At 70.9% G+C, this 56,110-nt stretch carries 51 protein-coding genes and 1 pseudogene (1 of these 52 only partly in view); 30 read left to right on the top strand and 22 right to left on the bottom strand.

From position 1 onward, the window contains the following. Nucleotides 1-276 precede the first annotated feature (276 nt). The 4 genes from ACIRD8_RS22345 (at nt 277) to ACIRD8_RS22330 (ending at nt 7,821) form a co-directional block, all read left to right on the top strand. Nucleotides 277-5,148, top strand: coding sequence for a DUF6531 domain-containing protein (locus ACIRD8_RS22345; RefSeq protein ID WP_403994134.1), 4,872 nt, complete (start codon nt 277-279; stop codon nt 5,146-5,148). 7 nt (nt 5,149-5,155) lie between these two features. After that, complete coding sequence (locus tag ACIRD8_RS22340) at nt 5,156-5,527, top strand: DUF6193 family natural product biosynthesis protein (protein ID WP_403994131.1); 372 nt, start codon at nt 5,156-5,158, stop codon at nt 5,525-5,527. Nucleotides 5,528-6,514: 987 nt separating this feature from the next. Then, complete coding sequence (locus ACIRD8_RS22335) at nt 6,515-6,826, top strand: NIPSNAP family protein (RefSeq protein ID WP_403994128.1); 312 nt, start codon at nt 6,515-6,517, stop codon at nt 6,824-6,826. Between the two features lie 317 nt (nt 6,827-7,143). Then, the gene (locus ACIRD8_RS22330) at nt 7,144-7,821 is read left to right on the top strand and encodes a hypothetical protein (RefSeq protein ID WP_403994125.1); all 678 of its coding nucleotides are present in this window, start codon (nt 7,144-7,146) and stop codon (nt 7,819-7,821) included. Nucleotides 7,822-7,921: 100 nt separating this feature from the next. Here the strand turns inward: ACIRD8_RS22330 and ACIRD8_RS22325 are convergent, their stop codons facing one another. Then, nucleotides 7,922-8,710, bottom strand: coding sequence for an alpha/beta fold hydrolase (locus ACIRD8_RS22325; protein WP_403994122.1), 789 nt, complete (start codon nt 8,708-8,710; stop codon nt 7,922-7,924). A gap of 213 nt (nt 8,711-8,923) precedes the next feature. On the opposite strand from ACIRD8_RS22325, the gene ACIRD8_RS22320 reads away from it, so the two are divergent. From ACIRD8_RS22320 to ACIRD8_RS22310, 3 genes are all read left to right on the top strand, one after another. After that, complete coding sequence (locus tag ACIRD8_RS22320; protein WP_403994119.1) at nt 8,924-9,712, top strand: DUF5707 domain-containing protein; 789 nt, start codon at nt 8,924-8,926, stop codon at nt 9,710-9,712. A 130-nt stretch (nt 9,713-9,842) separates the two neighbouring features. After that, a complete protein-coding gene (locus tag ACIRD8_RS22315; RefSeq protein WP_403994117.1) occupies nt 9,843-11,270 on the top strand; it encodes a fibronectin type III domain-containing protein in 1,428 nt (475 codons plus the stop codon). Nucleotides 11,271-11,636: 366 nt separating this feature from the next. Beyond that, nucleotides 11,637-12,470, top strand: coding sequence for a PIG-L family deacetylase (locus ACIRD8_RS22310; RefSeq protein ID WP_403994114.1), 834 nt, complete (start codon nt 11,637-11,639; stop codon nt 12,468-12,470). A gap of 104 nt (nt 12,471-12,574) precedes the next feature. On the opposite strand, the gene ACIRD8_RS22305 is transcribed toward ACIRD8_RS22310, so the two are convergent. Continuing rightward, nucleotides 12,575-12,832: a hypothetical protein gene (locus ACIRD8_RS22305; RefSeq protein WP_403994111.1), complete on the bottom strand. Its 258-nt coding sequence runs from the start codon at nt 12,830-12,832 to the stop codon at nt 12,575-12,577. Nucleotides 12,833-12,881: 49 nt separating this feature from the next. Here ACIRD8_RS22305 and ACIRD8_RS22300 point away from each other — a divergent pair. Together ACIRD8_RS22300 and ACIRD8_RS22295 are read left to right on the top strand one after the other, a co-directional pair. Then, nucleotides 12,882-13,392, top strand: a pseudogene (locus ACIRD8_RS22300) (SigE family RNA polymerase sigma factor). 77 nt (nt 13,393-13,469) lie between these two features. Then, nucleotides 13,470-14,720: a hypothetical protein gene (locus ACIRD8_RS22295; RefSeq protein ID WP_403994109.1), complete on the top strand. Its 1,251-nt coding sequence runs from the start codon at nt 13,470-13,472 to the stop codon at nt 14,718-14,720. Nucleotides 14,721-14,867: 147 nt separating this feature from the next. On the opposite strand, the gene ACIRD8_RS22290 is transcribed toward ACIRD8_RS22295, so the two are convergent. Both ACIRD8_RS22290 and ACIRD8_RS22285 read right to left on the bottom strand, forming a co-directional pair. Further along, nucleotides 14,868-15,629 carry a polysaccharide deacetylase family protein gene (locus ACIRD8_RS22290; RefSeq protein WP_403994106.1) on the bottom strand — a complete coding sequence of 254 codons (762 nt, stop codon included), beginning with the start codon at nt 15,627-15,629 and terminating at the stop codon, nt 14,868-14,870. 289 nt (nt 15,630-15,918) lie between these two features. Further along, nucleotides 15,919-16,518 carry a hypothetical protein gene (locus ACIRD8_RS22285; RefSeq protein WP_403994103.1) on the bottom strand — a complete coding sequence of 200 codons (600 nt, stop codon included), beginning with the start codon at nt 16,516-16,518 and terminating at the stop codon, nt 15,919-15,921. Nucleotides 16,519-17,090: 572 nt separating this feature from the next. Between ACIRD8_RS22285 and ACIRD8_RS22280 the strand changes: the two genes are divergently transcribed. From ACIRD8_RS22280 to ACIRD8_RS22270, 3 genes are read left to right on the top strand one after another with little or no spacing between them, the layout of a single operon-like run. Beyond that, a complete protein-coding gene (locus ACIRD8_RS22280) occupies nt 17,091-18,017 on the top strand; it encodes a serine/threonine protein kinase (protein WP_403994100.1) in 927 nt (308 codons plus the stop codon). Between the two features lie 4 nt (nt 18,018-18,021). Beyond that, the gene (locus ACIRD8_RS22275) at nt 18,022-20,223 is read left to right on the top strand and encodes a protein kinase (protein WP_403994097.1); all 2,202 of its coding nucleotides are present in this window, start codon (nt 18,022-18,024) and stop codon (nt 20,221-20,223) included. A gap of 33 nt (nt 20,224-20,256) precedes the next feature. Next, nucleotides 20,257-22,344 (top strand): serine/threonine-protein kinase, encoded by a 2,088-nt coding sequence (locus ACIRD8_RS22270; RefSeq protein WP_403994095.1) that lies wholly within the window; start codon nt 20,257-20,259, stop codon nt 22,342-22,344. Between the two features lie 113 nt (nt 22,345-22,457). On the opposite strand, the gene ACIRD8_RS22265 is transcribed toward ACIRD8_RS22270, so the two are convergent. Both ACIRD8_RS22265 and ACIRD8_RS22260 read right to left on the bottom strand, forming a co-directional pair. Beyond that, complete coding sequence (locus ACIRD8_RS22265; RefSeq protein ID WP_403994092.1) at nt 22,458-22,991, bottom strand: LysE family transporter; 534 nt, start codon at nt 22,989-22,991, stop codon at nt 22,458-22,460. Further along, nucleotides 22,988-23,128, bottom strand: coding sequence for a hypothetical protein (locus ACIRD8_RS22260; protein WP_403994090.1), 141 nt, complete (start codon nt 23,126-23,128; stop codon nt 22,988-22,990). Before ACIRD8_RS22260 ends, ACIRD8_RS22265 begins: the two co-directional genes overlap by 4 nt. Before the next feature lie 167 nt (nt 23,129-23,295). On the opposite strand from ACIRD8_RS22260, the gene ACIRD8_RS22255 reads away from it, so the two are divergent. From ACIRD8_RS22255 to ACIRD8_RS22235, 5 genes are all read left to right on the top strand, one after another. Next, nucleotides 23,296-24,201, top strand: a complete 906-nt coding sequence (locus ACIRD8_RS22255) for a LysR family transcriptional regulator (protein WP_403994087.1) — start codon at nt 23,296-23,298, stop codon at nt 24,199-24,201. Between the two features lie 134 nt (nt 24,202-24,335). After that, on the top strand, nt 24,336-25,082 hold the full coding sequence (locus tag ACIRD8_RS22250) for a DUF1838 family protein (RefSeq protein WP_403994084.1): 747 nt from the start codon (nt 24,336-24,338) through the stop codon (nt 25,080-25,082). 90 nt (nt 25,083-25,172) lie between these two features. Beyond that, nucleotides 25,173-25,757, top strand: coding sequence for a TetR/AcrR family transcriptional regulator (locus ACIRD8_RS22245; RefSeq protein WP_403994082.1), 585 nt, complete (start codon nt 25,173-25,175; stop codon nt 25,755-25,757). A 126-nt stretch (nt 25,758-25,883) separates the two neighbouring features. Beyond that, entirely contained in the window at nt 25,884-27,275 is a 1,392-nt protein-coding gene (locus ACIRD8_RS22240) for an MFS transporter (protein WP_403994079.1), read from the top strand. Between the two features lie 59 nt (nt 27,276-27,334). Next, nucleotides 27,335-28,093 carry an SDR family NAD(P)-dependent oxidoreductase gene (locus ACIRD8_RS22235; RefSeq protein WP_403994076.1) on the top strand — a complete coding sequence of 253 codons (759 nt, stop codon included), beginning with the start codon at nt 27,335-27,337 and terminating at the stop codon, nt 28,091-28,093. A gap of 22 nt (nt 28,094-28,115) precedes the next feature. Here the strand turns inward: ACIRD8_RS22235 and ACIRD8_RS22230 are convergent, their stop codons facing one another. After that, on the bottom strand, nt 28,116-29,177 hold the full coding sequence (locus ACIRD8_RS22230; RefSeq protein ID WP_403994073.1) for a helix-turn-helix transcriptional regulator: 1,062 nt from the start codon (nt 29,175-29,177) through the stop codon (nt 28,116-28,118). Between the two features lie 118 nt (nt 29,178-29,295). Here ACIRD8_RS22230 and ACIRD8_RS22225 point away from each other — a divergent pair, with 118 nt between their 5' ends. After that, entirely contained in the window at nt 29,296-30,396 is a 1,101-nt protein-coding gene (locus ACIRD8_RS22225) for a winged helix DNA-binding domain-containing protein (protein ID WP_403994070.1), read from the top strand. A gap of 40 nt (nt 30,397-30,436) precedes the next feature. Here ACIRD8_RS22225 and ACIRD8_RS22220 read toward each other — a convergent pair whose 3' ends face one another. Next, nucleotides 30,437-31,762, bottom strand: coding sequence for an SGNH/GDSL hydrolase family protein (locus tag ACIRD8_RS22220; RefSeq protein ID WP_403994067.1), 1,326 nt, complete (start codon nt 31,760-31,762; stop codon nt 30,437-30,439). A 525-nt stretch (nt 31,763-32,287) separates the two neighbouring features. Between ACIRD8_RS22220 and ACIRD8_RS22215 the strand changes: the two genes are divergently transcribed. Next, entirely contained in the window at nt 32,288-33,952 is a 1,665-nt protein-coding gene (locus ACIRD8_RS22215) for an ABC-F family ATP-binding cassette domain-containing protein (RefSeq protein ID WP_403994064.1), read from the top strand. A gap of 81 nt (nt 33,953-34,033) precedes the next feature. Next, nucleotides 34,034-34,717 carry a class E sortase gene (locus ACIRD8_RS22210; protein WP_403994061.1) on the top strand — a complete coding sequence of 228 codons (684 nt, stop codon included), beginning with the start codon at nt 34,034-34,036 and terminating at the stop codon, nt 34,715-34,717. Here ACIRD8_RS22210 and ACIRD8_RS22205 read toward each other — a convergent pair. Then, entirely contained in the window at nt 34,712-37,141 is a 2,430-nt protein-coding gene (locus ACIRD8_RS22205) for a glycoside hydrolase family 65 protein (RefSeq protein WP_403994058.1), read from the bottom strand. The two genes, ACIRD8_RS22210 and ACIRD8_RS22205, sit on opposite strands and share 6 nt — an antisense overlap. Beyond that, nucleotides 37,141-37,902, bottom strand: coding sequence for an HAD family hydrolase (locus tag ACIRD8_RS22200; protein ID WP_403994055.1), 762 nt, complete (start codon nt 37,900-37,902; stop codon nt 37,141-37,143). The genes ACIRD8_RS22205 and ACIRD8_RS22200 overlap by 1 nt, the downstream gene beginning before the upstream one ends. 121 nt (nt 37,903-38,023) lie before the next feature. On the opposite strand from ACIRD8_RS22200, the gene ACIRD8_RS22195 reads away from it, so the two are divergent. Next, nucleotides 38,024-38,242 (top strand): hypothetical protein, encoded by a 219-nt coding sequence (locus ACIRD8_RS22195; protein ID WP_403994053.1) that lies wholly within the window; start codon nt 38,024-38,026, stop codon nt 38,240-38,242. Nucleotides 38,243-38,278: 36 nt separating this feature from the next. Here the strand turns inward: ACIRD8_RS22195 and ACIRD8_RS22190 are convergent, their stop codons facing one another. The 3 genes from ACIRD8_RS22190 to ACIRD8_RS22180 all read right to left on the bottom strand — a co-directional run bounded on the left by ACIRD8_RS22190 (nt 38,279) and on the right by ACIRD8_RS22180 (nt 40,852). After that, complete coding sequence (locus tag ACIRD8_RS22190) at nt 38,279-39,157, bottom strand: transglycosylase family protein (protein ID WP_403994050.1); 879 nt, start codon at nt 39,155-39,157, stop codon at nt 38,279-38,281. A gap of 211 nt (nt 39,158-39,368) precedes the next feature. After that, nucleotides 39,369-40,103 carry a peptidoglycan recognition protein gene (locus tag ACIRD8_RS22185; RefSeq protein ID WP_403994047.1) on the bottom strand — a complete coding sequence of 245 codons (735 nt, stop codon included), beginning with the start codon at nt 40,101-40,103 and terminating at the stop codon, nt 39,369-39,371. A gap of 104 nt (nt 40,104-40,207) precedes the next feature. Next, nucleotides 40,208-40,852, bottom strand: a complete 645-nt coding sequence (locus ACIRD8_RS22180; RefSeq protein ID WP_403994044.1) for a ScbR family autoregulator-binding transcription factor — start codon at nt 40,850-40,852, stop codon at nt 40,208-40,210. 106 nt (nt 40,853-40,958) lie between these two features. Between ACIRD8_RS22180 and ACIRD8_RS22175 the strand changes: the two genes are divergently transcribed. Beyond that, nucleotides 40,959-41,870, top strand: a complete 912-nt coding sequence (locus ACIRD8_RS22175) for a ScbA/BarX family gamma-butyrolactone biosynthesis protein (protein WP_403994041.1) — start codon at nt 40,959-40,961, stop codon at nt 41,868-41,870. A gap of 4 nt (nt 41,871-41,874) precedes the next feature. Here the strand turns inward: ACIRD8_RS22175 and ACIRD8_RS22170 are convergent, their stop codons facing one another. Beyond that, nucleotides 41,875-42,639: a glucose 1-dehydrogenase gene (locus ACIRD8_RS22170; protein ID WP_403994038.1), complete on the bottom strand. Its 765-nt coding sequence runs from the start codon at nt 42,637-42,639 to the stop codon at nt 41,875-41,877. A gap of 174 nt (nt 42,640-42,813) precedes the next feature. On the opposite strand from ACIRD8_RS22170, the gene ACIRD8_RS22165 reads away from it, so the two are divergent. Then, entirely contained in the window at nt 42,814-43,722 is a 909-nt protein-coding gene (locus ACIRD8_RS22165; protein ID WP_403994035.1) for a zinc-binding alcohol dehydrogenase family protein, read from the top strand. Nucleotides 43,723-43,813: 91 nt separating this feature from the next. Here the strand turns inward: ACIRD8_RS22165 and ACIRD8_RS22160 are convergent, their stop codons facing one another. From ACIRD8_RS22160 to ACIRD8_RS22145, 4 genes are all read right to left on the bottom strand, one after another. Further along, a complete protein-coding gene (locus ACIRD8_RS22160) occupies nt 43,814-44,122 on the bottom strand; it encodes an SCO5918 family protein (protein ID WP_403994032.1) in 309 nt (102 codons plus the stop codon). 64 nt (nt 44,123-44,186) lie between these two features. After that, nucleotides 44,187-45,752, bottom strand: coding sequence for a DEAD/DEAH box helicase (locus tag ACIRD8_RS22155; protein WP_403994029.1), 1,566 nt, complete (start codon nt 45,750-45,752; stop codon nt 44,187-44,189). Between the two features lie 300 nt (nt 45,753-46,052). Beyond that, the gene (locus tag ACIRD8_RS22150) at nt 46,053-46,256 is read right to left on the bottom strand and encodes a cold-shock protein (protein WP_031090619.1); all 204 of its coding nucleotides are present in this window, start codon (nt 46,254-46,256) and stop codon (nt 46,053-46,055) included. Between the two features lie 305 nt (nt 46,257-46,561). Continuing rightward, a complete protein-coding gene (locus ACIRD8_RS22145; protein ID WP_403994026.1) occupies nt 46,562-46,906 on the bottom strand; it encodes a MerR family transcriptional regulator in 345 nt (114 codons plus the stop codon). A gap of 331 nt (nt 46,907-47,237) precedes the next feature. Here ACIRD8_RS22145 and ACIRD8_RS22140 point away from each other — a divergent pair, with 331 nt between their 5' ends. Continuing rightward, nucleotides 47,238-47,834, top strand: coding sequence for a hypothetical protein (locus ACIRD8_RS22140; protein WP_403994024.1), 597 nt, complete (start codon nt 47,238-47,240; stop codon nt 47,832-47,834). A 110-nt stretch (nt 47,835-47,944) separates the two neighbouring features. Continuing rightward, nucleotides 47,945-48,160 (top strand): hypothetical protein, encoded by a 216-nt coding sequence (locus ACIRD8_RS22135; protein WP_403994022.1) that lies wholly within the window; start codon nt 47,945-47,947, stop codon nt 48,158-48,160. Between the two features lie 33 nt (nt 48,161-48,193). On the opposite strand, the gene ACIRD8_RS22130 is transcribed toward ACIRD8_RS22135, so the two are convergent. The 3 genes from ACIRD8_RS22130 to ACIRD8_RS22120 form a co-directional block, all read right to left on the bottom strand. Continuing rightward, nucleotides 48,194-48,601 carry a hypothetical protein gene (locus tag ACIRD8_RS22130; RefSeq protein WP_403994019.1) on the bottom strand — a complete coding sequence of 136 codons (408 nt, stop codon included), beginning with the start codon at nt 48,599-48,601 and terminating at the stop codon, nt 48,194-48,196. A 51-nt stretch (nt 48,602-48,652) separates the two neighbouring features. Beyond that, nucleotides 48,653-50,353: a SpoIIE family protein phosphatase gene (locus ACIRD8_RS22125; protein ID WP_403994016.1), complete on the bottom strand. Its 1,701-nt coding sequence runs from the start codon at nt 50,351-50,353 to the stop codon at nt 48,653-48,655. A gap of 74 nt (nt 50,354-50,427) precedes the next feature. Next, entirely contained in the window at nt 50,428-51,171 is a 744-nt protein-coding gene (locus tag ACIRD8_RS22120) for an alpha/beta hydrolase (RefSeq protein WP_403994013.1), read from the bottom strand. A 157-nt stretch (nt 51,172-51,328) separates the two neighbouring features. Here ACIRD8_RS22120 and ACIRD8_RS22115 point away from each other — a divergent pair, with 157 nt between their 5' ends. The 5 genes from ACIRD8_RS22115 (at nt 51,329) to ACIRD8_RS22095 (ending at nt 55,894) form a co-directional block, all read left to right on the top strand. Further along, complete coding sequence (locus tag ACIRD8_RS22115; RefSeq protein ID WP_403994010.1) at nt 51,329-51,814, top strand: peroxiredoxin; 486 nt, start codon at nt 51,329-51,331, stop codon at nt 51,812-51,814. Nucleotides 51,815-51,919: 105 nt separating this feature from the next. Beyond that, a complete protein-coding gene (locus ACIRD8_RS22110) occupies nt 51,920-52,441 on the top strand; it encodes an NfeD family protein (protein ID WP_403994007.1) in 522 nt (173 codons plus the stop codon). A gap of 82 nt (nt 52,442-52,523) precedes the next feature. After that, nucleotides 52,524-53,963: a flotillin family protein gene (locus ACIRD8_RS22105; RefSeq protein WP_403994004.1), complete on the top strand. Its 1,440-nt coding sequence runs from the start codon at nt 52,524-52,526 to the stop codon at nt 53,961-53,963. 210 nt (nt 53,964-54,173) lie between these two features. Beyond that, nucleotides 54,174-54,644, top strand: a complete 471-nt coding sequence (locus tag ACIRD8_RS22100) for a cation:proton antiporter regulatory subunit (protein ID WP_099173374.1) — start codon at nt 54,174-54,176, stop codon at nt 54,642-54,644. Nucleotides 54,645-54,646: 2 nt separating this feature from the next. Continuing rightward, nucleotides 54,647-55,894 (top strand): cation:proton antiporter, encoded by a 1,248-nt coding sequence (locus tag ACIRD8_RS22095; protein ID WP_403994001.1) that lies wholly within the window; start codon nt 54,647-54,649, stop codon nt 55,892-55,894. 18 nt (nt 55,895-55,912) lie between these two features. Here ACIRD8_RS22095 and ACIRD8_RS22090 read toward each other — a convergent pair whose 3' ends face one another. Continuing rightward, on the bottom strand, nt 55,913-56,110 hold the 3' end of the coding sequence (locus ACIRD8_RS22090; protein WP_403993998.1) for a M56 family metallopeptidase. 756 nt of this gene lie beyond the right edge of the window; 198 of the gene's 954 nt are visible here — the last part of the coding sequence; the start codon falls outside the window, past its right edge — the gene reads right to left on this strand; the stop codon is at nt 55,913-55,915.

Below are 56,110 nucleotides of genomic sequence, written 5' to 3'. Positions count from 1 at the left end.
CGGCCGCTGCGGCACCCGGACCGCCGCTTCTCGTCGCGTTCGAAAGCGGGCGCGGGCGGTTGGCAGCCCATCTCCCGCCTCACCACCGCAGGGCGGTTCGAGCCTCGTTGCTCCGCCTCCGTTGAAGGCAGATCCGCTTCGCCGAGACGTCGACTCCGTGGCACCACCTGATGGTGCCGGTAGGCCAAGAACGACCTTGGCCCCACAGCGTCAGAATGACATCCTGTTCGCTTACGCATTCTGCGAACGCAGTTTCGTACGGGGGGATTTCGCACTGTGGCCGTAACGGTGCCCGACTGGGCCGACACCATGCTCGATGTCATCGGCATCAACTGGCCGAACGTCGACGAGGACGCCTATCGCGACATGGCCGACTCGCTGCGTGCGTTCGCAGGTGACGTGGAGGACGACGGCTTCAATGCCAACCAGCATGTGCAGCGTCTGCTCTCGTCCGGGCACGGCGAGGCCCTTGATGCGCTCAACGGCCACTGGGGCAAAGTCAAGGACAAGCACATCAAGGACATCGCCGGCGCCGCCCGGACGATCGCGGGCGCTCTCGACAACGCGGCAATGGCGATCGAGGCCATGAAGTACGCGGCGATCGTCCACCTGGGCGTCCTGGCCGGCAAGGCCGGCATCTCCATGGCACTGATACCGGTGACCGGTGGGCTGTCCATGCTCGTCGGCGGAGCGGCGATCGCAGTGGCCCAGCAGGCCATCCGCCGCGTCATCAAGGAGTGCCTGGAGGAGGTCGTCGGCTACATCGTCTCCGCGATGACCGAGCCGGCCGTCGCCGCGCTGGAGAACATGGCCGCTGACCTGGTGGTGCAGATCGGCGCCAACGCGATGGGGCTCCAGAACGGCGTCGACATGAACCAGGTCGGCCAGTCGGGCAAGGAGGGGTTCAAGGAGGGCGTGGAGGGCGCCAAGGACTCCCTCCACCTCGCTTCCGCCGGCACGGGCCCCGGGCCTGCTTCTGGCAAGGGCGTGCACATCGAGCACTCGGAGCACGACCGCGCCGGCACGAAGCTGAACCTGGTCAGCATCGACATCCACGGCAAGACCGCAGGCAAATTGGCCAGTGCCAAGTCCCACCACAGCCGCACCCGGGGCAAGGACGACATCGCAGGCGCCCTCGACCCGGTGATCGACAAAGCGATGTCCGCCCTCGGCAAGGCGAACAAGGCGATGGGGGACCACCTCGGCAAGTCGCTGCCGAAGGCGGTCAAAGAGATATCCACCATCCAGAAAAAGATCGACCTCGACATCAAGGACGGGATCGGGCCCAAGGACAAGGTTCGCCAGGAGGGTGGCGACACCGTCCCCCGTCCCGAAAAACGCCGCGACTCCATCCGCACCAAGCCGGACGCTCTGAACAACGCCAAGGACGAGCCCCGGCGCAATGCCATCTCGCTGGAGAAGAAAACCTGCGAGAACGACCCGGTGGACGTCGCCACCGGTGAGATGACCCTGCCGCAGACCGACCTCTCACTGCCAGGAGTCCTTCCTCTCATCCTCCGTCGCACTCACCTTTCCGCGTACCGGTACGGCCAGTGGTTCGGCCGGAGCTGGGCGTCCACACTGGACGAACGGATCGAGCTCGACGCGCTCGGCGCCGGTGCGGTCTGGGCGCGCGAGGACGGCTCGGTCCTCATCTATCCGCGGCTGCCGCTGCCCGATGACACCGAAGGCGTACTGCCCGTGGAGGGCGCTCGGCTGCCGCTGCTGCACGGGGACCAGCGCAACGGGCAGACCAGCTACTACGTCACCGACCCGCACTCGGGCCTGACCCGCTCCTTCCAGGGCGGCCCGTACAACGCGTCCCCTGCCTACTGGCTGAGGGAGATCGAGGACCGCAACCACAACCGCATCAGCTTCGCGCGCCTCGGCGACGGCAGTCCCACAGCAGTCGTCCACTCCGGGGGCTACCGGGTCGCCGTGGTCATGGAGGACGCCCGGGTGCGCGAACTGGCGCTGCGCACCCCGAACGGCCCGGTCACAGTCATGCGCTACGACTACGACGCTCTGGGCAACCTTGTCGGCGTGGTCAACTCCTCCGGGCTACCGCTTCGCTTCACGTACGACCCGGACGCCCGGATCACTTCCTGGACCGACCGCAACGACTCCACGTTCCGCTACGTGTACGACGACGCCGGCCGCGTCGTCCGCACGGTCGGTCCGGACGGCTACCTCTCGTCCACGTTCGCGTACGAAGCACACCCGGAGACGGGCGACCGTGTCACCCGGTACACGGACTCCCTCGGGGCGACCAAGGTCCACCACTTCAACGACCGGCTGCAGGCCGTCTCGGAGGCTGATCCGCTGGGCGGTGTCACCCACCGCACCTTCGACCGCTACGACCGGATCCTCTCCTGGACGGATCCGCTCGGCCGGACCACCACTTACACCTACGACGACCACGGAAACCCCACCCGCATCGAGCACCCCGACGGCAGCTCGGCCACGGTCGAGTACAACGAGCTGAACCAGCTCGCCGCCGTCACCGGCCCGGCCGACGCCACCTCACGCCAGGAGTACGACGATCGGGGCAACCCGACGGTTTTCACCCGGCCGGACGGGTCCACCACTCGCCTCACCCATGGCCCGAACGGCCACCTCACCGGCGTCGACGACTCCTTGGGCGCGCTGGACCGGCTGCGCTGCGACGCGGCCGGCCTCCCCCTGGCCATCCGCGGCCCGCTCGGCACGGTCACCCGCTACACCCGCGACGCCTTCGGACGCGCAACAACGATCACCGATCCCCAGGGCCGCACCACCGAGCTGGAGTGGACTGTCGAAGGCAAGCTCGCCCGGCGTACGGACCCGGACGGCGCGCAGCAGACTTGGACCTACGACGGTGAGGGCAACTGTCTCGTCCACACCGACGCGGCGGGGGACGAGAGCCGCTTCGAGTACACCCACTTCGATCTGATCTCCGCCCGCACCACGCCTGGCGGAGCGCGCCAGGAGTTCACGCACGACACCGAGCTACGCATCTCCCGTGTCACCAATCCACAGGGGCTGACATGGGACTACGCCTACGATTCGGCAGGCCGCCTCAGCACCGAAACCGACTTCGACGGCCGCTCACTCCGCTACACGCACGACGCCTGCGGACAGCTCACCTCCCGCACGAACGCCGCGGGCCAGACAGTCCGATACGAGCGCGACACGGCGGGCCGCGTTGCCACCAAAGACGCCGACGGCGCGGTCACGCGATTCACCTACGACATCCGCGGCCGTCTCGCCTCGGCGACAGGCCCGGACACCGAGCTGACGTACGTACGCGACAGCTCGGGCAGAGTCCTGAGCGAGACCTGCGACGGCCGCACACTGACCAACACCTACGACGAAACCGGACGCCGTACCCGCCGGGTCACCCCGTCCGGGGCAGTCAGCACCTGGTCCTTCCCAGCCGGTCTGCAGGCCGAACTGAACGCCTCGGGCCATCAGATCGTCTTCGCCTTCGACGAGACGGGCCGCGAGACAACCCGCCGGATCGGCGACGCCCTGACCGTCGAGCACGCCTATGACCCGGCGGGCCGCCTGACCGACCAGCACGTCCGCGCACCGGGCGACCGGACCCTCCAGAGCCGCTCGTACACCTACCGCGCCGACGGCCACCTCACCTCGGTCAACGAACTGACCGGCGGACACAAGCGGCTGGAGGTGACCCCTGCCGGCCGGGTCACGGGCGTCACCGCCGAGAACTGGTCGGAGCGATACGCCTACGACGAGGCCGGAAACCAGACCACCGCGACCTGGCCCGGTGAGGACCACGCCACCGGCCCGCGCGAGTACGCCGGCACCCGCATCACCCGCGCGGGCCGCGTCCGCTACGAACACGACGCCCAAGGTCGCGTGACCCTGCGCCAAAAGGCCCGCCTCTCCCGCAAGCCCGAGACCTGGCACTACGGCTGGGACGCCGAGGACCGCCTCGTCTCCGTCACCACACCGGACGGCACACGCTGGCGCTACCGCTACGACGCCCTGGGACGCCGCACCGCGAAACAGCGCCTGTCGGGGGACGGGACGACGATCACCGAGGAGGTGACCTTCACCTGGGACGGCGACACCCTCTGCGAACAGACCACCTCCACAACGGGCTCCCAGCACACCGTCGCCCTCACCTGGGACCACGACGGAGTCAAGCCGGTCACCCAGGTGGAGCGCCGCCTCCTGGACCGGGCGGAGGTGGACCGCCGCTTCTTCGCGATCGTCACCGACCTCATCGGCACACCACGCGAACTCATCGACGAGCAAGGCGAGTTGGCGTGGCACACTCGTGCCAGCTTGTGGGGGTCAACCTCATGGAACCGCGGCGCCGGCGCGTACACCCCGCTGCGTTTTCCGGGCCAGTACTTCGACCCGGAATCCGGCCTCCACTACAACCGCCACCGCCACTACGATCCCGAGTCGGGCCGCTACCTCTCCCCGGACCCACTCGGCCTGATCCCGGCCCCGAACGCCGTCACCTACGTCGACAACCCCACACGGTGGATAGACCCGCTGGGGCTATCAGGGTGCCCCCACCGGAGCGGAGAGCACCGGCACAGCGTGGTGCTGGGGGTAGCCATAGAGCCGGACGTGGCGTCGGATTCGCTGGCCAAATACCTTCGCAACGACCTCTCGGACCCCGCCCATGATCCGACCCGTGGCCGCGATCCGGGAGCACACACCTACAACGGCCCGGCCTACTCCGACGACGAGGCGGGAGGCCCGGTATGGATGACGAATGTCATGGGCGCCGTAGGAGACCGCGCCACCACCCTGTCAATCACCCTGGACGGAATGCCCAACAGTAGGGGCGAGAAGGGAAACTGGAGCGAGCCGGCGGACATCGTGGACGCCTTCCAAAAGGCAGCGCAGCACGGGGCACAGTTCAATACCTCGCATGAGGATAACTATCCGGGCCAAGGTGATGGAACTGCCTGGGAGATGAGCGAAGTAGCTTACGCCGTACGCAACTACGATGGAGCCGCTGCGTGGGGCGATCCTGATGACGAACGCCCAGGCCGGCCATGGGAAGAGATCCACTGGTACACCCGCGACGGAGACGACGGAGCTTACAAGGAGGTCAGCGTGCCCAAGCCGGACATTCCTGAGATCAAGCCAAACCTGGCAAGTCTTCCAGAACACTTGAGGTAGGTAACCCATGACGAATAGTGAAACCTCCCGGAGCGATGCTGAAGTCGTTGCTGCAGCTTGGTCTGTTGTTCTGTCCTACGGATCTGATCGTATCGATCCGGTCGTTCCCCAAACTGCTTACAGCCACCCGTCTCTGCGAGTGCTCTGGCCTATGGTCAGCCACGGCGTCCTGTACCTGAGCCGGTGTACCCAGTACCCGTGGTCACGTGATGTGGGAACGGCTTTCCCTCAAAGCGCGGGCGGCTACCGAGTTCGCCGCGAGTCCGACAGGTCCCTCATCGGGGTGACCGCCACTATCGAAGAGGCCTACGAGTTGATCGCGGCCAATCTCCCTGACAACTGCGGACCCGCTGTAGTCGGTACTGCGGACGACCTGTGATCGCGGCGCCCTTCCCACAGGGTCGCGCCGGCGCAGCGGCTCACGGGGCGGATGGTGTACGAAGACCCGCCGGGGGTGCTGCTGAGGCGCACGCGGACCTGCTCTGTGCGGACGGGAGTCGGATCACCGTGGGGACGGCCAACGGCGCGGACGCGGAGGACGGGCCAGTGGCCGACCTCCACCTGCTGTCAGGTGGTCCGCGATCACGAACAGCCATTTCTTGATCGCCGATTCGGGCAGACCGACGTCCGGAACCGGGTAGAACTCACCGAGGCTCAGGGGCCGTCGGCCCGCTGGGTTGTGGGCGTACGCGCAAATCTGCTGTTCAGCGGTGGCACGGGCCCAGGGCGGGTACCCCAGGTATGGCGGAGGTACGCCTGATGGGTCTCGCTCGGCTGATCGGCCTCGTCGTCGGCCGACATGCCCTGGGCAAGCCAGCGGTGGATTTTCTGCTCATGCCCGGTCACTACCTGCTGGGTGGCTCATTGGACGGTCCTCCGGTCGGGATAGATGGCCGAGCTGGTCCGTACGGTCATATTGTCCACTTCAGCTTGCGTCGAACGACCAGATGAGGCCGACTTCCTCGGAGGACACCGCCACAGGGCCGAAGTCCCAGGCGTACTGAGTGATCGGCCAGCAGCTGGTGACTCGTCCTGACGTCCGACAACGACGACATGGCCACACTCTGCGGCAACCAGTCCCGCACCATCCCTCTCTGACCGCCCACCCGGAGCATGCACCTCGGCAGGTTCTGTTGCGCTGCCTCCACTCTCGGCCCATCAGTGCCCAGCGGCGCGGACAACAGCGGTCGTGTACGGCTTTCAGAAACCTCGCCGACCTCACCCGGTCCGGGCCGCCATGCAGGCCAGGGTCACTGTGGCCGTTCAAGAACCGTTGATTCCCAAGCTCGGAGCGCGAGTTCGGTTCTCGTCACCCGCGCCATGAGAAAACCCCAGGCCAGCGGCCGTGATACGGCATCATGCAAGCATGATCACCATTCACCTGAAGTACGAGATCGACGCTGACAAGATTGAGGATTTCGAGGAGTACGGTCGCCGCTGGGTCCGGCTCGTCAACCGGTTCGGCGGGACGCACCACGGCTACTTCCTGCCGAGTGAGGGCGACAGCGACATTGCCTACGCCTTGTTCTCCTTCCCCAGTCTGGCCGCGTACGAGCAGTACCGCTCGGACAGCATGTCCGACTCGGAGTGCCGGCAAGCGATCGAACTCGCGCGTGAGACCCGCTGCATCAAGCGCTACGAGCGCCGGTTCCTCAGGCCGCTCGACGGTCTGTCCTAGGCCGGCGGGAGGCATGCGGTGCGATCCCGCCGAGCAACTGGGCCCAGCGCTGTGATGACGGCTGCTTTCGTGGGTTCACAGGCCATGACCTGAGCCTCTTGACGCGTACTCCAGCATGCTTGCCTCTGTCCTCAGCGACTCGTATCACCGTCACGCTGCCCAGAGAGAGCGGGGGAGGTGAAACCCAACCCCGCTTCCTGGAACCGATCTTGCTGAGACGGAACCCGGACATGCGCAGGATCATTTCGGGATCGACCCGGCCCTAGTGTCATCGGTGCAAGCAGGAAGCACCGAACCGAAAGCCGCTGGAGATAATGATGCGTTCGCGCCTCGCCGCCCGTTCCGCCCGTCTCGTCCTCGCCGCCGCGGTCGTGACGGCCCTCGCCGCCACCTCCACCGCCTGCAGCCCGGACGATGTCGAGGACACCAGCAGTTCCTCGGTTCCCTCCGCCGGCAGCGGCAAGACCGACAGCCCTTCCTCCGGCGAGAGCCTTTCCACCAGCGCGTCCGGTTCCGGCGGCTCCTCCGACTCCGGCGGCTCCGATGCCAAGACCGACGCCTCCGGCGACGGCGACAAGAGCGGCTACGGGCAGTCCTGCGGCACCAACGACCTGGACTTCACGGTCACCTCGGAGACCCAGGCCGGCGGCTACTACCTGGTCACCGCCAAGGCCAAGTCCGGTATCACCTGCTACCTGGACGTCAACACCCCCAGCGTGTCCTTCGGCTCCGGCGCCGACGGCGTCGCGTCCCCCGTCGGGCAGGGTGGCGAAGACCCCATCAAGCTCACCGGCTCCGCCGTCGCCTACACCGGTATCAGCCCCAAGAGCACCAACACCGATGGCGGCGTGGAATTCGAGAACGTCATCATCGCCATCACCAACGACGACCCCGACCCTGCCGAACTGAAGCTCCCCGACACCGCCACCGTCGACAAGCCCATCGTCACCAACTGGGCCACCGACCGCGCCGAGGCCGTCCCCGTCATCGTCTGACGGAACGGAACGGAACGGAACGGAACGGAACGGGCCGGCATCGTCGGCATCGCGCTCCGCACGGCGTACGCGGGCCCCGCGCATACCGCCCGGCCCCTCCTCACCGCTGCGGCACCGCGGTGAGGAAGTCCAGGACGAGCGGGCTCGCGGCGGTGCGGAACTCCTCGAAGTAGGCGTGGCGCGCTCCAGGGATCATGTGCAGCCTGGCCCCCGGGATACGGTTCGCGAGCAGTGGAGCGTTGGCGGCGGGGTTGAGCAGGTCGTCGCTGCCGTGCACGACCAGAGTGGGCGCCCCGACACCGGGCAGGAGCGCCCAGGCGTCGTGCTGGGTGCTGGCCACCAGGTGGCGGCGCTGGGCGTGGGCGGGCATGCCCGGGTCGCCGAGTGTCCAGTAGGGGCCCGTGTGGGTCGCCAGCCAGGCCGGGGTGTACATCAGCTCAAGAAGGGCCTGCCGCGCCGCGCCCGGTTGCGGCTGTACCAGCGACCTGCGTACGGCGTTGTCGCGTTCGACACCGTGCGGTCCACCGGGTGACGTGCAGCCGAGCACCAGGGCGCGCACCCGGTGCGGATGGCGCGCCGCGAGCTGCTGGGCCACGCGCCCGCCCATGGAGGTGCCGTAGACGTCGGCCCGGTCGGCGCCGATGTCGTCGAGCACCGCGATCACGTCCTGAGCGAAGAGCTCAGTGCTGTAGGGCTTGTCGGGTTTGTCGCTCTCCCCCGTGCCTCGGTAGTCGAGGGTGAGCGTGCTGCGGGCCGCGTGGAAGTCGTCGCGTACCCCGTCCCACCAGTGGTGGCTGTTCGCCTGGCCTGCCAGCAGGACCAGCGGGGGACCCTCGCCCCGGACCTGATAGGCGATTCGGACCCCGTCAGGCGTCGTCGTGTGCGGCATGCGGCTCTTCCCTCTCCTGGAAGCAGGATCCAGCGCGCGTCATGGCGCTGAGAACGGTCGGCGCACCAGGCAACTCGTCCTGGCAGCCGTGTGATCGGTGGGCAACCATTCCCGCCCCATGATGGTCATGTCCGTGCCACCCGCGTCCGGGTGGGCATGGCCGGCTCCGCCTCGGGACGTTCCGCAGGCGCTGGAACACGGGGAAACACCTTCATGCAGCACCGCACCACCGTGGCAGGCTTCGTCGGGGCCCTCGCCCTGTCCGCGCTCACGATTCCCGGGACCGCCCAGGCGGATGCCTTCTCGGGCGACATCAGGATCACGAAGGTGGTCGTCAACGGGGGGAAGGACATCGTCCTGGGGACCACGGCCGTGAAGACGTTCACGATCGCGGTGACCGCCATGGACGACTCGGGCATCGAGACCGGAAACACCTTCCCCGTCATGTGGCACACCCGCCTCCCGGACGGCGACCGTTACGGTCTCGTGATCCCCGACAACATCGCGGGCACGTGCGTGCGCCAGGGCTTCACCACGACCACCTGCACCTACACGCTGAAGATCAACCCGCGCATCCACCCCCAGGACAACACCACGGCCGGCACCTGGACCGTGGCGGCCCACGCCCTGGCGAACGACGGTGACTACATCACCAAGGAGGCCGCTGCCAGGGCGAAGGTCCTGCGCAACTCCGTGCTGACGGTCAACGCCTCGCCGGAACCGGTGAAGAAGAACAGGACGATCACCGTCACGGGCGCCCTGACCCGCGCCAACTGGAAGACCTACAAGTACGGGGGCTACGCCACGCAGCCGGTGAAGCTCCAGTTCAAGAAGCAGGGCACCAGCACCTACAAGACCCTGAAGACCGCCACGACGGACAGCAAGGGCAACCTGAGGACGACGACGAAAGCCACGTCGGACGGCCACTTCCGCTACTTCTTCGCAGGCACGTCCACCACCCCGGCGGTCGCCTCCGCGGCGGACCACGTCGATGTGAAGTGACTCTCGGGACGGCCTCCGTCCCCCAGCACCGGTCCGGGCGCTCCACGTCATCAGGCACGCCGTGCAACCTTCCTCCCAGCTCACGGGTCTCCACGCTGTACGTCATGCCCGCACAGTGCGAAAGGTCCCCGTGCACCCGAAGAGTCTCATCGCCGCCCGGACCGGTGGTGCCATGTCCGCCGTCGTCCTCGGCAGCCTGCTGGTCTCCGCCCCGCAGGCGGCAGCCGCCGACGTCACCTGCTCGACCAACGTGTTCAAGCGGACGTTCTACAAGAACACGTCGTTCTCCGGAACCCCGGTGAGGACCGACTGCGACAGCGCCATCAACCAGAGCTGGTCCGGCGCCCCGGTCTCCGGCGTGCCGTCGAACAACTTCGGCGTCCGCTGGTCGGTGACCCGCGACTTCGGCTCCGGCGGCCCCTTCACCTTCACCGCCTCCGCCACCGACGGCGTCCGCGTCCACCTGGACGGCGTGCGCAAGATCGACCTGTGGAAGGGCACCGGTGACACCGCCCGCTCCAAGAGCGTCAACCTCACCGTCCCCTCCGGCAAGCACACCCTCCGCATCGACTACGTGAACTGGACCGGCGCCGCCAAGGTCAAGTACATGTACGCCCCCCGGACCTCGGCCACGTACGACAAGAAGAAGCCGCTCGCACCCACCGGCGTGAAGACCGCTTACAACACGACGACCCACAGGACGACCGTCTCCTGGTCGGCCAACAAGGAGATGGACCTGGCGAGTTACTCCCTCTACCGGCGGCCCGTCGGCTCCAGCACCTGGACGAAGGTCACCACGGGCACCGGCCGCAGCCACACCGACCCCTTCGTCAATCCCGACGACCGTACGCCGTACTACTACGAGGTCCGCGCCAAGGACAAGGCGGGCAACACCTCGTCGGGCAGCACGGACACCATCGTCCGTCCGCTTCCCGTCGTTCCCTCGCTGACCGGCACCTACGACAAGGCGACCGGCAAGGTCACCCTGAAGTGGCCCCTCAACACCGAGCCGCACTTCGACCGCTACACGGTCCTGAGCAACGACAAGGTGGAAGGGTCCTACGTCTGGGTCCCGCTGGGCACCACCAAGGGCAGCACCTGGACCACCGCCCCGGTCACCGCCGACGGCGAGACCCGCCACTACCGCGTCCTCGTGACCAACGACGGCGGCACCACCACCTACAACCCGGGCTGGCTCGACGCCACCGCCACCAACGAGCTCTGGCTCGACATCCCCGACGGCATCGCACCCGCCTACGCCCCCGAGCTGACCCTGGGCTCCTGCGCGAGCGGCATACAGGCGACGGCCACCGACTACACGCCGGCCCCGATCCGCGACTTCACCGGCTTCTCGATCGAGCGCCGCGCGGCGGGCACGGACACCTGGTCGGTCGTCCTGCACAAGGCCTACGATCCGCGCCTGGGCGCCACGGCCGGCGTGTGCGACCCGCTGCCCGCCGACGGGACCACCTACGAGTACCGGGCGCGTACCTATGACGCGGCCGGGAACTACTCGCCGTACAGCGAGATCCGTGCCCTGACCGTGCCGGTCGGCTGACGGCCACGGGGAGCACGCGGCTGAGGCCCCAGGGCTCGCCCGCTCCACGGAGAAGCCCCAGGCCGGCGGCCTGGGGCTTCTCCGTCGTCCGGACCCCGGGATGACCGGGCGACGGGATCCCGGGCGACATCGGGATCGAGGGTGGCCGGCAGCACGAGAAGCCGCACCACTGGGGAACGACGGCCGATCGGCCGCGCCGGGAACAGCTGGTCCGGCCGGCGCGGTTGCAATCGAGGGACCGGCGCCGCACGGGCGGGGAACTCGGAGACCACAGGGTCGTCCGCCCCACCAGGACCCGGGCCCAGGATCGCGGTACGCGCGCCGCACACTCGGATCACGACGTAGTTCTGCAGGAGGACTGTTTTCATGACTGACCGGCCCTTGACGCTCATGGCGGTACACGCCCACCCCGACGACGAGGCCACCGGAACCGGAGGGGTCCTCGCGCGGTACGCGGCGGAAGGCATCCGCACGGTTCTCGTGACCTGTACCGACGGCGGTTGCGGTGACGGAACGGGGGGTGCCAAGCCGGGCGACCCCGGGCACGATCCGGCGGCCGTCGCCTCGATGCGCCGCCGTGAGCTCGAGGCGAGCTGCGACGTCCTGAAGGTCAGCGACCTGGAGATGCTGGACTACGCCGACTCCGGGATGATCGGCTGGCCGAGCAACGACGCCCCCGGATCCTTCTGGCGGACCCCCGTGGAGGAGGGCGCCGCCCGACTCGCGGAACTCATGCGGCACTACCGGCCCGATGTGGTCGTCACCTACGACGAGAACGGCTTCTACGGCCACCCCGACCACATCCAGGCCCACCGCATCACGATGGCGGCGCTGGAGATGACCGAGCTGACACCGAAGGTGTACTGGACGACGATGCCCCGCTCGGCGATGCAGCGGTTCGGGGAGACCATGCGCGAGTTCGGCGAGGACATGCCGGAGCCGGATCCCGCCGAGGCCGCCGCGATGGCCGAGATCGGCCTCCCGGACGAGGAGATCACCACCTGGGTGGACACCACCGCGTTCAGCGGCCAGAAGTTCGATGCGCTGGCCGCGCACGCCAGTCAGGGCGAGAACATCTTCTTCCTCAAGATGGGCAAGGAGAGGTTCGGTGAGTTGATGGGCACGGAGACGTTCGTACGCGTCAAGGACGCCACCGGCGCGGCCGTACCCGAGACCGACCTCTTCGCCGGACTGCGCTGATCCCCCAGGTCCCATGCCGGTGTCCGGCACCGGCCCGGGCCTCACGTCCTGGCCTCACGAGCCGAGGCCCCTCCGGCAGCCGAAGCTGTCCGGAGGGGACCTGATCAGAGCCGGCAGCTGATCTCGAGGCCGTCCTCGACGGGGAACGTGACGCTCTGGTAGCCGTTGGCGGTGTCGCGGACGTGGTCGAGGTAGGGGGCCAGGTCCGGGAGGGCCTTCTTCCACATCCTGTCCGGACGCAGCGCGGACGACATCGACACCGGACAGCTCGCGGAGCAGTTCGTGCGCGCCCTGAGCCATGCGGGAGCCTGAGGCGCCCCGACACCGACGGCGGCGACCGTCGCACGCGCGCGGTGAAACATTTCCCGGCGGTCGGTGCATCTAGAGGGTGTAGGTGAGAGGGGGTGGCGGATGAGGCAGTCCAAGGAGGGCGCCTTCCGTGAGTTCGCGGAAGCCCGCATGGGTCATCTGTTCCGTTCGGCATGCCTGCTGACCGGCGGGGACACACATCTTGCAGAGGATCTCGTGCAGGGAGACGCTCGGCCGGATGTACGCGGTATGGGGGCGCACATCACGCGTCGGGAACCCGGCGGCGTACGCGCAGACCGTGCTGGTGCGGTGCTACCTCGGGCACCGGCGGCGCAGATCGTCCGGGGAAAGACCGAGCGGCGAACTGCCGGACCGCGCAGGGGAGTCGGCGGGGGACGCGTCCTTGAGGATGACGCTCCTCGACGCGTTGCGCGGTCTGCCGCCCAAGGACCGGGCGGTGATCGTGCTGCGTTACTGGGAGGACCGGTCGGTCACGGAGACGGCAGCCGCGCTGCACGTCAGTTCGGCTGCGGTACGCACCCGCAGTACCCGTGCGCTCGCCCGGCTGCGTGAGCAACTCCAGGGCTCCATCGGCGAGCTGGCCGCGCACTGAGCCGGCCGCATACCTCAATCTCTTCGTTCTTCTTCCCTTTTCTCCTTTCCACAGATGTGGGGACGGTGGTGGACGGCATGCACGGAAACAGTGCTCAGCGGGACCAGGACGCCTTCGAGGGCGAGCTCGGCGCGGCGATCAAACAGGCAGGAGAAGGGTTCTCCGTCACAGGACGGCCGCTGGTGGACGGCGGGGTCGTGCGCGGCCGTCGCCGGACGGTGCTGCGTCGCAGCGCCGCGGTGACCGGAAGCGTGGCTGCGCTGGCGGTGATCGGGTTGGGCGGGTCGTACGTCACGGGGGTAGGAGCGCAGTCCAAGGAGGACGTCGGCAGTGCACAGGAAGCGACGGGGCCCGTGTCCCCCGAGCAGCAGGTGATCAGGACGCTGACGGCTCTGCTGCCGGAAGCGAAGCTCAGCGAGCAGCCGAGCCCCGGCACCGGGTCGAAGGCCGCCCGGAAGTCCGCACACGCGTCGTCCGCCTCCGTGGTGTACGACGACGGCCACGGGAAGGCCGCGCTGTCGGTGAGCCTGAGCCGGCAGAACCCCGACCAGAAGCTGGGCGAGGGCGAGCTCTCCTGCCCGGACAAGAACCTGAGCGCGTTCGAGCACTGCTCCGCCACGACGCTGAAGGACGGCTCGCGCCTCGTGCTCTTCAAGGGCTGGGAGTACCCGGACCGGCGCGAGGAGACGCGGCTGTGGTCCGCAGACCTGCTGACGCCCGAGGGCTACCGGGTCTCGCTGTCCGAATGGAACGCGCCCACCGAGAAGGGCACTCCGGTCAGCCGTCCCGCCCCGCCACTGTCGACGGCCCGGATGAAGGCACTGGCCCAGGCCGAGGAGTGGCGTCCGATCGTCGAGGCCCTCCCCGAACCCGCGGAGCCGGTCCGCGAAGCGCCGGTTCCACAGGGTCGGAGCGGTGACGCGATCCTGGACGAGCTGACCGGGCTCCTCCCCGACGGCCTGACGGTGAAGGCGTCCGGGAAACAGGAGACGGAGTACGCCTACGTCGTGGTCGACGACGGCCAGGGCAAGAGCTTCGTGCAGATCAACGTCCAGCCGGGCATGTCCGACGTCGCGGCTGATCTCTTCGGCTCCGACGCGAAGGTCCTGGCGGACGGTACGAAGGTCGCCACGGAGCAGGGGCCGGGCGAGAAGGGCGGTGCCGGCGTGAAGATGAGGCAGGTCGACACGATCCGCCCGGACGGCCTCCGGGTGGCCATCTCCGCCTTCAACGCGGCGAACCAGAACGAGGCCGCCACCCGCGAGGAGCCCGCCCTCACCCTCGCCGAGCTGGAGAAGATCGCCACGAGCACGGTGTGGCAGAGCTGAGAGTGGGACGGATGGGTGCCGCAGAAGCCCCTGCGGCACCCGCACCGGTTCGCTACGGACGCGGCAGGACACCCACCGCGACACCGCGCCGGTACGGACGCGGCAGCACGCCCACCGCGACGCCGCGCCGGTGCGGGCGGCTCCCGCTCACCGCACGGGGAAGCCGAAGGAGTATCCCTGCTCCTTCAGCCAGGGCAGCACCTCGCGCAGAGCGGCCACGGTCTGGGAGCGTTCCCCTCCCGCATCGTGGAAGAGCACGGTCGGCCCGTTGGAGATCTCGCTCTTGACGGTGGCGACCATGGTGTCCACGCCGGGACGCTCGAAGTCCTTGGAATCGACGTTCCAGCCCAGCGGCCGCATGCCCCGGGACGCGGCGAGCTTTCGGCTGTACGGGGTGAAGGCACCGCCCGGCGCCCGGTAGTACTGCGGCCGGACCCCTCCGGACGCCTCGGTGATCATGCGTTCGGCATCCAGGATCTGCTGGGACTGGTATTCCTCGGACTTGGAATCCATGGCGGTGTCGTGCGAGATCGTGTGGTCACACAGCCGGTGCCCGTCCGCCACGACCTTCTTGACCAGGTCCGGGTACGCCTTGGCCTGCGTGCCCACCATGCAGAACGTGGCCTTCACACCGTTGTCCTTGAGCAGTTGCAGCACCTGCGGTGTCCAGATCGGGTCCGGTCCGTCGTCGATGGTGATGTTGACACCCCGGGCGCCGCGGTCCGAGGCGTGCGCGATGTCCGCCGCCACCTTCGTCACGCTCGGCGCCGAGACACGCGCCTGCGGCTGCTGCGCTCCGGCGGGGTCGGCCTGCGCGGTCCACACCGAGGTGGCGGCGGCCACCGCCGTCACGCCGAGTCCCGCCGCGAGAAGACGGCTGTGCCATCCTCTTCCCTTGTGCTTCGCCATGTCCGCCCGCCCCTTTGCTGCCTCCGCCGATGCCGTGCCCTCATCAAGCCATAGGAATGCCCGTACGAGGACCCCCTGTTACCGACCGCGGACGAACCCGCAGGAGGCCGACGACATACGCAGGGGTTCCGCCACATTTGCAGGCCGGAGGGCATGCGGCTGATCGTCCACGCCGAACGACGCTCCCCTGGAGCCCCGTTGCGCCCCGTCGGCGCCGACAGCACGGAGAAGAGCCCGTCAGCAAGCTGACGGGCTCCCGCGAAAGGTAGAGGATCAACCTGCCATCAGGTCAGATCGTCGGTGTGTCGTCGACGACCTCCTTGTGCGGCTCGACAACGAACTTCCAGCCGTCACTGGGCTCCAGGAACCGCACCCGGGTCGGGTAGATGTCCAGAGCCCGACGGTCGCGATTCTGGTTGTTCGTGTTCTTCCGCCCCCGCGCCGGCTCCTCGTACAGGTCGACCTTGACGTCGGGAACTTCGACGGTTTCCTCGCTCCAGCGCTGAACGATCCCGGCGCCGAACGCCTCCCGTGCGGCGGAGTAGAGCGCACCCAGCGATTCCTTGTTCCCGTCGGGCACGAAGAGCGCGAGGTTCAGGAGCACGCCCGCGCTCCGGAGGACCTCGATCTCCTCCCCTGCCTTGTCGGCGACCCAGATCCCGCGCTCCTCGAGGTTGTCAGGGAGGACATGGACCTCCTCGCCGAAGACAGTCCTCGCGGTGAAGGACCCTCCCTCGAAATTCTTACCCGGCTCCGTGAGGAAAGCCGGAGCGCAGCAGTCGAGAGGAAGGCCATTCGTCTCCGCCGATACGAAGATGGCGTCCTGGAGACCCAATTCCGAAACCTCTTCGGCCGTAAGACGTCGAGCCGTGACCTTCTCGGTGTTCACGCCATTCCCCTTTTTTCGCGGCGTCCTGTGAATTCATTAGGACTATACCACGGAACGAACAGCCACTTTCCTTGCGCACGCCTTCGCACCCACGGCAGGGAAGCTAATTCCGGGCCCACGGGCAAATGCACGTCACCCCGGAGCCGAATCGCCATTCCGGCGCCCTTTCGAGCAGGTCAGCCCGCCAAGTGCAGCGCGGACGCCAGACGTTGAACGGCGCGCCCGCAGCGGCCGGATATTCTCCGGACGACCACCGAACCACACGTAAGAGCACCGAGGTCCACCATATCGGCCCGGGCCCCTTTTATTATCGGGGCGGCTTGCACACGGCGCCGGGCCCCGTAAATCGTACCGCCCGGATCCGGGCCCACATGTATTGGCAATGCATGCGGAAGTCCGGGCCGAGCGGACCGTGCGCAGGATTCGCCCGATAAGCGATTATCGGTGGCGGTTCATCCTGACCGAGGCATACGCGACGACTGACGCACCCCGCCGCCGCGCCCCTCCCGTCGGCCCGAGCCGTCACGCCGGTAGTCTCATCTGGCCGCTGTCGTGGGTGGGGGGACGCACAAATGGAACGAGCACGCGCGGAACGCTCGCGCCCGGACGGGACGCGCCGGATCGGCCCGTACCACCTCGTCACCCGCCTCGATCCGAGCGGGCCGGGCCAACCACCGGTCCCCGAGAGCCGGTTCATCGGGCGCAGCGCGGACGGTGACCGTACGGTACTCATCAGCACGCCGCTCGACGGCACCGATCCGGAGCGCTTCCGCGTCGAGGCAGACGCCGGACGCCGGCTCCTCGGACCGTGGGTACTGCCCGTCACCGAGCTCGCCGCGCCGTCGGAGACCGCCTGGTACGCCTCTCCTTACCTTCCCGTACTCCCGCTCCCGGTCGCGCTCGCCGTGCACGGCGGCCCGCTGCCCGAGCGCACGGTCCGAGCCCTGGGCGCAGCCCTCGCCGAGACCCTCGCGGGGGCGCACGCCATCGGCATCACGCACGCCGGTCTGTCCCCCGCTTCCGTACTCCTGGCCTGGGACGGGCCGCGCCTGACCTGCTTCGGCGCGGTCCGCGCGGCGGCCCCAGACGGCGAGCGGCGCACCGGCCTGCCCGGACTGGAACCGGGCAGCCTGGCCCCCGAGCAGGCGTCGGGCGGCCGGCCCCGGCCGGCCGGTGACCTCTACGGGCTGGGTGCGGTCCTGGCGTATGCCGCGACCGGCCACTCGGTCCCGGACTCCGCGGAACTCCCGAACTCCCTTCGCGCGCTGGTCGCGCACTGCCTGACGCGCGACGCCGCCGGCCGCCCGACCGCCCCCGAGGCACTGAACGCACTGGCCGGGGTGGCGTCCACCCCCATGGCGACGGTCCTGGACTCAGCCGGTGTGCTGCTGGGACAGGGCTGGCTGCCGAGCCGGGTGGTCGCGGCCCTGGCTCGCCAGTCCGCGGAGGTCCTCGCCGCGGAAGTCCGTACTCCGATCCCACGGACAGCAAGGATCTGACGCGATGCTCTCCCCTCTGACCCATGACGATCCGGTCGGGCTGGCAGGCTTCCGGCTGCTCGCACGGCTGGGCCACGGCGGCATGGGAACCGTCTACCTGGCTCGTTCGGCCGGCGGCCGCACCGTCGCTCTGAAGACGATGCACGCGTCCATCGCGACCGACCCGGCGTCGCGCACCCGCTTCCGCCTGGAGACGGACGCGGCACGCATCATCGGCGGCCACCACGGCGCCGCCGTCGTCGACGCCGACCCACTGGCGCCCACCCCCTGGCTCGCCACCGAATACGTCCTCGGCCCGCCGCTGGACGACGCCGTCGCCCTCTGCGGCCCGCTGCCGGAGGAGTCCGTACGCGCCCTGGGCGCCGCGCTCGCCGGAGCCCTCGCCCAACTCCACACCTCCGACGTCGTGCACCGCGACCTGAAGCCGTCCAACGTGATGGTCACCGCATACGGCCCGAAGATCATCGACTTCGGTATCGCCCACGCCCAGGGCGACGTCCACCTCACCCACACCGGGGCGGCCGCCGGAACCCCTGCCTTCATGTCCCCCGAGCAGGCCACCGGCCAGGAACACACCTCCGCAGGCGACGTGTTCGCCCTCGCCGGTGTCCTCGTCCACGCCGCCACCGGCCACGGCCCCTTCGGTTCCGGGCAGCCGGCCGACCTCCTCTACCGCGTCCGCTACGCCGACCCGGATCTCACCGGCCTCCCCCAGGCCCTGGCCCCGGTCCTCGGCGACTGCCTGGCCAAGGACCCCGGCCGGCGGCCCACCACACATGAACTCCTCGCCCGACTCCACAGCGGTGAAGGTCATTTCGCCGACCATCTGCCCGATGCGCTGCTGACGGAGATAGCCCGGCGGGCATCCGAGGTCTGGCTGCACCGGCCCGAGCGGCTTCCCGCTCCGGCCGATCACGCGACCGCCGAGACCGTCCCGGCCGTCACCGCTCGCGGCTTGAGCCGCCGCAAGCTCTTCACCATCGGCGGCGGCTCGCTGCTCGCCACGACGGCGATCGGCGCGGGTGCGTGGGCATGGACACGGGAGCGGGGCTCCGGCACGCCGAAGTCCACGGACCCGGCCGGCCCTCCCGCGGCTCTGTGGCGAAGAAACATCACGACGGCGGCACCCGCCGAGCTGGGACGTCCCCTGGTGGTGGGCGACAAGCTGATCGTGACCACCGGGGACGGGGTGAGCGCCGTCGAGGCGTCGAGCGGGCAGAACCTCTGGTCAGGCAATCCGGTGCTGAGTTCCTGGGACGTGGCCACGGACGGAACGAATCTCTTCGCGGTGGACTACTCCCTGTACCCGAGAGAAGGACTGCGCATCGCGCAGATCGACCTCGACGACGGAACTCTGATGGATCCGGCCGTCACCGAGAAGGCGTACAACGGGAAGCTGCTGAACAATCAGCTCCTCTGCGTCGACGGTGACGTCGCCTGGCTGCTCACCGCGCGGGTGCGTGCGGAGGACACCGACGAGTCGAGCGGCATCGGCCCCGACCGGGGGTGGCTCATCGCCTCCTTCTCGCTCTCGACGGGCAAGAGGCGCTCCGAGCTGATCCTGGACGAGGCCATACCCGAGGAATACCCCTGGGTGACCGGTGCGCGCGCCATCGGGTCGAGCCTGATCCTCTTCTTCCGTACGGAGTCCGGTGGGGTCGACGTGCTCGTCTGCGACATGCGCACGGGGACCGGCGTATGGCGGGCGCCGCTCGACATCAATGCCGACGATGCCGCCCGCAGTCCCCTCGCCGTGGACGACAAGCACCTCTACACCGCGTCGGACGCCGTACGGGCGCGGCGCGTGTCCGACGGCGAGAAGGCCTGGACGTACCAGGGGACGAACGTGACCGCGTACGGCCCTCCCACGGTGAAGGACGGCGTCGTCTACGCGGTGGAGGGAGTGGGGGCGTGCGGTCTCGTCGCCATCAGCGCGGACACCGGGGCCCTCCTGTGGCGGGAGAAGAACCCCGTGGCGTCCGGGCACGAGCTGAAGGTGGCACCCACCGTCGACGGCACGTACGTCTACAAGCACTGCGCGGCAGGGCTGCGCGCCATCGACCTCCGGACCCACGAGACCGCCTGGCTCCACCCGGAGAGCCTCGACAGGTTCAGCGCCCTGATCGCAGCGGGGCTTCTCATCGGGCTCGGGGAGGGTCCCGTGGTCGCCCTTCCGCTGGACTCCCCGGCCCCTGCCTCCTCGTAGGCTCCCCACACCATGAAGGGCTCGGTTCACACCATGCAACCTCTCAGTTTCGGCGACCCGATCCGGCTGGGTCCGTACCGCATCGCCGGAGTGCTCGGCGAAGGCGGCATGGGCAAGGTGTACGTGGGCCAGGACGGTTCGGGCCGGCTCGCGGCCGTCAAGGTGCTGCGTCCTGAACTCGCGCACAACCGCGACCTCGCCCAGCGGTTCCTCCGCGAGGCCCGGACCGCGCAGGCGGTGACCAGCACCGGCGTGGCCCGTGTCGTCGGTTCGCAGACCGAGGGCGGACGCCCCTGGATCGCCACCGAGTATCTGTCGGGGCCGACGCTGCAGCAGGCGGTCACGGCTCACGGGCCCCTGGACGAAGCGGGGGTACGCGCGCTGGCGGGCGCCCTGGCCTCGACCCTGCAGGAGATCCACGCGTCGGGGCTGATCCACCGCGACCTCAAGCCGGCCAATATCGTGCTCACCTCCTCGGGGCCCCGCGTCATCGACTTCGGTATCGCACGCCCCGAGCACGGCCTCACCCTCACCACCACGGGCCAGGCACCGGCGACCCCTGGGTACGGAGCACCTGAACAGGTCCTGGGCCGACGTGTCGGCCCGTCGGCCGACGTGTTCTCCCTCGGTGCGGTGCTGGTGTACGCGGCAACCGGCAGGCAGGCGTACGAAGGTGCGCACGTCGCGGCGGTCCAGTACGAGGTGGTGCACGGAAGCCCCGCCCTCCACACGGTGCCGGAGGCGCTCCGCCCCCTCATCGCCCCCTGCCTGGCCAAGGAGCCCGCCCACCGGCCGCTCCCCTCGTCGGTCATCCAGGCATTCGCACCCCCTCGCGGTGCGGACCGGTTGTGGAGGAGAGGCACTCTCGGCCGGCAGATCAAGGAGCACGAGACCCGGACGAATACGCTCACCGGTGCCGCGGGCACCACTGTTGCGGCGGCGAAGCCGTCGCGGCGGCGCTTCCTCACCTCGCTCGCCGGCGGCGGAGCGGTACTGGCACTGGGCGGAGGCGCGGCGGCCTGGTGGCTGACCAGGGGGCCCGAGCTGCCCGCTGCCGCGGACGCCGCACCGGCGGAGCGGCTGACTTCCGGTGAGTACGAGCGGGGCGCGCCACCCCAGCCACTCTGGGGGCCGCTGGAGGTGGCCTCCCGGAGCGCGTCCATGCTGCTGCCGGTGCGCGATGTCGTCGTGTTCGCCGGCCCGTCGGAAGGGCTTGCCGCACACAGGGTGACGGACGGCCGACGTAAGTGGACGCTTCCGAAGGTGTCGCCGTCGGCGGGCTTCCTGCGGCTGACCGCCGAGCAGTTCGTGGCGGCCGATGCCGGCGGCAATGTCCTGGCCCACGACGCGTCCACCGGTGAGTTCCGGTGGAGCGTCCCGGCGAAGGCGGAGAAACTGCTGACCACCGCGCCCGACGCGGCGCTCGTGTACGTACTGACGAAGGACGGTGAGATCGCTGCGGTCGACACCGAGGACCGCGAGATCCGCTGGACCGGGGAGGCCCCCGCGGGCATCACCGTCGATCCGGCGGCGGTGGCGGCTGCCGGGGCCGGCCGGCTGGTCGTCTGCACCGCGGACGGGCACTACTTCGCCCTCGACTCCGCCGACGGCCGCAACGCCTGGCAGCTGGACGGCCATGCCGGGACGGCGCTGACCCCCGCCGTCGAGGAGCGACTCGTCCACGTCGGCGGGAAGTCGCTCCTGGCACTCGACCTGGAGAGCGGCGACGAGGTGTGGTCCGCGGCTTCGCACTCGTTGGACCCCGATCAGAACGGATGGGGCTCTCCCGCGATCACCGGCGACCACGTCGCCGCCATCGACGACGGGCGTCTCTACCGGGTCGACAAGGCATCCGGTACCGAGGGCGGATACCTCGCCTGGCCGGACGGCACCCTTCCGTCCCGCACACCGCCGGTCGTCCAGGGCCGTTCCGTCTGGGTCATCGAGGGGGGCTCCTCCTCAGGTGTATCGGCCTTCATGAACTTCCCGGGCGACGAATCGGACAGCGACCTCATGTGGACCTACGAACCCGAATCGGAAGGCCCCTGGCACATGGCCGCTGCGGGCAACCGGGTGTTCCTGCTGAACAAGGGGTCGGTCGTCGCCCTTCCGGTGTTCTGACCTGCGCCCGTCGAGTACCGGCCCGGCTCCGGCCGCTCAGGCGCTGCGATTCCGGGCGGGCCACGTGTGTGTGCCTACCTCTACCCTGGGCCGGCCAGGTACTCGATGGACCATCAGTCAAGGAACGGGGCGTGCGGTGACGGCGGGGGAAGAGAACGGCAGGAGGCGAAGGTGACGGCGGACAGGTAGACCAGCGACTCGGCTCCGCTCATGGGCCGTCGGTCCTGTTGTCCCAGGACGAGGGTGACGAAGTAGATGGCGGGCCAGGGGTTGAGCGCGGTCAGCGAGAGATAGGTGACGTAGGCCCGCAGCGGGGTGATCCGGCGCTGGGCCGGGGTGTCCGCGGCGTCGCCGGGCCCGCGTCGCAGGGCTCCGGCGAGGATGCGTGCGGCCATGACGGCGAGGATCGCGAACGCCGCCCACCGCAGCGGCCCCAGCACCGGCCGCACGACCGCCACCAGCGCGCTGCCCCCGAGTACGGCCGCCACCGCGTAACCGGCGTCGGCGGTGGCCGCGCCGAACGCCGCCGCTGCACCCGTCCGAAGCGATGTCGCGGCCGTCATGTTCACCATCAGCACCGCGACGGCCCCGACGGGGACCGCGAGACCGTACCCGGCGAGCAGGCCGACGACGACCGTGCCGGTCATGAGACGGCCCCACCGCGTACGGACACCTGATCCGGCCCGCTGGGCGCACCGGGCCTCCTGCCCGACTCCACAGCAGCGCCGCCGAGTCGGCGTCCGGTGGCGGCGGCCGCGTCAGTGAGTACCTCGTCGTCGATCATGGTTCGGCTGCTCCTTCGAAGGGCGCGGACATCGCCGCCGCAGCCGGTCCCACGACCGCCCCGGCGGCGACAAACGGGCCGAGCGGCCCGGTCACGGACCAGGCTGCGGGGCTACGATCGTGCGCGGCCATCGAAGATTCGTGCACGGAATCATGTGAGGGCATTACATGATCGACCCGCGTCTGCAGACCCTCCGCGTCCTTGCCGAGACCGGCACCGTCACCGCCACGGCCGAGTCCCTGCACCTCACCCCGTCCACCGTCTCCCAGCAGTTGCGCCGTCTCTCCGCCGAGCTGAACGTGCGTCTGCTCGAACCGCAGGGGCGCCGGGTCCGGCTCACGCCGGCCGCCCGCACCCTCATCGAGCATGCGGACGCGTTGCACGCGCAGTGGGAGCGAGCCGTCGCCGACCTCGCCGGCCACCGGGACAACGGCCCGGGCGAGCTGCGCGTCACCTCGGTGGCGACGGCGCTCGGCACGCTGGTGGTGCCGGCCATGGCCCGGCTGCTCTCCTGGCATCCGGGGATGACGTACTACCTCGGCGAGGACCCGGAGGCCGACCGCTTCCGGATGCTGCTGACCCGCGAGCGCGACATCGCCGTCGTCATCCCCGTCCCGGGCACACCGCCCTCCGACGACGAACGCTTCGAACAGCACCTCCTCCTCCAGGAACCGCAGGACCTCCTGGTGCCGCGGGGGCACCGGTTCGCCGGCCGGACCGCGGTCGAGCTGCACGAGGCCGCCACGGAGACCTGGCTCCGCGCGGGCGACCCCCGCGACCAGCACCTGCTGCTCACCTCGGCCTGCGCCGCGGCCGGTTTCTCGCCCCGTGTCACCCACAACGCCGTCGACTGGTCCGCGACCGCCGCCCTGGTCGCGGGCGGTCACGGCATCTGCCTGCTGCCGCGCCTCGCGACGTTCCCGCGGAGCGATGTGCTCGTACGCGTACCGCTGGCCGGCGACGTCGTGCCGACACGGCGGCTGGTCGCGTTCGTGCGACGGGGCGGTGGGCGCACGCCCCTGGTCAGGGACGGTCTGCGGGCGCTGCGGGAGGCGGCGGCGGAGAGGCCCTGACTGCCGGTCTCGCGCTTCGGCCCGGGAGGCCCGGGAGGCCCGGAAGGCCCGGGAGCGGCTTCTTCCGGCCGGTTCCGGGCCCGGCCGGGGTGTTTCGCGAACAGCCGGGGCGGCGGCCGCGCAGAGTGGTCCGTATGACGACACCCGCAGAGCTGCTCCGCTCCCTCGCCCGCACCCGTGCCTCGCTCGACGGCGAGGAGGTCACGTACTGGTGGTCGGGAGACGTGTACTCCTGGGCCCCGGACGAGCCCTACCAGCGCGTCTTCGGCTTCGAGGGGCTCAACGTCGCCCGTCTCGTCCAGGACGCCGACGCCGGCCCGGACGCCTACCAACTGCTCACCCGGGAGGCCGCGTTCTACCTGGACCCCGCCACCCGCGAGATCCTGGAGAGCTGGCAGGACCTGCCCGTGGTGCACGTCTGGAACGACCCGGCGAACCAGAGGTGGCGCCCCTTCCCGGTCCCGACGACCGAGCTCGGCGGGCAGGTCTGCTTCAGCCTGGAGATCCCGCTCTCCTACCCCTCGCCGCTGCCGGTCGCGCAGTACCCCGTCCACTCGGCGGGCGACACATACAAGGCCCTGGAGCTCTTCCAGTTCTTCGCCGACCGCGCCGACCTGGCCGGCCCGGCGCCCAGCGTCCCGGCCACCATGTCGTGGACCCGGATGTCCCCGTGGCTCCCCTGGATGGCCCGGGGTCAGCGGCCCGGCGGCCTCACCTTCCACTGCCGGGGCCGCAAGCTCGGCTCGTACGCCGAGGTCCCCGAGCGGACCCGGGCCTACATCGCGGACCACCACCCGGAGTTCGCCCACGCCCCGGAGAAGTGGAGCGAGCCGAACGAGACCAGCTGGACGTACTTCCGGAAGCTCAACCCGCCGCAGTGACTGCCGCGCCCGGCCGTCGGCAGCGCAAACAGCCCTACCGCGTACGCCAGTTATTGACCGATCGTTCTGCAATGGAATAGGGTCTCGACCGTGGCCAGGACCAAGGAATTCGATCCGGACGCCGCGCTCCAGGCAGCCCTCGAACTGTTCTGGCGACGCGGATACGAAGCGACGTCGATGGCCGACCTCGTGGAGCACCTCGACATCGGACGCGCCAGCATCTACGCCACCTTCGGCAACAAGCACGAGCTGTACCTGAAGGCCATGGACCGGTACTCCGAGGGGTGCGACCCCTTCATCCTGGCCGAGCTGTCGCAGCCGGGCCCCGCACTCCCGGCGGTGCGGGCTGTCGTACGCCGCTTCGCCGCGGAGGCCGCCGCCCCCGAGAGCCGGCTGAACGGCTGCCTCATCACCAACACCGCGTCCGAGCTCGCCCCGCACGACTCCGACGCGGCCCGCCGCGTCGAGATCAGCTGGGAGCACATCGAGACCCTGCTGCACTCCGCACTCGTACGGGCGCAGGCCCAGGGCGAGTTGCCGGAGACCCGCGACCCGCGGGCGCTCGCCCGCATGCTGCTCGTCCTGTTCCAGGGCGTACGGATCGTCGGGAAGGCGTCCAGCGATCCCGCCAGGGTGCGGGACGCGGCGGAACAGGCGCTGACCCTGCTGGACTGAGCCGCCGTCACCGCCCCTGCAACCGCAACCCCTTGACACCACCGGAGCCACCGAGCACGCCGCCGCACGCTGCCGCACGCCCGAATAATAGACCGATCGATCAATTATTAAAGGGAAGGGGGAGGCATGACCGCCGAGGGAGTCACGGGAGCCAGAGGCGTGCGGCAGCACCGCTACGCCTTCGTCCTGCTCGGGAGCCTCCAGACCACGCTGATCTTCACGCTGGCCGCGATCGCCGTGCCGCTGCCCCGCATCGGCGAGGAGTTCGGCCTGGAGCGGCCGGACCTGATCCTGCTCAGCGCCTCCTACGGGCTGACCTTCGCCGGGCTGCTGCTGTTAGGGGGCCGTCTGGCCGACCGCTACGGCGGGCGGCCCGCCCTCGCCGCCGGGCTCGTCCTCCTCGGCGCCGCCTCGGCCGCCGCTCCGTTCACCCCCGGCGTCGAGGCGCTGCTCGCGGCCCGCTTCGCCCAGGGCGCCGGCGCGGCCCTCGTCGCACCGGCCGCCATGGCCGTGCTGCGCGCCACTGCCGCCTCCCCCGCCGCGTACAGCCGGTCGATGGCCACCTGGGGCGGTCTCTCCGTGCTCGGCGCCACGGCCGGCAATCTGCTCTCCGGCATCATCTCGACGCTGCTCTCGTGGCGTTGGACCTTCGCCGTACCCCTCGTGGTGTCGGCCGCGGCCCTGGCGCTCATGTCCCGGCTGCTGCCGCGCACCGAACCCGACCGGAGCAGGGCGCTCGACCTTCCGGGGGCTCTGCTCGCCACCGCCGGTATCACCGCGGTCAGTTACGGGTTCGTCTCCACCGACACCCGGCCCTGGTCGTCGGCCGGCGTGCTCGTGCCCCTGCTCGGCGGGACCGCACTGCTCGCCGCCTTCCTGTACGCCGAGCGGCGCACCCCCGACCCGTTGCTGCCGCCCCGCTTCCTGCTCGTGGAGCGGCGGGCCCTGGCCCTCGCGGCCATCGCACTGAGCGCCTGCGGGACCGCGATGACCTTCGTGGTCCTCTCCCTCCACCTCCAGCAGACCCGCGGCTGGTCACCCCTGCAGACCTCGGCGGCCTTCGTCCCGTTCGCCCTCGCGCTGATCGCCTCGGGCCGGGCGGCCGGGCCGCTCATCGTCCGGTACGGGGCGCGGGCGGTCACGACCGCGGGGCTGGCCACGGGCGCGGCCGGGCTCGCCCTCCTGGCCTGCACCGGGCTCGATGCCCACACCCCGTACGCGTACGGGCTGCTGCCGGGCCTCCTGCTGCTGCCGGCCGGCGCGGCGGCCTCCTTCGGTGGCGCCACCGTGCTCGCCACCGAGGGCGTGCCGCCGCAGCGGTCCGGGCTCGCCGGGGGCGTGCTGAACAGCGCGATGGAACTGGGCCCGACCGTCCTGTTCGCCGTCCTGCTCACGCTCGGCAGCGACGCCCGGTCCCTGGCCGCGACGGGTGCCGCCCTGGTCGTCCTCGCCGTCGCCCTCCTGCTGAACCACCCGACCGGCAGTCCGCCCCATCAACTGGCGTACCGCGCCGACTGATCCCTCGCTCAAAGACACCCGAAGACACCCGAAGACACTCAAAAAAGGGGAACGCCGACATGGACCGCTTCACCGGCACCACCGTGCTCGTCACCGGCGCAGGCTCCGGTCTCGGCCGCGCCATCGCACGCGCCTTCGCCGCCGAGGGGGCCTCGGTGGTCGCCGCCGGGCGCACCGCCGCCTCCTTGCACGAGACGGTCGGCCTCATCGAGGCCGCCGGCGGCACCGCCGCGGCCGTCACCGCCGACGTCACCGACTCCGGGCAGCTCCGCGATCTCGTCCGCGAGTCCGTCACCCGCTTCGGCGGCCTCGACATCGCGGTGAACAACGCCGGGATATTCCGGGGCTCCGGGCCCGTCGGAGAGGTCGGCGAGGAGGACTGGGACGCCGTCATGCGGACCAACCTCACCGGCGTGTGGCTGGCCATGAAGCACGAGATCGCGCACATGAAGGAGAACGGCGGCGGAGTCATCGTCAACGTCTCCTCCAACCTGGGCGCGCACCTCCGCGTCCCCGGTGCCGCCGCGTACCTCACCTCGAAGGCGGGGGTCTCCGTGCTGACCCGTGCCGCCGCTCTCGACCACATCCACCAGGGCATTCGCATCAACGCCGTCAGCCCCGGCGCCTCCGCCGCCCCCATGTCGCTCCGCCCCGGTGAGACAGAGGCCGAGCGTACGGAGCGGATGAAGTCGGAGAACCCCCTCGGCCGGGTCGCGGAGGCCGAGGAGGTGGCCGCCGCGGTGCTCTACCTCGCCTCGCCCGCGGCCGGTGCGGTGGTCGGCACCGACCTGGTCATCGACAGCGGGGCCTCGGCCTGACGGTTCGGGGCGTCCGTGCGCCTCACGGCGCGGGGACGCTCCCGGGGATTGTCTGGCTCCGGCCGGTTGCCACCGCGGCGTAGCGTGCGGCGAGTTCGGCGAACGCACTGGTCAGCTCGGGTGGTCCGATGACCTGGATGTCGGCGTCGAAGTGGCCGATCGTGGTGGCGAGGCCGGTCCACGACCAGGAGCCGAGGGTGAGGCGGCAGCGGTCGGGGCCCAGTTCTTCGACGATTCCGTCCCGCGCGAAGGGGGCCACCGCCTCGGCGGGGAGACCGAGGACGACTTCACCGCGGCAGGGCCAGTCGGTGGTGGAGCCGTCGGTCCCCCGGAACCGGCCGGCGACGAACGCGGCCACGTCCTCGCCGGGCAGCTCGCGTGGGGTGAAGCGCGGGCCGGTGGGGGTGCGGGGGCGTATGCGGTCGGCGCGGAAGGTGCGCCAGTCGTCCCGGTCGAGGTCCCAGGCGACCAGGTACCAGCGGTCGCGCCAGGTGACGAGGTGGTGCGGCTGCACCCGGCGTGGCCACCCGGCCGCTCCGGCCGCTCCGGAGGCTCCCGGAACACCGGCGGCCCCGGAAACACCGGAAGCCCCGGCCGCGTCGGCCCCGTAGTCGAAGCGCAGTTCCTCGCGGGCGTCGATGACGCGGCCCAGCTCCGCGAGCAGCCCCGTGCCGACCGGGGAGGCGCCGGCGGCCCCGGGCGGCCGGACGGCGGTGACCCGCAGCGTGTCGATGCGCCGGCGCAGGCGCGGTGGCATGACCTGGCGCACGGTGACCAGGGCCCGGGCCGCGTCCTCCCCGATCGTTTCGTCGGACTCCGCCGACCGGAGAGCCAGCGCCAGGGCGACCGCCTGGCCGTCGTCGAACAGCAGCGGGGGCAGGTGCGCACCGGCGTCCAGGCGGTAGCCACCGGATGGCCCCTTGGCAGCGCGGACCGGGTAGCCCAGTTCCCGCAGCCGGTCGATGTCGCGGCGCACCGTGCGCGGAGTGATGCCGAGCCGCCCGGCGAGGTCGTCACCGGACCGGTCGCGGTGCGTCTGAAGCAGCGAGAGCAGGGCGAGCAGCCGCGCGGACGTCTTCTGCATGTCCCTCATTCTGCTCGCAGTACAGGACACAACCTGTCCGCTACTCATGGAATGGTCGGCCCCGAAGTCAGCGGAGGCCGGACAGCATGGTGTGCGGCAGAAAGGAGGGCCGGCTCCCATGACCGTCCTCGGCGCACGCGCTCTCAACCGCGCCACCCTCGCCCGGCAGCACCTGCTGGAGCGCACGGCCGCACCGGTCCAGGAGGTCGTGGCGCATCTGGCGGGCCTCCAGGCCCAGGAACCGCAGGAACCCTTCACCGGCCTGTGGTCGCGGCAGCGCGGCTTCACCCCCGGCCTGCTCGACCGCGCCCTGACGGACCGGCACGTCGTACGCACGCATCTGATGCGCCGCACCGTCCACCTGGTCACCGCCGACGACGCACTCGCCTGGCGGGCCCGCCACGACGCCATGCTGCGCGGGCGGGTGCTGGCCACCTACCGGAGCGAGCTCGCCGGGATCGACCCCGCCGAGCTCGCCGCGGCCGGGCGAGCGGTGATGGCCGACGGCCGGCCCCGCACCATGGCCGAGCTCGTCCAGGCACTCCAGGACCGCTGGCCCGGCCCGCCGCGCCGCGCCCTGGGCGAGCTCCTCGTCGCCGCGCTCGTCCCGATGGCCCAGCTGCCCCCGCGCGGTCTGTGGCGGACGACGGCCGGCGTGCGCAACCTGCCCCTGGACGCCTGGACCGGACGGGACCTCGCTCCGCTGCCCGAGGGCCCCGACGCCGACGACGACCCCGTGGGCCAGCAGCTGGTGCGCCGCTATCTCGCCGCCTACGGGCCCGCCTCCACCGCGGACCTCCGCTCCTGGAGCGGGCTGGCCGGCCTCCCCGCGGCGGTGAGAGCCGTCCGGGACGAGCTGGTCACCTTCCGCGACGAACGCGGCCGGGTGCTCCTCGACCTGCCCGACGCACCACGCCCGTCCCCGGACACCCCGGCCCCCGTCCGCTTCCTCCCGGCGTTCGACAACGCGATCCTCGGCTACCGCGACCGCAGCCGCATCATCGACGACGCCGACCTCGGGCTGTCCGTCGCGGGTCTGCGCGCCGTGCTCGTCGACGGACGCGTCGCCGCCACCTGGACCACGCGCGACCGGCGGCTCGGCATCACACCCCTGCGGCCCCTCTCCCCTCAGGAGCGGGAAGCCGTCGAGGACGAGGCCCATGCCCTGGCCGCCTTCCTGGACCAGGGCATCGACGACATCGGCTTCACGGCGCCGTGACCGGCACCCACGGACACCACATCCGCCGAAGGGCTCGGCCTCAGCGCAGCAGACGCAGAGGAACCGCCCGCGCCATCGCCTCCGCCCCCGCGTCGTCGGGGTGGAGGTGGTCGCCGCTGTCGTAGCGCGCGAGGAGGCGCTGCGGATCGGACGGATCGCGCAGCGCCCTGTCGAAGTCGATCACCGCGTCGTACTCCCCGCCGGTGCGGATCCAGTGGTTGAGGGCCTGGCGGGCGGCCTCGTTCTCCGGGGTGTAGAAGCCCAGGGTGTCGCCCTTGAAGGGCAGGACGGTGCCGCCGTACGCCTTCAGGCCCCGGTCGTGGGCGCGGGCGATGATCTGACGGTGGGCCTCGATGAGGTCGGCCGCGGTGACCCGTTCCGACACGGGGGCGACGGTGCCGGGGTGGCCGAGGTCGTTGACGCCGAGGAGCACGATCAGATGGCGGGCGCCGGGCTGGGAGGCGACGTCCCGGTCGAAGCGGCGCAGGGCGCTCTGCCCGAAGTACGCGGCGAAGTCCTCCGCGTCGGACCCGGCGGGCGGGTTGGGGTCGTGCAGGAGGCGATTGCCGCTGACGCCCTCGTTGAGTACGCCGATGGTGTCCGGCCCGGCCGAGGCACGCAGCCGTCGGGCGAGGAAGTCGGGCCACCGGTGGTCGGCGCCGACCTCCGTCTCCGCGCCGTCGGTGATGGAGTCGCCGAGCGTGACCACGGCCGAGGAGGCCGGGCCGGTGCTCACACTCACGCCGGTCAGGAAGTACCAGCGGTCGACGGTCGCGGTGGGCTCGATGTCGGTACGGCCGGTGACGTTCCCCGCGGCCACGTAGTTGTGCCGCTGGGCGAACGCGTGGAGCGTCGAGCCAGGGGTGGGGCCGGGCAGATGGATGCTCACCACGAGGTCGGTCCCGGCGGGCACCCTCAGGGAGACCGGATCGCTGAGGAGCGGCGCCCCGGCCGGGACGGTCACGGAGGTACGGCCGCCGAAGGTGAGCGGCCGGTCGGTGCGCGGGTCGATGCGGGTGGAGGGCCCGCCGGCCGCCGGACGCGCGACCCGGGCCTCTCCGATGACGAGGGGCCCACTGCCGAATTCGTTGGACAGCCGGATACGGACCCGGTCGCCGCCGATGCTCGTACGAACGGTCTGCCGGATCGTCTCGTTCGCGAACTCCGTGGTGTCCGAGGCCGGAGTCGCCGTCGGTGTGGTGGCCCACGTCCCGGTCCAGGACGTGGGCGCGGTGCTACGGGACACGGGCTCGGCGGAGACGGCCGGAGCAGCCACCGTCGCCAGGAGCAGCGCCCCCGTGAGTAAGGCCACCAGACGGCCGGCGGGGCGGGCGGGGCCCGTGGATCGTGCGGAGTGCGGTCTCATACGTCGATGTCTCCTGGTCCGGACGGCAGCGGGAGGGGCGTCGCCCGTCGCGGGACCCGAAAGTTTCGTACGGATCCACGATCGGGCGAGCAGACGGTAAGGAAGCCCGCAGGCCCGCGTCAAGAGGGCGTCCCACCTGCACAACTTCGCGTACACACAGGTCAGATGGTGTCCCGTCGGGGTCTTCCAGCCTGTTCCGTCGCGTCGGCACCACCACCCCTGTGACCGTCCGTTCCGGACACGGCGGGAGGTCACGGTGTACAGTTTTTGAGTCCTGTTGTCTCCGATAGAGGTGGACGTTGCGCATCTGAGGTCCGCGATCATCGCGCGGTACGGCCCCTGCCGTAGCTCGTCACGCCCTGTCGGCTTTCCTGCCGCCCCGTGACCCACCGCGTGGATGCGACCTCGGTGCATGAGCCGTCCTCCGTACGTCGGACGGACCACACCCCTTCCTCTCCCGGCCGGTCGCCGCGTGGTGCTCGCACACGAAGCCCCTGTTCACACGCTTTCGACCGCGAGGATCACATGTCTCATCCCACCGCCCCCGCCGCTTCCCTCAGCTGCTCGTCCCTGTCCTTCCGGTGGCCGGACGGCACGGAGGTCTTCGACGGGCTCTCCCTCAGCGTCGGCCGGGGCCGCACCGGGCTCGTCGGGACCAACGGTTCCGGCAAGTCGACCCTGCTGCGGCTGCTGGCCGGCCGGCTGAGGCCCTCCGCCGGCTCGGTGACCGTCGGCGGGCACCTCGCCCACCTCCCGCAGAACATCACCCTCGACACCGGCCTCCGCGTCGAGGACGCCCTCGGCATCACCGCGCGGCGTACGGCGCTGCGCGCGATCGAGGCGGGTGACGTCGCCGACGAGCACTTCGAGACCGTCGGCGACGACTGGGACGTCGAGGAGCGGGCCCTGGCGACCCTGGGTTCGCTCGGCCTCGGCGACATCGGTCTCGACCGCACCGTCGGGCAGCTGTCCGGCGGCGAGACCGTGCTGCTGCGGCTGGCCGCCCTGCTGCTGGAGCGCCCCGACGTCCTGCTGCTCGACGAGCCGACCAACAACCTCGACGTGTTCGCGCGCCGTCGGCTGTACGACGCCGTCGAGTCCTGGCGCTCCGGAGTGCTCGTGGTCGTCAGCCACGACCGTGACCTGCTGGAACGGGTGGACCGCATCGCCGATCTGCGCGCGGGCTCGGTGAGTTGGTACGGCGGCGGCTGGTCGGCGTACGAGGAGGCGCTGGCCACCCAGCAGGAGGCGGCGGGCCGCATGGTGCGGGCCGCCGAGTCCGACGTACGTCGGCAGAAGCGCGAACTGGAGGAGGCCCGGATCAAGGTGGCCCGCCGCCAGCGGCACAACAAGAAGATGGACGCGCAGCGCCGTGCGCCGAGGATCGTCGCGGGCGAGCACAAGAGGTCCTCCCAGGAGGCGGCGGGCAAGCTCCGCGGGCTGCACGAGGACCGGCTCCAGGAGGCACGGGAGCGGCTCGACACGGCGTCGGAGGCGATCAGGGACGACGCCGAGATCCGGGTACGGCTGCCCCACACCGCCGTCCCGGCCGGCCGTACGGTCCTGAGCGCGCACGGGCTCCGCCCCCGCTTCGGCACCCTGCGCGACGGCGAACTCCACGTCCAGGGGCCCGAACGCATCGCGCTCATCGGGCGCAACGGGGCGGGCAAGACGACGCTGCTGCGCACCCTCACCGGGGAGCTGGCGCCGGAGGCCGGCGAGGCCAGGACGCACGTGCCGCTGCGCTTCCTGCCGCAGCGGCTCGACGTCCTGGACGACGGGCTGAGCATCGCCGCGAACGTGGCCCGCGCGGCACCGGGGACCACCGACAACGAGATCCGCTCGCAGCTGGCCCGGTTCCTGTTCAAGGGGGCGCGCGCCGAGCAGCCGGCGGGCACCCTCTCGGGCGGTGAGCGCTTCCGGGCCGCTCTCGCAGCGACGATGCTGGCCATCCCGGCCCCCCAGCTGCTGATGCTGGACGAGCCGACCAACAACCTGGACCTGGCGAGCGTGCGCCAGCTGACGAGCGCCCTGGAGTCCTACGAGGGCGCGCTGATCATCGCGGGCCACGACCTGGCGTTCCTGGAGTCGGCCGGCATCACCCGCTGGCTGCTCGTGGGGGAGGAGCTCACGGAGCTGGACGCCGAGGAGGTGCGCGCGCTGCTCGGCACGCCCGACGCGATCGGGTGACCGGTGGTGTACTGGAAGGGTGCGGGCCGCGCTCCCGGGCCCGCCCACCAGGCACCACCGGCTACCGATCCGGATCCCGCCATGCACCCTCCCCATGGATTCCGAGGCGTTCCCCGGGCCCTCGCGGGCGCGGCCGTCGTCCTGCTGGCGGCCGGAGGCCCGGCGGCCGCCGGGCCTCCCCCGGCCGTAGCAGTCGCCGCACCGGCCACCACCGGTCCGTCCGCCGGGCCCCCGACCGACCGGACCGATCCCCGTACGGCGACCGCCGAGCTCACCATCCCGGCGATCGGCATGACGGACCTGCGCGTGGTCCCGTACGAGGGCACGACGGACGACGGGCCCGGCACCCGTATCCAGGACCGCGGGATCGCGGCCAGCCCGTACGGCGAGGACGGCGGCGTCGGGCCGGGCGAGACGGGGAACTACCTCGTGACGGCCCACCGGATCTCCGCCGGAGGCCCGTTCCACGACCTGCCGTCGCTGCGGAAGGGCGACAAGGTCCTGGTCACCGAGGGCGGCACGGTCTACGAGTACCGGATCACCGAGACCCGGCAGACGTCCTTCCGGTCCGAGCGCTCGCTCGCCGAACAGCGGGCCGAGGTGCCGGGCGAATCGGGCGAGGAGCCGACCCGGGCGATGATCACCCTGTCCACCTGCGCGACCCCGGAGGACGACGCGGCCGGGAACTTCTGGCGCGACGCCCACCACAACCCGGAGCACCGCATCGACAAGATCGGCGTACTGGTGTCGTCCAGGCCGTCATGAACCGCCGGGCATGTCGTCGGGCAGCTCCAGCCACCGTGCCTCGCCGGGCTCGACGACGTACGCGCTGCCGTCCAGCCTGACCCGGACGCCCGGACGCTCCGAGTCCGGTACGGCGATCCTGAGGCGTTCGGCGCGCAGGCGCAGGTCCACGTCCCAGTGACGGCGGAAACGGATCCGCATGCGGAACTTGGAGAGCTGGGGCAGCGTGGCCGGGGCGAGCCACAGGGCGTCGTCGCGGGTCGCCAGGCCCGTCATGCCGCGCTGGACGAAGTCGAGGGTGCCGGCCATCGCGCCGAGGTGGATGCCCTCCTCCGTCGTACCGCCCTGGATGTCGGCCACATCGCCGATCAGCGCCTCCTCGCAGTACGCCCAGGCGTCGTCGCGGTGGACCCTCGCCAGCACCCAGGCGTGGACGAGGGAGCTGAGGGTGGAGCCGTGGCTCGTACGGCCCACGTAGTAGTCGACGGTGGCGCGCCAGGTCTCGTCGTCGAGCGCGTGGCCGAGCCGCCGGAACAGCGCGACGAGTTCCTTGGGTGAGAAGAGGTAGCCGAGCATCAGCACGTCGGCCTGCTTGGACGCCTGGTAGCAGTTGACGGTGTCGCCCTCCGCCTCCAGGATCCGGTCGAGCCGCCGGATGTCCCCGTACCGCTGCCGGTAGCCCTCCCAGTTCAGCTCCTCCAGGTCCCCGTATCCGGCGAACTGGCTGATGACGCCCCGGTGATGGGGGACGTACAGCCGCCGGGAGATGTCGTCCCAGCGGTCCAGCTCCGCCGGGTCGAGCCGGATCATCTCGAGGAGCTGCGCGCACCGGCTCGGCGGGAGGGTGCGGCAGAGCTCGCCGGCCCGTTCCAGCACCCAGGACGCCGTCACGTTCGTGTACGTGTTGTCGTCGAGCCCCGCCGTGTCGGAATCCGGATAGGCGTCGTGGTACTCGTCGGGTCCGACCACTCCCCGGATGCGGTATCGCCCGACGGAGTCGTCCCACTCCGCGCTGTCCGCCCAGAAGCGGGCGATCTGCATCATCATCTCGGCGCCCTTGGAGTAGAGGTACTCCGTGTCGCCGGTGGCCTGGCAGTACTGCCACACGTTGTAGGCGACCGCCGAGCCGACGTGGTGCTGGAGCCGTGACCGGTCGGGCAGCCAGCGCCCCGAACGGGGGTTGAGGTGGACCTCCTGGGTCTCCTCGCGCCCCTCGTCGGCGCTCTGCCACGGGTACATCGCCCCCTCCCTGCCCACCGCCCGCGCGGCGGCGCAGGCCGCGGGGAGCCGCCGGTGGCGGTAGTCGAGCAACCCCCTCGACACCTCGGGGAGATGGAGGTTCAGGAAGGGCAGGACGAACAGCTCGTCCCAGAAGACGTGCCCCCGGTACGCCTCCCCGTGCAGCCCTCGCGCCGGCACCCCGACATCGAGTTCCGCCGTGTGCGGGGAGAGGGTCTGGAGCACGTGGAAGAGGTGCAGCCGCAGGATGTGTCCGGGCTCGCCGGGCACCTCGACCTTCACCTGCTGCCACAGGTCCGCCCAGGCCCGGCGGTGCGAGGCACGCAGCCGGACGTACGCCGGTGCGTCGGCCACCGCGGACACGGCGGCCCGCAGCGGGCTGCCGATGGCCGGGTCGCGGGAGGTGTACAGACCGACCGTCTTGTCGACGACGGCACCGGAGTCCGGGGCGATCGGGAGCAGCAGCCTCTGGTGGACCGCGCGGGGCTGCTGCTCGGGTTCGGCCCGGTGGTCGCCGTTCCGCTCCGGTCCGCAGGAGGCGACCGTACGGGCGGCCAGGGCGATGCCGATGTCCGACTCCACCGTGCGGCAGCGCAGCCAGACGAGGGAGCCGGGTTCCGTGCCGGTCTCCCAGCCGGTGAGGTGGCGGTCGGCCAGTTCGCGGTAGCGCGCGACACCGTTGTTACGGATGTCCCCGTCGATCCCGGACTCCACCTCCAGCTCGCCCGACCAGCCCTCCGCGGTGAACACCGTGTGCAGCGCCGCGAGATGGGGGTCGCCCATGTGGACCAGGCGCTCCTGCTCCACCGTCAGCCGGCGACCGGCCCTGTCCTCGTACACCGAGCGGCGGATCAGCGTGCCGCCGCGCAGGTCGAGCGACTGCCGGTGGTCCACGAGGTGGGCGTGGTCCGGGGTCAGCCAGGGGCCGGTGCGGGAGCCTGCGGGATGGATGCGGTAGCGCAGCGGCAGCCAGTTGGGGAGGTTGACCATGTCCTCGTTCTCGACCTGGCGCCCCTGGACGGAGGACGTCAGCCGGTTGTAGCAGCCCGCCACATACGTGCCCGGGTAGTGCGTCTCGGCGGCGGGTGTCTCGGGCGCGGCTCCCCGGGTGGCGAAGTAGCCGTTGCCGAGGGTGCACAGCGCTTCGCGCAGGCGCTCCTTCTCCGGGTCGTACCCCTCGTACGCCCAGACCCAGCCACGCGCCATCAGTCCTCCCCGGTGATCAGCAGGTCGCCCGGGTCGGCCACCACGAGGTCCGCGCCGTGGCGGCGCAGGGCTGCGGTGCCCTCGGTGCTGTCCGTCCGGTCCACCCCGACGACGAGCCCGAAGCCGCCCCGCCGGCCCGCCTCCACGCCGGCCAGCGCGTCCTCCACGACTGCGGTGTCCCCGGCCGGGACCCCCAGTCGCCGTGCCGCCTCGGTGAACAGGGCGGGGTCAGGTTTGCCCGGCAGTTCCAGTCGGTGCGCCTCGTTGCCGTCGACCACCGCCGTGAACAGGTCCAGGAGACCGGCCCCGGCCAGCAGTTCGGTCGCGTGCCGGGACGCGGACGCGGCGGCGAACGGGACGCGCGCGTCGTGCAGCACGTGCAGCAGGCGGACCGTGCCCGGCCAGACCGCGATCGGACGGGTGCGCAGGGTCCGGGTGAACGCCTCGTCCTTCCGTGCGGCGACGGCCCACACCGTCCCGGTGCCGGGGGGATCGTCGGGGCTGCCTTCGGGGAGGTCGAGGCCCCTGGACGCGAGGAAGGCGGCGGCACCGTCCTTGCGCGCCTTGCCGTCGACGTAGCGCCGGTACTCGTCCGATTCGTCGAAGGGACGCGGGTCGCCGTGGTCGGACAGGCAGGTGTCGAACGCTTCCTTCCAGGCCGCGGCGTGCGCCGGGGCGGAGTCGGTGATCACACCGTCCGTGTCGAAGACGACGGCGTGCACGGAGAGCAGGACTGCGGCCGGGGACGGTGCGCGTGCCATGACCGGTGGTCCCTTCGTCGAGGTGTCCCGAGGCCGAGGTGGATCGAGCAACCTCTCACTCAAGCCCTGGCAAAAAGTCGGAAAAGTTTCTAAATGTTCCCTTCGGGTCTACCGTGAAGACATGGCCAGAACCGAGCGTCAGACCGACCGGCAGGCGGAGTACGTGTGTCCGGCCTGCAAGCAGCCCGTCGCGACCGTACTGGCGCGGCACAAGACCCTCGGCATCTTCGTCCCCCTCTGGGGCGCGGGTCCGTGTCACAACACCGAGTGCCATCTGCACGAGGACGAGTCCGGGGTCACCTCCGGGTCCACCCGGCGAAGGGGCTCCGTCCACCGCTGAGCTGACTGCGCTTCGGACGTTCAGGCGTTCGGACGTTCAGGCGTTCAGCTGGAGGCGCTGACCGGGGAAAATGAGGTGCGGTCCCTGGTCCAGGGTCTCGCGGTTCAGCTCGTACAGCGCGGGCCAGCCACCGGACACGTCCGCGCGCTCGGCGATCACCGAGAGGCAGTCACCCGGCTGGACGATGTACGTCTCGGCGTCGGCGAGGTCCTCGGAGTGGTGCGTGACGGCGCTGTCGTTGCTCGCGGTGCTCTCGTCGCTGTGGGAAGAGCTTCCGGACGACGTGCTGCCGGAGGACGTGCTGCCGGAGGACGTGTTGCCGGAGGAGCCGCTGTTCGAACTGCCGGTCGACGGGCGCTCGGGGGCGGCCTGCGCCGTGTCACTTCCGTCGACGCCGCCACCACTGGCACTGCTGCCGGAGTTGCCGCTGCTGCTGCCGCTGCCCGACGAGGAGCTCGACGTACCGTTCGCACCGAGGCGTCCGCACGTGGGCCAGGCGCCCAGCCCCTGCGAGCGGCGGACCCGCTCTCCTACGGCGATCTGCTCGGACTTCGTGGCGAGGTCGGCGCGGGGTGCGTACTGCCCGCCTCCGTAGGCCCGCCAGGTGGAGGGCGCGAACTGGAGGCCACCGTGGTAGCCGTTGCCGGTGTTGATGTCCCAGCGGCCGCTGCTCTCGCACTCGGCGATGCGGTCCCAGTCCGTACCCGCCGTGACGGTCGGTGCGACTACGGTCGGCGCGATCACGGCCCGGGCGGGGGCGGCCTGGGCCGGTACGGCCTGGGCGGGGGTCCGGGCCGGGGCCTGGGCGGGGGCGTCCGCGACACTGCGACCGGCGAGGCCGAGCACGCTCAGGAGGACGAGCAGAAGGGCGAGCACCGATTCGACGGGCCGCTTGGCGAGGGTTGATGCCGGCATGACGGTATTTCCTCCGCTGTGCTCCAGAAGGTGTGCAAGGGCACGAACAGATAAGCCGCCGATCATCTTTTCCGGGAGCTTCGACGCGTCCGACGCCCTCACATTCACCCGGGTGGGCCCGACGGCCGCTGCACAGCGTGACCAAGCACGGCCCCCAGGGGTGCCGGCCCCCATGAGATGCATGCCGGACGTCGTGCGGTGAGACCCGCCGCTACTTCTTGCGGTCCCGCAGTCTGGCCATCTCCGCCCGGATCGCGGGCAGTTGGGCGTAGAGCGCCTCACCGGGGCAGTACGTCGAGAAGGTGTCGCGGTGACCGGCCACGGCGTGGAGGTAGACCACCTCACCGCGCCTGTACAGGCTGTCGTCGTTCGTCGACACCATCCGCACGATGCCCCGCGGGTCGACGGACCGGTCCAGCTTCCACGCGCCGACCTTCGCGATGCCCTCGATGAGCGCCTTCGGCACGGTGACACCGGGATCGAAGGTGCCGAGCGCCGCTATCCCCACGCTGTGCGCGTTGAACCCGGTCGTATGGGCCCCGCGTACGGTGCGTCCGACGCCGCCTGCCCTGCCCTCGTATATGGTCCCGCAGCGGTCGACCACGAAGTTGTAGCCGATGTCGTCCCAGCCCTCGCCCCGGACGTGGGCCTCCTCCATCGCCCGGAGCATCTTGGGGGCGTCGGCGCAGTCGTAGTTGTTGGTGTGACCGGTGTGATGGACGAAGACGGCCCGCACCGTCCCCGTGTACACCGCGTCCTCCCTGACCAGGCTCTCGTCCGCGTGCCACTGCGCCCGGCTGACGATCGCGGGCCGCGGGGCCGCGGGCTGCGCCGCCGGCTTCGCGGTGGTCTGCTCGGGCGCGGCGAGCCGTACCGGCGCGTCCCGGAACACCAGGAACGCCAGCGGCACGACCATGGCGCACACGGCGGTTCGGCGAAGCCACATAGGGCCACCATGCGGGCTGACCAGCCACTTCGCAGGCGCCCACACCCGATCGGGTGACATGGGCCGTGACACCGCCCGGGCGGCCCGCGGCCCCGCCCGGGCGGTCAGGAGACGGCGACCGCCTGCCGCTGCTCGATGATGCGCGCCGCGCGGTGCGGGGAGGTGTCGAGCCGGGCCAGCACACCCGGGACCGCGTTGTTCGGGAGGATGAGCTCGAAGAGCGCGGAGATCTCGGTGACCAGGTCCGGCGGCTCCGCCATGGACTCGGTCACCAGCTGGACCCCGGTCCACGCCCCGACGAAGAGCCGCGAGGTGGCCTCCGGGTCGACATGCGGAAGGAGCTCGCCCCGCTCCCTGGCCTCGGTGAGTATCTCCGTGCCGAGCGTGATCCAGTCCGGCCAGCGGGTACCGAACAGTCCGCGCGCCCGGGGGTCGACGGACAGCCGGATCGAGGCGCTGAGCAGGGGTTCCCTGGGCAGCCGGTAGGCGAGGAGGAGCGCTATGTCCACCCATTCCTGCAGCTTGAAGGTCTGCGGGGTGACCCCGTCCGCGGTCACCGCCTCCTGGAGGACCCCACGGGCCAGCTCCTCCTTCGACGTGAAGTGGAAGTAGAGCGCACCCCGCGTGAGACCGGCCCGGTCGAGGATCGCGGCGATCGTGGCGGCGTCGTAACCGTGCTCGTCGAAGACCTCGGCAGCGGCTTCCAGGAAGATTCTGCGCGTGCGGATCGCCCGTTGCTGTCGTGCCAACTCGCGCTCTCCTTGAACGTGGCCTGACGCTTCTTCAAAAAGTACCGGTGAACCGGTATCATAGCAGCGCCTTAATGCCCAATTTGTTCCAGTGTCCGGGAGGGCCGTGCCCGACATACCCGTTGTTCCGAGACCACCGCAGACCGCAGCGGAGGACCGGGACGGCGTTCCCAAGGAGTACGTCCATCTCGGGCGTGCCGACATGGTGTTCCTCACCGCCTGGCGAAGCCTGGAAGATGGCGAGTTCTCGTTGTCCGCGAGGTGGCCCGCCCCCGCGGAGGACCTCCCTTACGACCCCAGGGTGCTCACACAGACCATCCGGCAGAGCGGTCTGGTCATCGCCCACGCGGCGTACGGCGTTCCCCTCTCCGATCAAACCCTGCTCCACTACTTCGACTTCACCGTCGCCGCGGGGTTCACCGTTCCCCCCGGGAGGCCGTGCGACCTCGCCGTCGAGGTCTCCGTGACGGAGCCCAAGAAGCGCGGGCGGACGGTCAGTTCACTCGGAATGGATGTCCGCGTACTCCAGGGTGACAGCTTGGTGGCCCGGGCGGATTCCGAGTTCGGCTGGATTTCTCCACGCGCCTACCTCCGGCTCCGCGGTGAACACCTCGCCGTCGACTGGAACGCGTGGCCGCTGCCCGCCCCGGACGACCCCCGCACCGTCCGGCGGCCCGCCCCGAGCGACGTGGTCCTGGCGCCCGGCGAACGGCCCCTGCACTGGCAGTTGAGGAACGACGTGGAGAACGTCGTGCTCTACGACCACCCGGTCGACCACGTGCCGGGGCTCGTCCTGATGGAGGCCGCGCACCAGGCCGCGAACGCCGCCCTGTACCCCGCGTCCTTCGAACCGACCACCGTCACCAGCTCGTTCGAGCAGTACACCGAGTTCGACCGGCCCTGCTGGATCGAGGCGGAGGTCCTGCCCGCCGGCCCCGGGGAGACCTCCGTCCTGGTGACCGCGACACAGGACGGGAAAACGGTCTTCCGGGGCCGGCTGAGCGGCCCTTGCCGCTGACGGTTCACTGGTTGATGAAGCCGCCGTCCACCGGAAGCACGGTGCCCGTGAGGAACGGGCAGCGGTCGCTGAGCAGCCAGGCCACCGCGTTGGCCAACTCCTCCGGCTCGGCCGTACGTCCCTGCGGCGTACGGCTGTTGACCATTTCCTCCAGGCCCGGGTTGCGGCCGAACCAGTCGGCCGTGATCTCGCTGCGGGTGGTGCCGGGGGCCACCGCGTTGACCCTGATGCCCTGTTGGGCGTACTCGTCGGCGGCGGCCCTGGTGAGGCCCACGACGGCGTGCTTGGCCGCTATGTAGGGCGCGGCCGCCGGTATGGCCACCAGCCCGCCCACGCTGCTGTTGTTCACGATGGAACAGCCCCTGGTGTTCGGCAGCATGGCCGCGATCTCGTGGCGGAGGCAGTTCCAGACGCCGCGCACGTTGGTGTCCATGACGGCGTCGTAGACGTCATCTCCCATGAGGTGCAGGGGAGTCCGGTCGCCGCCGAGCCCCGCGTTGTTGAAGGCCGAATCCAGACGCCCGTAGGTGTCGACCGTGAAGTCGACCGCACGGGCGACGTCGTCCGCCACCGTGACATCGCAGACGACGTACGAGGCTTGGGCGCCCTTGTCCTTCAATTCGGCTGTCAGCGAGGCCAGTCGGTCCTCCCGGCGCGCGGCCAGGACGACCGTCGCGCCCTCCTCGGAGAACACCCGTGCCGCCGCCGCGCCGATACCGCTGCTCGCCCCGGTGATCAGGACGACTCTGTCGTGAAGAAGATCGCTCATGGCGGCAGTCTGGCAGGCGCCACCGGCCGCGACCATGGGCGATCCGCCCGGAATCCCGCTCCGAGGGCACGACCATAACCGACCGATTGTCCTGTTTTCGGCTCGCCCCTCACCGTTTTCCGACGGCGGGTCACCGGGCCCTGCCCACCCGGAGGCCCCGCGATACCCTGCGGCATGCTCGCGATCCAGTTCGACCGCTTCGGCGGCCCCGACGTACTCCGCCCCGTGGAACTGGCCGCTCCCGTGCCAGGTCCCGGAGAGGTCCTCCTCACCGTCGAGGCGGCCGGGGTGAACTTCGCGGACACCCATCAGGTGGACGGCTCCTACCTCGGCGCCGACGCCCTGCCGTACGTCCCCGGCAGCGAGGTCGTGGGCCGCACCCCGGACGGCCGGCGGGTGCTGGCGCGGGTGTCCCACGGGTACGCGGAGCAGGTGACCGCCAAGGAGTCCGCCGTCCTGGAAATCCCCGAGGACCTCGGCGCGGCGCAGGCCCTCGCCCTCATGATGCAGGGCCTGACCGCCTGGCACCTGCTGCGGTCGGCGGCCCGGCTGCGCGAGGGGGAGACCGTCGTCGTGCACTCGGCGGCGGGCGGCGTCGGCAGCCTGGCCGTCCAGCTGGCCCGGGAGTTCGGAGCGGGCCGGGTCCTCGCCCAGGCCTCCACCCCGGAGAAGGAGCGGCTCGCCCTGGACCTGGGGGCGGACGCGGTGGTCGCCTACCCCCTCGCGGAGAAGGCGGACGTCGTCCTGGACGCCGTGGGCGGGGACCTCTTCGACCAGGCCCTGGACTCCCTGGCATCCTTCGGCCGGCTGGTGACCTACGGCAACGCCGCCCGCGGCGGCTTCACCCCCGTCGACCCGGCCCGTCTGGGCCGCCTCAACGCCTCCGTCGTCGGCTTCTGGCTGCGCCCCGCCCTCGCGGCCCCGGGCGGGGTCAGCGGCCCCCTCAAGGAGCTCTTCGCCCTCGTCGGCGAGGGTCGCCTCAGGCCCGTGACCGGTGGCAGCTACCCGCTCGCCGACGCCCGGCGCGCCCATGAGGACCTGCTCGCCCGCAGGACCACGGGAAAGCTGATCCTGACCCCCTGAGGGAGGCGGGCTCCCGCCCGAGGCCCAGGACGCACCGCACCCCCGGGCCGGGAAGGCCTCGGGGGTGCGGTGTGCAGGAGGGAGCTGCGGCTCAGGCCTCGCCGGGCGTTCCGAGCATGGCGGACGCGTTCTCCAGCGGGGTGAGGGCCACCACGGGGGCGGGCACCTCGGCCGGGCGGCAGGTGAAGCCGAGACGCGACAGCGCCCTGGTGACCTCTCCGGCGGAAAAGTCCCGGCGGTCCTGCCGGGTGATGATCTCGCCGACCTGCTTGACGGGGTAGACGCGGCGGTTGATGACCACCGCGTCACCCGTGACGGGCTCGGGCTTGACGCCCTTCATCAGGCCCTCCACCTCCGCCTTGGAGAAGTCGAAGGGGAAACGGGCGATGACACAGCGCATGGTGCCTCAACAAGGGTGTCGTGGAGAAAACCGGACTGGGGCGGCCGGGCTCCCGGCCGGATGACTACGCGGCCTTGTTGGCCCGGCGCTGCGCCGCCGCGGCACGCGCCTGCGGCGTCGGCGTGCCGGCGTTGGAGCGGCGCCCCTGGCCGGGACGCGCGCCGCGCCGGCCACGCGGACCGGAGCCGCTGCTCTTGCGCTCGGACACCGGTGAGGTGATCGTGACGGGCACACCCGACGGGGCCTGGGCCCCGGTGATGCGGTTGAGCTCGGCCTCGCCGGAGCGGACCTGGGCGACCTGCGGCGTGATGCCCGCGTCGGCCATCAGCCGGGTCATCTCACGGCGCTGGTTGGGCAGCACCAGCGTGACGACGCTGCCGGACTCCCCGGCGCGCGCGGTACGGCCGCCGCGGTGCAGGTAGTCCTTGTGGTCGCTGGGCGGGTCGACGTTGACGACGAGGTCGAGGTTGTCGACGTGGATGCCGCGGGCGGCGACGTTCGTGGCGACCAGCACCGTGACGTGACCGGTCTTGAACCGGTCCAGGGTGCGGGTGCGCTGCGGCTGCGACTTGCCGCCGTGCAGCGCGGCCGCCCGGACACCGCTGTGCAGCAGGTGGTCGGTGAGCTTGTCCACCGCGTGCTTGGTGTCGAGGAACATGATCACCCGGCCTTCACGGGCGGCGATCTCGGTGGTCGTCGCGTACTTGTCGGCGCCCTGGACGTAGAGCACGTGGTGCTCCATCGTCGTCACCGCACCGGCCGCGGGGTCCACGGAGTGGACGACCGGGTCGTGCAGGTAGCGGCGGACGAGCAGGTCCACGTTGCGGTCCAGGGTGGCCGAGAACAGCATCCGCTGACCGTCGGCGTTGACCTGGTCGAGCAGCTCGGTGACCTGGGGCATGAAGCCCATGTCGGCCATCTGGTCGGCCTCGTCGAGGACGGTGATGGCGACCCGGTCCAGCTTGCAGTCGCCGCGCTCGATGAGGTCCTTGAGCCGGCCCGGGGTGGCGACCACGACTTCGGCACCGCCGCGCAGCGCGCTGGCCTGGCGGCCGATCGACATCCCGCCGACGACCGTGGCCAGCCGGAGCCTGAGGGACCGGGCGTACGGGGTGAGCGCGTCGGTGACCTGCTGGGCCAGTTCCCGGGTGGGGACGAGGACCAGGGCCAGCGGACGGCGCGCGTCGGCGCGGTTGCCCGCGGTGCGGGCGAGCAGCGCGAGACCGAAGGCGAGCGTCTTGCCCGACCCGGTGCGGCCGCGGCCCAGGACGTCCCGTCCGGCCAGCGAGTTCGGCAGGGTGGCGGCCTGGATCGGGAACGGCACGGACACGCCTTCGGAGGCCAGCGCCGCCAGCAGGGGCTCCGGCATCTCCAGGTCCGCGAAGGCCTCGACGGCCGGCAGGGCGGGGGTGATGGTCACCGGCAGGGCGAACTCACCCGAGACGGAGGAGGAGCGGCGGCCGTAGCCACTGGAGCGCTTCGGTCCGCCGGAGCGGCCCTGTGAACCCGGGGCCCCCTGCCGGCCGGACGCCGTGCCGCGGAATCCGTTGGCGGTACGACTGCCGGCGGACCCGCCGGAGCGCGTCCGGGAAAATCGGTCGTTCGTGCGAGCTGTGCGATCGCGGTTCAATGGAGAACCTTTCCCTCGAATGGCACGTATCGAGGGATTCTTTCCGGGCGGCTGCAGCCATGTACGGCGCCAAGAATCGCAAGAACGAGCCGGTGAAATATCGAAAAACGAAGCCCGTCCGGCGGATGAACCAGCCGAATTCGGCACTCCATATGACTGCAGATAACCGGACCGACCCGGCTCGTGCGCACCGGGAATTACTCCGCCGGTGCGACGGCCTCGGCAACGGCCGGGAAAACGCAACGAGCTGGGGCCCGCACCCCAAGGTGCGGGCCCCAGCTGCGCCATACGCCTGAGTGATCAGGCGGGGGTGATGTTCTCCGCCTGCGGGCCCTTCTGGCCCTGCGTGACGTCGAAGTTCACCTTCTGGCCTTCCTGCAGCTCGCGGAAGCCCTGGGCGGCGATGTTCGAGTAGTGGGCGAAGACGTCAGCGCCGCCACCCTCCTGCTCGATGAAGCCGAAACCCTTTTCCGCGTTGAACCACTTCACGGTGCCAGTAGCCATGTCATATCTCCTTCGGGGCGTTGCCCGTGGACCCACACTGTGTGAGTCCTACGTCGCCGCAAATGATTGCCCCGTCCGGAAGAGACCGGAAATACAAAAGTGCGCCCACCGGAGTGAAAACGGTGAGTGCACTTGAAGTTTTGGGAACCACAACTGCAACTGAGATCAACAGTAGCACGATTCGGGCACAAGCGGGCTGTACGCCATATCACTCTGCCGTCGCTCCACCGCACACGGCATATACCCTCACCGCGCATTGCGCGTATTTCTGTGCCGACGGAAACAGATATACACCCGCGCGCCGGTCAGGAATCGATGCCACTCCGGCCCGCGGCGGGCCGCCGCAGTTCCTCGTTGAGGCGCAGGGCCTCCTCGAGCTGGTCCTCCAGGATGACGATGCGGCAGGCCGCCTCGATCGGTGTGCCGGCGTCCACGAGCTCACGGGCGCGGGCCGCGATGCGCAGTTGGTAACGCGAGTAGCGGCGGTGGCCGCCCTCGGAGCGCAGCGGCGTGATCAGGCGGGCTTCGCCGATCGCCCTCAGGAAGCCTGGCGTCGCACCGATCATCTCGGCGGCCCGCCCCATCGTGTACGCGGGGTAGTCGTCGTCATCGAGACGGTCCGTGGCATGCGACGGGGAATCCGGGGGCATCTGCACCTCTTCTGCTGCGCACCTGGCCACTGATATGGCCTGGCTGCACAAGAAAGCCTAGGCGTACGCATAGGTCATGTCTATTGCCGCCGAAACAGGTTTCCTCCGTCCCCGGCGTGGACCGGTCGCGCTCCGCGCCCGGCGGGTGCCGGGCGGGAGCCCTCCGTAGCCGTCCGGACACCTCAACAGGACTGACCGACCGGTCAGTTGTCGGCAGACCGGCGAACGGTCATACTGCACGGGTAGCCCTTCACGCATCCCCCGTCGTGAAGGGCTACTTCACGCGCGGCCGCCGGTATCCGCGCGGCCCGCGCGGACCGGAGCACCCACCATGAGCAGCACCGACACGACCACGGACCTGACCACGACGGTGGCCCGCACGGTCACGGACGTCCTGCAGCCCCGCAACGTACTGCTCGTCGGCATGCTCGCCATCGGACTGGCCTCCGCCGGTGACTGGACCGGGCTCCCCTGGGGCTTCCTCGGCGCCCTCTGCGCCGGGCTCGTACCCGCCGGTTACATCGAGTGGGAGCGCGGGCGCGGCACCTGGGGCGACCGGCACGTCGTGGACCGGACCCAGCGGGCGCCCATCTTCCTGGTGATCCTGGGCTCGCTCGGCACCGGCGCGCTGATCATGGTCCTGGGGCACGCGCCCGTCGGCATCCTGATCGCGATGATCTCCCTGTGGGTGATGACGACGGTGCTGCTGGCCGTCAACACGGTCTGGAAGATCTCGGTCGACTCGGCGGTCGCATCGGCCGTGGTGGCCCTGCTCAGCGTCGCCCACTCCCCGTGGTGGCTGTGCGCGGCCGCACCGGCCGTCGCCGTGTGCTGGTCGCGGGTGGCTCTGCGCTACCACTCGGTGGCCCAGACGGCCGCGGGGGCGGCTGTCGGCGCGGCGACGGCGGCCGGCTTCCTCTTCGCCTGACGCCCGCCGGGTGCGTGCGCCCGTCGGCCCGGGCGGCCCCGATTGCGGACCCGCCCCGGAGCCGGTTACGTGGAGCGAGGGGCCGTGCAGCGATGTCGGGAGGCACACAGATGCCGAGGAAGCCCGCGAACTCGAAGGCCGGTCTGCTCCTGAGCCTGGGCAGCAGCGCGATCGCCGTCGTCCGCACCGTCAAGCAGATGCGCCGGACCAGAGGCACCGGGGACAAGCTGACCACCGTGAACACCCTGGCGGGGCTCCTCCCCGTGGTCACCTCCGCCCTGCTCGTCCTGCGCCGGCTGCGCGGACGCTCCCGGCACGCCGGGTGATCCGGGAGCGGCGGCCCGCCGGCAGGCGCGTGCTCAGACCGTCCCGGCCCGCGCCGCCGTCCGTCCCCGCAGCCTCTCCCGCACCCGGGCGCTCAGCAGCTCGTACTCCTCGCGGAGCCGCACGATCTCCGCGGGGCGCTCGACGGCCACGCCCCCGGTGACGGTCTCGTGCGGGCCGAACTGCTCCCGCGTGAGGTCGATCTCCGTGGTCCCGCCCAGCCGGTTCCACCAGTGGTGGTCGACGCGCTCGCCGTCGACCAGCACCTCGCCCCGGATCAGCTCGCCGCCCAGCAGGTCGTTGACCACGAGCGCGGTGACCCCGCACTGGTCCCGGGCCGGATTCCCCGGATCCCAGTGCGGCCGGTGCGCGGGCGTGGTCGTGTCCGCGTCCCAGCTGCTGCGGACGGCGGCTTCGATGTCGGTGAGGAGCAGAGGTCCCATGCCGAGATCCTCGCACCGGGCACTGACAACGCCCCCGTTCCGCAGGGGCGTTCAGTAGCCCCGGCTCCGCGAGACGAGCACCGCGATGTCGTCCTCGGCCGAGTCCGCGAACCGGTCGACGACGTCCTCCAGCAGGTCCTCCAGCCGTCCGCTCACCGGGATCCTGAGCCGCGCGAGCCGTTCGATCGACACGTCGATGTCCTCACCCCGGCGCTCGACCAGGCCGTCGGTGTACATGAACAGCACCGTCCCGGGAGCGCACGGCAGCACCGTCGTGCGGTAGCCGCCGAAGCCCGTGCCCAGCGGCGGGCCCACGGGGATGCGCGCCACCCGCGCCCCGGGCGCACCGGGATCGATGAACACCGGCGGCGGATGTCCGGCACTGGCCACCTCGCAGAGCCCCGCCTTCCGGTCGACGACCGCGATCAGGCATGTCGCCGCCCGTTCGAGGCCGGACTGTCCGATCGCCCGGTCGAGCCGCTCCAGGATGCGGTGCGGCGGGTGGTCGTCGTCCGCCGTCATCCGCAGCATCGAGCGGTAGTTGCTCATGGCGACGGCGGCCTCGACACCGTGGCCCATGACATCGCCCATCACCTTGAGGTGACGGCCGCCCTGCAGTGGAATGGCGTCGAACCAGTCACCGCCCACCAACGCCCCCTCGCCCGCGGGGAGGTAGAGGGACGCGATCTCGATGCCCGGGTTCGGCACGCGCGGCTCGGAGAGCAGGGAGCGCTGGAGCTCCCGGGCGATGTGGTGCTCGTGGGTGTAGCGGTAGGCGTGGTCCACGTCGACGGCGGCGCGGCCCGCGAGCGTCCGGGCGACGACCACGTCCAGCCCCTCCGTGAAGGGGGGCGAGTCTCCGGACCGCACCAGGCTGAGCGTCCCCAGCGGGCGTCCGCGCGCGGTGAGCGGCACGACGACGGCCGAGTGCAGACCGATGGCGCGGTAGGCGGCGGCCCGCTCGGGTGTGGGCCCCGAACGGTTGAGGTTGAGGCCCTCGCCGCCGACGAGGTTCTCGATCACCGGCGCGTCGGCGGCCAGACAGCGCGCCACGGCCGCGTCCTCCAGGTAGTCGATGTCCGTCCCCGGTCCGCCGAACTGCGCGACCGCCTCGGCGAGTTCCGGGACCACCGCCACCCCGGACCTGTGCATCCGCAGCACTCCGGCCGACGGCTCACGCCCGGTGTGCCCGTCGCTCTCGGGAATCATCTCGACGACGGCGACGTCGGCCATCTCGGGCACCACGAACTCCGCGAGTTCCTGGCAGGTGGTCTCCACGTCCAGCGTCGTACCGATGCTGGCGGCCGCGTTGTCCAGGAGCGTGAGATAGCTCCTGGCCCGCCGCAGCTCCTCCCGCTGGTTCTCGGTGGCGGTGACCTCCTGGCCGATCACGATCAGCCCGCGCACCCGTCCGTCCTGCTCGTACCGGTGGATGGCGACACGCCAGTAGCGCCGCTCGATGACGGAGTCCACCCAGGTCTGGCCGCTGGTGGTGATCTCACGGGGCCGGCCGTCGGCCAGCACCTGTCGCATGACGTCCGTCCGCACCTTCATGTCCGGCAGCACCTCGGCGATGGGCCTGCCCATGTGCGCGGCGGCGGGCACCCCGTTGAGCCGTTCGAGTGCCGGGTTCACGTACACGTAGCGGAGTTCCGTGTCGAAGACCGCCACCCCGGCCGGGGTTTCGCCGATCAGTGCTGCCAGCGCCGTCACGTCGAGGTGCGACGGATCGGCGTGCTCTTCGGCCTGCAACGGAGCCTCCAGAGGGGTCGTGCCCGGCAGGCGCGGAACGGTCGGCCCTCACGGGCCACCGAGCACCCGGTCCCTCATCGTCCGCCGCTCCGCACCGCCCCGCATCTCCGGGGGCGCGGCCCGCCGGCGTCGAGTCCGTCCAGCGACAGGGTCCCCTCGGAGGCCGCAGCCCCCCGGGGCAGCCCGAACGCCGCCTCGACCCGCTTCGGCACCGGGGTCAGCCCCAGCAGCCCCGTCACCAGCAGCCCCGCCAGGTGGTGCCAGGCCGGGGCCCGGCGGATCATCGCGTGATCGCTGCCCGGGATCGTCACCAGACAGGTCCGGGCGCCCGCCCGGCGGGCCCTCGCGGTCAGCGACTGGGACGCCAGGGGGCTCGTCACCCGGTCCCGGGTGCTGTGCAGCAGGACGACGTCGCGGCCCGCGAGCTGGGTCACCGGGTCGCCGGGCGGACACCAGGGGGCGAGGCCCACCACCGAGCGGACCAGCGGGTGTCCCGCGGCGTGCAGAGCGGCGCGGGCGCCCATGGAGTGGCCGAGGAGGACCACGGGGATGTCGCCCGCCTCGCGCCGCAGGGCGTCCAGCGCCCGTAAGGCGTCGTGCAGCGGGTCCTCGCGGGAGCCGTTCCAGCCCCGGTGCGTGTAGCGGACGCGCTGCACGCGCACCCCGGAGTCCCCGCGCACCGCGCGGGCCACCACGCGCGCGACCGGCAGCATCCGCAGACCGGGCAGGTTCAGCGCGCCCGGTGCCGGCGCCGCCATGCCCGTCTCGTAACCGCCGTGGAGGATGAGCACCGCTGCCGACGGCGGTCTTCCGGCCACACGTACCTCCAGATCGGGGGCGGGCCGACGCCCGCGTACACCCCCATATTCGGTGCCGGAGGGCGTACGGATGGGTCGAACGTGTCGATGCGTGGAAAGTGCCGTTCACTGGGGGACGCGACAACCGTTCCCGCACCCGAACCAAGGAGCCGCCGACATGGCGTCAGGACCCCGAATCGGCCAGCCCGCACCGGACTTCACCCTCCCCGGGGGCATACTCGCCGACGACACCTTCACGCGGCGCGACCACACGCTCTCCGCCGCACGCGGCCGGACCGTCGTCCTCGCCTTCTACCCCGGCGACAACACCGCCGTCTGCACCAAGCAGCTCTGCTCCTACTCCTCGGGCCTCGAAACCTTCGAGGGCCTCGACGCCGAGGTCTGGGGAATCAGTCCACAGGGTGTGGACAGCCATGAGTCCTTCGCCCGCGACCACGGGCTGCGCATGCCGCTGCTGGCCGACACGGGGCGGGAGACCGCCCGGGCGTACGGGGTCGCCGCACCCGGCATCGGTGTACGCCGCTCCGTCTTCCTGATCGGTCCGGACGGTGTGCTGCGGTGGAAGCACGTCGCCCTGCTCGGTGCCACCTTCCAGTCGCTCGACACGCTCGCCCAGCAGCTTTCCGGCATCGGAACTCCGTAAAAACTGCCGGACTCCGGCAGTGCCACGGCCAGGTCCCCTATGCGACCATTCAGCCAGTTCGACGGAAGCGTTTCGGGGGACAGCGAACATCGGGGGAGTGATCACGTGACCGTTTTCCTTGGTCTCGGCATTGCGGGAATCGCACTTCTCGCCCTTTCCCTGATCTTCGACGGGATCCTCGAAGGGCTCCTCGGTGACGCACTGGGCGGGCTGCTGAACGGTTTCTTCGACGGTCTGCTGTCCCTGCCCGTCATCGCCGGTTTCCTGTCCATGCTGGGCTTCGGGGGCGCCATCGTCCTCGGCACCACCGAGGTCGGTGTCCCCCTGGCCCTCACGGCCGGCGCGGTGGCGGGCGTCGTCGCGGCCTGGCTGACGTGGAAGTTCAGCAAGGCCCTGATGCGGGACCAGACCACGGCCACGCCACGCGGCGACGACCTGGTCGGCACCTCGGGCTCGGTGGTCACGCCGATCCCGGCCGAGGGTTACGGCGAGGTCCTGCTCCGACTCGCGGGCCAGACAGTGAAGTTCTCCGCGAAGAGCGCCGTCCCGGTCGAACGCGGCGCCGAGGTCTGGGTGGAGGCCACGCTGTCCACCACGTCGGTCACGGTCCGCCCCGTAGAGCGCTGAACCACCGAGCCACACGCCTGTCAGAAACCCGTACAACCGAACACACCGCCGTCCCTTCGGGAGGGCAAGGGGGACATCTTTCATGAGTCCAGTAGTGATCGCCATCATCGGCATCGTCGTACTTCTCGTGCTCCTGGCCCTGGCCGTGATCACCCGGTACAAGGTCGCGGGCCCCAGCCAGGCCTTCATCATCACGGGCCGCCGCGGGAAGAAGTCCACCGATCCGGTGACCGGCCGCACCAGCATCGACAACAGCGGCCAGAAGGTCGTGGTCGGCGGCGGCGTCTTCGTCGTGCCGTTCGTCCAGCAGAAGTTCACCCTGGACCTCTCCAGCCGGCACATCCCCGTCGCCGTGCGCGGCGCCGTCACCCTGCGCGGGGTGAAGTCCAACCTCGAAGGCGTCGCGATCGTCAAGGTCGGCGGCAGCGAGGACGCGATCCGCGCCGCGGCCCAGCGATTCCTCCAGCAGCAGAACGGCATCGTCGGCTTCACCCAGGAAGTGCTCTCCGGAGCGCTCCGCGCCATCGTCGGCCGCATGTCCGTCGAGGACATCATCCGCGACCGGGCCGCGTTCGCCGGGCAGGTCGCCGAGGAGGCCGAGGCCAGCCTCTCAGGACAGGGCCTCATCCTGGACGCCTTCCAGATCCAGGACATCACCACCGAGGGCTCCTACCTGGAGGACCTCGGCCGCCCGGAGGCCGCCCGCGCCAAGCAGGAGGCCGACATCGCCGAGGCCATCGCCCGGCGCGCCTCGGAGCAGGCCCGGCTGAAGGCGGCCGAGGAGATCGCCATCGCCGAGCGGACCTTCTACCTCAAGCAGGCCGAGATCAAGGCCGAGACCGAAGCCGCGGCGGCCAAGGCCAACGCCGCCGGTCCGCTCGCCGAGGCCGCCCGTCAGCAGGAGGTCCTCAGCGAGCAGGAGAAGGTCGCCGAGCGCCAGGCAGCCCTGACGGACCGTGAGCTCGACACCAAGGTCCGCAAGCCCGCCGACGCCGCCCGCTACCAGGCGGAGCAGGAGGCCGAGGCCCGCAGGATCGCCCAGGTCAAGGAGGCCGAGGCCGACGCGGAGCGCTCCCGCCTCACCGGTCAGGGCGAGAAGCTCCACCGCTCGGCCCTCGCCGACGCCGTACGCATCGAGGGTGAGTCCGAGGCCGCCGCGATCGCTGCGAGGGGTGCCGCCGAGGCCGAGGCCATGCAGAAGAAGGCGGACGCATTCAAGCAGTACGGCGACGCGGCCGTCCTGCAGATGCTGGTCGAGGTGCTGCCGCAGGTCGTCGCCAAGGCGTCCGAGCCGCTGAGCGCCATCGACAAGCTGACGGTGATCTCGACGGACGGCGCGAGCCAGCTGTCCCGCACCGTCACGGACAACGTGGCCCAGGGCCTGGAGCTCCTCAACTCCACCACGGGCGTCGACCTGGCCGCGCTGCTGCGGAACCTGCAGGGCAAGGCGGGGTCCACGGAGTCCGCGCCGGCGGTCCCCTCCCCCGCGGCCAACGGCGAGGAGATCCAGATCAAGGGCTGATACGTCACACGGCCACACGTGCCCGGCCGACTCACCGGCCGGGCACGCCCATGTCCGCTGCGGCCCAGGCCCGGCAGACGAGTCCTCGCTGCCCGGGAGCCCTTGATTTCGCCTCCCGGTGGCCGGTCAACGGCTCCGGTTAAGGTAATAGGCAGCTAAAGAGATGATCAAAAGCGCCGCCCCGCCACCGCGCGCACTCGGGAGGAAACCATGGGAACCCACCGCACTTCGCTGCCCGGAGTCGGCGTCCAGTACGACTACACCACCGAGTCGGGGCAGCACATCTCCGTGGTCGTACACCACGACGGACGGCGGTTCCTGGGGTTCTACGAGAAGGACGACCCAGATTCGTGCGTCCTCTCCGTACCCCTGACGACCACCGAGGCCACCGGGCTCGCGCACCTCATCGACGCGGCGCCGATCGACGCCGTACGGACCGAGGGCATCGACCTGGTCACCGAGCACATCCCGCTCGGGACCCGCTCCCCGTACGGCGGGCGGCTGCTCGGGGACACCCGGGCGCGGACGCGGACGGGTGCGTCGATCGTCGCCGTCCTGCGCACACACAGTGCGCATCCGTCACCGGGGCCGGACTTCCGGCTGGCCATCGGCGACACGATCGTCGCTGTAGGAACGCGTGAGGGCGTGGACGCGCTCTCCGAGATCATCGCGGAGGGCTGACCATGCACGACACGACCGCACTGCTGGTGGAGCTGGGCGCCGTCATTCTGGGGCTCGGCATCATCGGACGATTCGCCGGACGGATAGGGCTCTCCCCGATCCCGCTCTACCTGCTGGCCGGGCTCGCGTTCGGTGAGGGCGGTCTGCTGCCGCTCGGCGCCAGCGAGGAGTTCACCGCCATCGGGGCGGAGATCGGCGTCATCCTGCTGCTGCTCCTGCTCGGCCTGGAGTACAGCGCCTCGGAGCTCGTCACCAGTCTCAAGACGCAGTATCCGTCCGGGGCCGTCGACTTCGTGCTCAACGCGACGCCCGGTGCGGCAGCCGGTCTGATGCTCGGCTGGGGGCCCGTGGGGGCAGTCGCGCTGGCCGGCGTCACCTGGATCTCGTCGTCGGGCGTGATCGCCAAGGTGATGACCGACATGGGGCGGCTCGGTAACCGCGAGACGCCCGTCATCCTCGGTGTCCTCGTCATCGAGGACCTCGCGATGGCCGTCTATCTGCCGCTGCTCACCGCGATGCTGGCCGGTGTCGGTCTGGCGGGCGGCAGCATCGCGCTGCTGATCGCGCTCGGGACCGTCGGGTTCGTGCTGTACCTCGCGCTGCGCCACGGCCGGCTCATCAGCCGCGCGGTGTCCTCCGACAACCCGGAGATGCTGCTGCTCGTCGTCCTCGGGCTCACCGTCCTGGTGGCCGGGGTGGCCCAGCAGCTCCAGGTCTCCGCGGCAGTCGGCGCGTTCCTCGTGGGCATCGCCCTGTCCGGTGAGGTCGCCGAGGGTGCGCGCAAGCTGCTGACGCCGCTGCGGGACCTGTTCGCCGCCGTCTTCTTCGTGTTCTTCGGGCTGTCCACCGACCCGGCCGAGATCCCGCCCGTGCTGCTTCCCGCGGCGCTGCTGGCGATCGTCACCGTCTTCACGAAGATCGGCACCGGCTGGTACGCGTCCCGGCGGGCCGGGATCGGTCCGCGCGGCCGCTGGCGCGCGGGCGGCACGCTGGTCGCGCGTGGGGAGTTCTCGATCGTCATCGCCGGTCTGGCCGTGGCGACGGAGCCGCGGATCGGGCCCATCGCGACCGCGTACGTGCTGATCCTGGTGATCGTGGGACCGCTCACCGCCCGGTGGACGGAGCCGGTCGCCTCGAAGCTCCAGGCCGCGCTGGCCGGCAAGCGGACGAAGCCGGCCGTGGCGGCCGAGCAGCCGATGCCGTCGCACGACGACCTCACGCCGGAGCACGCCGGGCGCGACGCCGACTGACGGTCCGCCGACAGCGGTTCAGAGCGGGGTGGCCGCGTGGAGTATCCCGACGAGCGTCACCGTCGCGTTGAGCGACGAGAGCGCCGAGGCCGCCGTCCCCGCCGTCGCGATCACCGCCGCCAGGGCCAGGTGCGCGGAGGCGGGGGGCCAGAGTCCGGCCGAGGGTTCGGGGTCGAGCAGCGCCGCCACCCGGCGCGGCACGGGGCCCGCCGCCGC

The organism is Streptomyces sp. NPDC102451 (assembly GCF_044765485.1).
Lineage (GTDB): Bacteria > Actinomycetota > Actinomycetes > Streptomycetales > Streptomycetaceae > Streptomyces.
This window is presented reverse-complemented; position numbering and strand designations above follow the sequence as displayed.

Excerpts from the sequence above, each read along its gene's own strand:
- ACIRD8_RS22150 (WP_031090619.1), bottom strand. The coding sequence starts at position 46,256 with ATGGCTACTGGCACCGTGAAGTGGTTCAACGCGGAAAAGGGTTTCGGC.
- ACIRD8_RS22170 (WP_403994038.1), bottom strand. The coding sequence starts at position 42,639 with ATGAGCGATCTTCTTCACGACAGAGTCGTCCTGATCACCGGGGCGAGC.
- ACIRD8_RS22135 (WP_403994022.1), top strand. The coding sequence starts at position 47,945 with ATGCCGAGGAAGCCCGCGAACTCGAAGGCCGGTCTGCTCCTGAGCCTG.
- ACIRD8_RS22280 (WP_403994100.1), top strand. The coding sequence starts at position 17,091 with ATGGAACGAGCACGCGCGGAACGCTCGCGCCCGGACGGGACGCGCCGG.
- ACIRD8_RS22100 (WP_099173374.1), top strand. The coding sequence starts at position 54,174 with ATGGGAACCCACCGCACTTCGCTGCCCGGAGTCGGCGTCCAGTACGAC.
- ACIRD8_RS22140 (WP_403994024.1), top strand. The coding sequence starts at position 47,238 with ATGAGCAGCACCGACACGACCACGGACCTGACCACGACGGTGGCCCGC.
- ACIRD8_RS22095 (WP_403994001.1), top strand. The coding sequence starts at position 54,647 with ATGCACGACACGACCGCACTGCTGGTGGAGCTGGGCGCCGTCATTCTG.
- ACIRD8_RS22275 (WP_403994097.1), top strand. The coding sequence starts at position 18,022 with ATGCTCTCCCCTCTGACCCATGACGATCCGGTCGGGCTGGCAGGCTTC.
- ACIRD8_RS22105 (WP_403994004.1), top strand. The coding sequence starts at position 52,524 with ATGAGTCCAGTAGTGATCGCCATCATCGGCATCGTCGTACTTCTCGTG.
- ACIRD8_RS22260 (WP_403994090.1), bottom strand. The coding sequence starts at position 23,128 with ATGATCGACGACGAGGTACTCACTGACGCGGCCGCCGCCACCGGACGC.
- ACIRD8_RS22200 (WP_403994055.1), bottom strand. The coding sequence starts at position 37,902 with ATGGCACGCGCACCGTCCCCGGCCGCAGTCCTGCTCTCCGTGCACGCC.
- ACIRD8_RS22265 (WP_403994092.1), bottom strand. The coding sequence starts at position 22,991 with ATGACCGGCACGGTCGTCGTCGGCCTGCTCGCCGGGTACGGTCTCGCG.
- ACIRD8_RS22210 (WP_403994061.1), top strand. The coding sequence starts at position 34,034 with ATGCACCCTCCCCATGGATTCCGAGGCGTTCCCCGGGCCCTCGCGGGC.
- ACIRD8_RS22160 (WP_403994032.1), bottom strand. The coding sequence starts at position 44,122 with ATGCGCTGTGTCATCGCCCGTTTCCCCTTCGACTTCTCCAAGGCGGAG.
- ACIRD8_RS22115 (WP_403994010.1), top strand. The coding sequence starts at position 51,329 with ATGGCGTCAGGACCCCGAATCGGCCAGCCCGCACCGGACTTCACCCTC.
- ACIRD8_RS22230 (WP_403994073.1), bottom strand. The coding sequence starts at position 29,177 with ATGCAGAAGACGTCCGCGCGGCTGCTCGCCCTGCTCTCGCTGCTTCAG.
- ACIRD8_RS22255 (WP_403994087.1), top strand. The coding sequence starts at position 23,296 with ATGATCGACCCGCGTCTGCAGACCCTCCGCGTCCTTGCCGAGACCGGC.
- ACIRD8_RS22290 (WP_403994106.1), bottom strand. The coding sequence starts at position 15,629 with ATGGCGAAGCACAAGGGAAGAGGATGGCACAGCCGTCTTCTCGCGGCG.
- ACIRD8_RS22235 (WP_403994076.1), top strand. The coding sequence starts at position 27,335 with ATGGACCGCTTCACCGGCACCACCGTGCTCGTCACCGGCGCAGGCTCC.
- ACIRD8_RS22295 (WP_403994109.1), top strand. The coding sequence starts at position 13,470 with ATGCACGGAAACAGTGCTCAGCGGGACCAGGACGCCTTCGAGGGCGAG.
- ACIRD8_RS22320 (WP_403994119.1), top strand. The coding sequence starts at position 8,924 with ATGCAGCACCGCACCACCGTGGCAGGCTTCGTCGGGGCCCTCGCCCTG.
- ACIRD8_RS22195 (WP_403994053.1), top strand. The coding sequence starts at position 38,024 with ATGGCCAGAACCGAGCGTCAGACCGACCGGCAGGCGGAGTACGTGTGT.
- ACIRD8_RS22190 (WP_403994050.1), bottom strand. The coding sequence starts at position 39,157 with ATGCCGGCATCAACCCTCGCCAAGCGGCCCGTCGAATCGGTGCTCGCC.
- ACIRD8_RS22330 (WP_403994125.1), top strand. The coding sequence starts at position 7,144 with ATGCGTTCGCGCCTCGCCGCCCGTTCCGCCCGTCTCGTCCTCGCCGCC.
- ACIRD8_RS22310 (WP_403994114.1), top strand. The coding sequence starts at position 11,637 with ATGACTGACCGGCCCTTGACGCTCATGGCGGTACACGCCCACCCCGAC.
- ACIRD8_RS22270 (WP_403994095.1), top strand. The coding sequence starts at position 20,257 with ATGCAACCTCTCAGTTTCGGCGACCCGATCCGGCTGGGTCCGTACCGC.
- ACIRD8_RS22220 (WP_403994067.1), bottom strand. The coding sequence starts at position 31,762 with ATGAGACCGCACTCCGCACGATCCACGGGCCCCGCCCGCCCCGCCGGC.
- ACIRD8_RS22305 (WP_403994111.1), bottom strand. The coding sequence starts at position 12,832 with ATGTTTCACCGCGCGCGTGCGACGGTCGCCGCCGTCGGTGTCGGGGCG.
- ACIRD8_RS22215 (WP_403994064.1), top strand. The coding sequence starts at position 32,288 with ATGTCTCATCCCACCGCCCCCGCCGCTTCCCTCAGCTGCTCGTCCCTG.
- ACIRD8_RS22335 (WP_403994128.1), top strand. The coding sequence starts at position 6,515 with ATGATCACCATTCACCTGAAGTACGAGATCGACGCTGACAAGATTGAG.
- ACIRD8_RS22325 (WP_403994122.1), bottom strand. The coding sequence starts at position 8,710 with ATGCCGCACACGACGACGCCTGACGGGGTCCGAATCGCCTATCAGGTC.
- ACIRD8_RS22145 (WP_403994026.1), bottom strand. The coding sequence starts at position 46,906 with ATGCCCCCGGATTCCCCGTCGCATGCCACGGACCGTCTCGATGACGAC.
- ACIRD8_RS22165 (WP_403994035.1), top strand. The coding sequence starts at position 42,814 with ATGCTCGCGATCCAGTTCGACCGCTTCGGCGGCCCCGACGTACTCCGC.
- ACIRD8_RS22240 (WP_403994079.1), top strand. The coding sequence starts at position 25,884 with ATGACCGCCGAGGGAGTCACGGGAGCCAGAGGCGTGCGGCAGCACCGC.
- ACIRD8_RS22250 (WP_403994084.1), top strand. The coding sequence starts at position 24,336 with ATGACGACACCCGCAGAGCTGCTCCGCTCCCTCGCCCGCACCCGTGCC.
- ACIRD8_RS22185 (WP_403994047.1), bottom strand. The coding sequence starts at position 40,103 with ATGTGGCTTCGCCGAACCGCCGTGTGCGCCATGGTCGTGCCGCTGGCG.
- ACIRD8_RS22130 (WP_403994019.1), bottom strand. The coding sequence starts at position 48,601 with ATGGGACCTCTGCTCCTCACCGACATCGAAGCCGCCGTCCGCAGCAGC.
- ACIRD8_RS22205 (WP_403994058.1), bottom strand. The coding sequence starts at position 37,141 with ATGGCGCGTGGCTGGGTCTGGGCGTACGAGGGGTACGACCCGGAGAAG.
- ACIRD8_RS22225 (WP_403994070.1), top strand. The coding sequence starts at position 29,296 with ATGACCGTCCTCGGCGCACGCGCTCTCAACCGCGCCACCCTCGCCCGG.
- ACIRD8_RS22340 (WP_403994131.1), top strand. The coding sequence starts at position 5,156 with ATGACGAATAGTGAAACCTCCCGGAGCGATGCTGAAGTCGTTGCTGCA.